The organism is Streptomyces sp. NPDC022910, assembly GCF_055561075.1.
On the sequence record NZ_JBVHHL010000016.1, the window covers coordinates 57672 to 112187 of the forward strand.

At 68.5% G+C, this 54516-nt stretch carries 57 protein-coding genes, 2 tRNA genes and 1 pseudogene (2 of these 60 running past the window's edge); 26 read left to right on the forward strand and 34 right to left on the reverse strand.

The features are described from left to right. Positions 1 to 572: the 3' end of a PP2C family protein-serine/threonine phosphatase gene (locus tag ACZ3TS_RS17675; RefSeq protein WP_467618742.1), read on the forward strand. It extends 652 nt beyond the left edge of the window; the window shows 572 of its 1224 coding nt (coding positions 653-1224); its start codon lies beyond the left edge, outside the window; it ends in the stop codon at positions 570 to 572. Positions 573 to 750: 178 nt separating this feature from the next. Here ACZ3TS_RS17675 and ACZ3TS_RS17680 read toward each other — a convergent pair whose 3' ends face one another. Continuing rightward, the gene (locus ACZ3TS_RS17680; protein WP_467618744.1) at positions 751 to 1200 is read right to left on the reverse strand and encodes a hypothetical protein; all 450 of its coding nucleotides are present in this window, start codon (positions 1198 to 1200) and stop codon (positions 751 to 753) included. A gap of 526 nt (positions 1201 to 1726) precedes the next feature. Further along, positions 1727 to 2092, reverse strand: coding sequence for a DUF6344 domain-containing protein (locus ACZ3TS_RS17685; protein WP_467618745.1), 366 nt, complete (start codon positions 2090 to 2092; stop codon positions 1727 to 1729). Positions 2093 to 2428: 336 nt separating this feature from the next. Here ACZ3TS_RS17685 and ACZ3TS_RS17690 point away from each other — a divergent pair, with 336 nt between their 5' ends. Both ACZ3TS_RS17690 and ACZ3TS_RS17695 read left to right on the forward strand, forming a co-directional pair. Then, positions 2429 to 2557, forward strand: a complete 129-nt coding sequence (locus ACZ3TS_RS17690; protein WP_003999697.1) for a DLW-39 family protein — start codon at positions 2429 to 2431, stop codon at positions 2555 to 2557. 281 nt (positions 2558 to 2838) lie between these two features. After that, on the forward strand, positions 2839 to 4272 hold the full coding sequence (locus ACZ3TS_RS17695) for a hypothetical protein (RefSeq protein ID WP_467618747.1): 1434 nt from the start codon (positions 2839 to 2841) through the stop codon (positions 4270 to 4272). A 7-nt stretch (positions 4273 to 4279) separates the two neighbouring features. On the opposite strand, the gene ACZ3TS_RS17700 is transcribed toward ACZ3TS_RS17695, so the two are convergent. Next, positions 4280 to 6001 (reverse strand): serine/threonine-protein kinase, encoded by a 1722-nt coding sequence (locus ACZ3TS_RS17700; RefSeq protein ID WP_467618750.1) that lies wholly within the window; start codon positions 5999 to 6001, stop codon positions 4280 to 4282. A gap of 87 nt (positions 6002 to 6088) precedes the next feature. Further along, entirely contained in the window at positions 6089 to 6637 is a 549-nt protein-coding gene (locus tag ACZ3TS_RS17705) for a helix-turn-helix domain-containing protein (RefSeq protein WP_467618751.1), read from the reverse strand. Between the two features lie 180 nt (positions 6638 to 6817). Between ACZ3TS_RS17705 and ACZ3TS_RS17710 the strand changes: the two genes are divergently transcribed. After that, positions 6818 to 6890 (forward strand) — tRNA-Ala (locus ACZ3TS_RS17710). Between the two features lie 468 nt (positions 6891 to 7358). Here ACZ3TS_RS17710 and ACZ3TS_RS17715 read toward each other — a convergent pair. Further along, positions 7359 to 8069, reverse strand: a complete 711-nt coding sequence (locus ACZ3TS_RS17715; RefSeq protein ID WP_467618753.1) for a DUF5324 family protein — start codon at positions 8067 to 8069, stop codon at positions 7359 to 7361. 453 nt (positions 8070 to 8522) lie between these two features. Here ACZ3TS_RS17715 and ACZ3TS_RS17720 point away from each other — a divergent pair, with 453 nt between their 5' ends. Both ACZ3TS_RS17720 and ACZ3TS_RS17725 read left to right on the forward strand, forming a co-directional pair. Then, positions 8523 to 9056 carry a peptidylprolyl isomerase gene (locus ACZ3TS_RS17720; RefSeq protein ID WP_467618754.1) on the forward strand — a complete coding sequence of 178 codons (534 nt, stop codon included), beginning with the start codon at positions 8523 to 8525 and terminating at the stop codon, positions 9054 to 9056. Between the two features lie 97 nt (positions 9057 to 9153). Next, on the forward strand, positions 9154 to 10068 hold the full coding sequence (locus tag ACZ3TS_RS17725; protein WP_467618755.1) for a rhomboid family intramembrane serine protease: 915 nt from the start codon (positions 9154 to 9156) through the stop codon (positions 10066 to 10068). Positions 10069 to 10370: 302 nt separating this feature from the next. Here the strand turns inward: ACZ3TS_RS17725 and crgA are convergent, their stop codons facing one another. Continuing rightward, a complete protein-coding gene (crgA, locus tag ACZ3TS_RS17730) occupies positions 10371 to 10625 on the reverse strand; it encodes a cell division protein CrgA (protein ID WP_467618757.1) in 255 nt (84 codons plus the stop codon). 142 nt (positions 10626 to 10767) lie between these two features. On the opposite strand from crgA, the gene ACZ3TS_RS17735 reads away from it, so the two are divergent. The 6 genes from ACZ3TS_RS17735 to ACZ3TS_RS17760 all read left to right on the forward strand — a co-directional run bounded on the left by ACZ3TS_RS17735 (position 10768) and on the right by ACZ3TS_RS17760 (position 15143). Beyond that, positions 10768 to 11571, forward strand: coding sequence for a DUF881 domain-containing protein (locus ACZ3TS_RS17735; protein WP_467618758.1), 804 nt, complete (start codon positions 10768 to 10770; stop codon positions 11569 to 11571). Positions 11572 to 11607: 36 nt separating this feature from the next. Beyond that, positions 11608 to 12294, forward strand: coding sequence for a class E sortase (locus ACZ3TS_RS17740; protein WP_467618760.1), 687 nt, complete (start codon positions 11608 to 11610; stop codon positions 12292 to 12294). Positions 12295 to 12346: 52 nt separating this feature from the next. Further along, positions 12347 to 12508: a hypothetical protein gene (locus ACZ3TS_RS17745; RefSeq protein ID WP_467618761.1), complete on the forward strand. Its 162-nt coding sequence runs from the start codon at positions 12347 to 12349 to the stop codon at positions 12506 to 12508. Next, entirely contained in the window at positions 12505 to 13143 is a 639-nt protein-coding gene (locus tag ACZ3TS_RS17750) for an aminodeoxychorismate/anthranilate synthase component II (RefSeq protein WP_467618764.1), read from the forward strand. The genes ACZ3TS_RS17745 and ACZ3TS_RS17750 overlap by 4 nt, the downstream gene beginning before the upstream one ends. Beyond that, positions 13140 to 14318, forward strand: coding sequence for a class E sortase (locus ACZ3TS_RS17755; RefSeq protein ID WP_467618766.1), 1179 nt, complete (start codon positions 13140 to 13142; stop codon positions 14316 to 14318). Before ACZ3TS_RS17750 ends, ACZ3TS_RS17755 begins: the two co-directional genes overlap by 4 nt. Before the next feature lie 63 nt (positions 14319 to 14381). Beyond that, positions 14382 to 15143 (forward strand): class E sortase, encoded by a 762-nt coding sequence (locus ACZ3TS_RS17760; protein WP_467618767.1) that lies wholly within the window; start codon positions 14382 to 14384, stop codon positions 15141 to 15143. A gap of 96 nt (positions 15144 to 15239) precedes the next feature. Here the strand turns inward: ACZ3TS_RS17760 and pknB are convergent, their stop codons facing one another. From pknB to ACZ3TS_RS17790, 6 genes are all read right to left on the reverse strand, one after another. Next, positions 15240 to 17225, reverse strand: a complete 1986-nt coding sequence (gene pknB, locus ACZ3TS_RS17765) for a Stk1 family PASTA domain-containing Ser/Thr kinase (protein WP_467618769.1) — start codon at positions 17223 to 17225, stop codon at positions 15240 to 15242. Between the two features lie 170 nt (positions 17226 to 17395). Continuing rightward, entirely contained in the window at positions 17396 to 18883 is a 1488-nt protein-coding gene (locus tag ACZ3TS_RS17770) for a peptidoglycan D,D-transpeptidase FtsI family protein (protein ID WP_467618771.1), read from the reverse strand. Beyond that, positions 18880 to 20316 carry an FtsW/RodA/SpoVE family cell cycle protein gene (locus ACZ3TS_RS17775; protein ID WP_467618773.1) on the reverse strand — a complete coding sequence of 479 codons (1437 nt, stop codon included), beginning with the start codon at positions 20314 to 20316 and terminating at the stop codon, positions 18880 to 18882. Before ACZ3TS_RS17775 ends, ACZ3TS_RS17770 begins: the two co-directional genes overlap by 4 nt. Positions 20317 to 20343: 27 nt before the next feature. Beyond that, positions 20344 to 21900, reverse strand: coding sequence for a Stp1/IreP family PP2C-type Ser/Thr phosphatase (locus ACZ3TS_RS17780; RefSeq protein ID WP_467618910.1), 1557 nt, complete (start codon positions 21898 to 21900; stop codon positions 20344 to 20346). Positions 21901 to 21990: 90 nt separating this feature from the next. Continuing rightward, positions 21991 to 22503: an FHA domain-containing protein FhaB/FipA gene (locus ACZ3TS_RS17785; RefSeq protein WP_467618775.1), complete on the reverse strand. Its 513-nt coding sequence runs from the start codon at positions 22501 to 22503 to the stop codon at positions 21991 to 21993. A gap of 10 nt (positions 22504 to 22513) precedes the next feature. After that, entirely contained in the window at positions 22514 to 23350 is an 837-nt protein-coding gene (locus ACZ3TS_RS17790; RefSeq protein ID WP_467618777.1) for an FhaA domain-containing protein, read from the reverse strand. A gap of 643 nt (positions 23351 to 23993) precedes the next feature. Here ACZ3TS_RS17790 and ACZ3TS_RS17795 point away from each other — a divergent pair. Next, a tRNA-Leu gene (locus ACZ3TS_RS17795) sits at positions 23994 to 24077 on the forward strand. Between the two features lie 499 nt (positions 24078 to 24576). On the opposite strand, the gene ACZ3TS_RS17800 is transcribed toward ACZ3TS_RS17795, so the two are convergent. The 3 genes from ACZ3TS_RS17800 to ACZ3TS_RS17810 are packed head-to-tail and all read right to left on the reverse strand — an operon-like array spanning position 24577 to position 26416. Beyond that, on the reverse strand, positions 24577 to 24918 hold the full coding sequence (locus ACZ3TS_RS17800; protein WP_467618779.1) for a hypothetical protein: 342 nt from the start codon (positions 24916 to 24918) through the stop codon (positions 24577 to 24579). Further along, entirely contained in the window at positions 24903 to 25565 is a 663-nt protein-coding gene (locus ACZ3TS_RS17805) for a hypothetical protein (RefSeq protein WP_467618780.1), read from the reverse strand. Before ACZ3TS_RS17805 ends, ACZ3TS_RS17800 begins: the two co-directional genes overlap by 16 nt. 14 nt (positions 25566 to 25579) lie before the next feature. Then, the gene (locus ACZ3TS_RS17810; RefSeq protein WP_467618782.1) at positions 25580 to 26416 is read right to left on the reverse strand and encodes a hypothetical protein; all 837 of its coding nucleotides are present in this window, start codon (positions 26414 to 26416) and stop codon (positions 25580 to 25582) included. Between the two features lie 788 nt (positions 26417 to 27204). On the opposite strand from ACZ3TS_RS17810, the gene ACZ3TS_RS17815 reads away from it, so the two are divergent. After that, positions 27205 to 27966, forward strand: a complete 762-nt coding sequence (locus ACZ3TS_RS17815; RefSeq protein ID WP_467618784.1) for a zinc metalloprotease — start codon at positions 27205 to 27207, stop codon at positions 27964 to 27966. Between the two features lie 56 nt (positions 27967 to 28022). Here ACZ3TS_RS17815 and ACZ3TS_RS17820 read toward each other — a convergent pair whose 3' ends face one another. Continuing rightward, positions 28023 to 28475: a MerR family transcriptional regulator gene (locus tag ACZ3TS_RS17820; protein ID WP_467618912.1), complete on the reverse strand. Its 453-nt coding sequence runs from the start codon at positions 28473 to 28475 to the stop codon at positions 28023 to 28025. A 28-nt stretch (positions 28476 to 28503) separates the two neighbouring features. Between ACZ3TS_RS17820 and ACZ3TS_RS17825 the strand changes: the two genes are divergently transcribed. Continuing rightward, positions 28504 to 29274 carry a methyltransferase domain-containing protein gene (locus tag ACZ3TS_RS17825; protein ID WP_467618786.1) on the forward strand — a complete coding sequence of 257 codons (771 nt, stop codon included), beginning with the start codon at positions 28504 to 28506 and terminating at the stop codon, positions 29272 to 29274. Positions 29275 to 29308: 34 nt separating this feature from the next. On the opposite strand, the gene ACZ3TS_RS17830 is transcribed toward ACZ3TS_RS17825, so the two are convergent. Continuing rightward, complete coding sequence (locus tag ACZ3TS_RS17830) at positions 29309 to 29881, reverse strand: hypothetical protein (protein ID WP_467618789.1); 573 nt, start codon at positions 29879 to 29881, stop codon at positions 29309 to 29311. A gap of 294 nt (positions 29882 to 30175) precedes the next feature. Between ACZ3TS_RS17830 and ACZ3TS_RS17835 the strand changes: the two genes are divergently transcribed. Next, positions 30176 to 30751, forward strand: coding sequence for a TetR/AcrR family transcriptional regulator (locus tag ACZ3TS_RS17835; RefSeq protein WP_467618791.1), 576 nt, complete (start codon positions 30176 to 30178; stop codon positions 30749 to 30751). 527 nt (positions 30752 to 31278) lie between these two features. Here the strand turns inward: ACZ3TS_RS17835 and ACZ3TS_RS17840 are convergent. The 3 genes from ACZ3TS_RS17840 to ACZ3TS_RS17850 all read right to left on the reverse strand — a co-directional run bounded on the left by ACZ3TS_RS17840 (position 31279) and on the right by ACZ3TS_RS17850 (position 33459). Continuing rightward, positions 31279 to 32154 carry a F510_1955 family glycosylhydrolase gene (locus ACZ3TS_RS17840; protein WP_467618792.1) on the reverse strand — a complete coding sequence of 292 codons (876 nt, stop codon included), beginning with the start codon at positions 32152 to 32154 and terminating at the stop codon, positions 31279 to 31281. A 118-nt stretch (positions 32155 to 32272) separates the two neighbouring features. Then, positions 32273 to 32911 carry a DUF305 domain-containing protein gene (locus ACZ3TS_RS17845; protein ID WP_467618793.1) on the reverse strand — a complete coding sequence of 213 codons (639 nt, stop codon included), beginning with the start codon at positions 32909 to 32911 and terminating at the stop codon, positions 32273 to 32275. A 95-nt stretch (positions 32912 to 33006) separates the two neighbouring features. Further along, positions 33007 to 33459 carry a DUF6153 family protein gene (locus ACZ3TS_RS17850; RefSeq protein ID WP_467618796.1) on the reverse strand — a complete coding sequence of 151 codons (453 nt, stop codon included), beginning with the start codon at positions 33457 to 33459 and terminating at the stop codon, positions 33007 to 33009. 290 nt (positions 33460 to 33749) lie between these two features. Here ACZ3TS_RS17850 and ACZ3TS_RS17855 point away from each other — a divergent pair, with 290 nt between their 5' ends. Both ACZ3TS_RS17855 and ACZ3TS_RS17860 read left to right on the forward strand, forming a co-directional pair. After that, complete coding sequence (locus ACZ3TS_RS17855) at positions 33750 to 34118, forward strand: BlaI/MecI/CopY family transcriptional regulator (RefSeq protein ID WP_220295317.1); 369 nt, start codon at positions 33750 to 33752, stop codon at positions 34116 to 34118. Next, positions 34115 to 35026, forward strand: coding sequence for a M56 family metallopeptidase (locus ACZ3TS_RS17860; RefSeq protein ID WP_467618798.1), 912 nt, complete (start codon positions 34115 to 34117; stop codon positions 35024 to 35026). The genes ACZ3TS_RS17855 and ACZ3TS_RS17860 overlap by 4 nt, the downstream gene beginning before the upstream one ends. A gap of 251 nt (positions 35027 to 35277) precedes the next feature. Here ACZ3TS_RS17860 and ACZ3TS_RS17865 read toward each other — a convergent pair whose 3' ends face one another. The 6 genes from ACZ3TS_RS17865 to ACZ3TS_RS17890 form a co-directional block, all read right to left on the reverse strand. Beyond that, a complete protein-coding gene (locus tag ACZ3TS_RS17865; protein ID WP_467618800.1) occupies positions 35278 to 37560 on the reverse strand; it encodes a heavy metal translocating P-type ATPase in 2283 nt (760 codons plus the stop codon). 141 nt (positions 37561 to 37701) lie between these two features. Next, the gene (locus ACZ3TS_RS17870) at positions 37702 to 37992 is read right to left on the reverse strand and encodes a heavy-metal-associated domain-containing protein (RefSeq protein ID WP_467618802.1); all 291 of its coding nucleotides are present in this window, start codon (positions 37990 to 37992) and stop codon (positions 37702 to 37704) included. A gap of 229 nt (positions 37993 to 38221) precedes the next feature. Beyond that, on the reverse strand, positions 38222 to 38476 hold the full coding sequence (locus tag ACZ3TS_RS17875) for a hypothetical protein (RefSeq protein ID WP_467618804.1): 255 nt from the start codon (positions 38474 to 38476) through the stop codon (positions 38222 to 38224). A gap of 307 nt (positions 38477 to 38783) precedes the next feature. Then, positions 38784 to 39107 (reverse strand): hypothetical protein, encoded by a 324-nt coding sequence (locus ACZ3TS_RS17880; protein WP_467618805.1) that lies wholly within the window; start codon positions 39105 to 39107, stop codon positions 38784 to 38786. Beyond that, entirely contained in the window at positions 39107 to 39469 is a 363-nt protein-coding gene (locus ACZ3TS_RS17885) for a hypothetical protein (RefSeq protein ID WP_467618807.1), read from the reverse strand. The genes ACZ3TS_RS17880 and ACZ3TS_RS17885 overlap by 1 nt, the downstream gene beginning before the upstream one ends. A gap of 97 nt (positions 39470 to 39566) precedes the next feature. Beyond that, complete coding sequence (locus ACZ3TS_RS17890; protein WP_467618808.1) at positions 39567 to 39911, reverse strand: cation transporter; 345 nt, start codon at positions 39909 to 39911, stop codon at positions 39567 to 39569. Between the two features lie 1050 nt (positions 39912 to 40961). Between ACZ3TS_RS17890 and ACZ3TS_RS17895 the strand changes: the two genes are divergently transcribed. The 4 genes from ACZ3TS_RS17895 to ACZ3TS_RS17910 all read left to right on the forward strand — a co-directional run bounded on the left by ACZ3TS_RS17895 (position 40962) and on the right by ACZ3TS_RS17910 (position 43981). Next, positions 40962 to 41420: a hypothetical protein gene (locus ACZ3TS_RS17895; RefSeq protein ID WP_467618810.1), complete on the forward strand. Its 459-nt coding sequence runs from the start codon at positions 40962 to 40964 to the stop codon at positions 41418 to 41420. A 91-nt stretch (positions 41421 to 41511) separates the two neighbouring features. Further along, positions 41512 to 43137, forward strand: coding sequence for a multicopper oxidase family protein (locus ACZ3TS_RS17900; RefSeq protein ID WP_467618811.1), 1626 nt, complete (start codon positions 41512 to 41514; stop codon positions 43135 to 43137). A 135-nt stretch (positions 43138 to 43272) separates the two neighbouring features. Beyond that, complete coding sequence (locus tag ACZ3TS_RS17905; protein WP_467618813.1) at positions 43273 to 43404, forward strand: hypothetical protein; 132 nt, start codon at positions 43273 to 43275, stop codon at positions 43402 to 43404. 325 nt (positions 43405 to 43729) lie between these two features. Next, complete coding sequence (locus ACZ3TS_RS17910; RefSeq protein ID WP_467618815.1) at positions 43730 to 43981, forward strand: hypothetical protein; 252 nt, start codon at positions 43730 to 43732, stop codon at positions 43979 to 43981. A gap of 45 nt (positions 43982 to 44026) precedes the next feature. Here the strand turns inward: ACZ3TS_RS17910 and ACZ3TS_RS17915 are convergent, their stop codons facing one another. Further along, on the reverse strand, positions 44027 to 44386 hold the full coding sequence (locus ACZ3TS_RS17915; RefSeq protein WP_467618816.1) for an ArsR/SmtB family transcription factor: 360 nt from the start codon (positions 44384 to 44386) through the stop codon (positions 44027 to 44029). Positions 44387 to 44526: 140 nt separating this feature from the next. Here ACZ3TS_RS17915 and ACZ3TS_RS17920 point away from each other — a divergent pair, with 140 nt between their 5' ends. Further along, positions 44527 to 45864, forward strand: coding sequence for an MFS transporter (locus ACZ3TS_RS17920; RefSeq protein WP_467618818.1), 1338 nt, complete (start codon positions 44527 to 44529; stop codon positions 45862 to 45864). A 23-nt stretch (positions 45865 to 45887) separates the two neighbouring features. Here the strand turns inward: ACZ3TS_RS17920 and ACZ3TS_RS17925 are convergent, their stop codons facing one another. Next, positions 45888 to 46286: a (2Fe-2S) ferredoxin domain-containing protein gene (locus ACZ3TS_RS17925; protein WP_467618821.1), complete on the reverse strand. Its 399-nt coding sequence runs from the start codon at positions 46284 to 46286 to the stop codon at positions 45888 to 45890. Continuing rightward, positions 46283 to 48262, reverse strand: coding sequence for a heavy metal translocating P-type ATPase (locus ACZ3TS_RS17930; RefSeq protein ID WP_467618823.1), 1980 nt, complete (start codon positions 48260 to 48262; stop codon positions 46283 to 46285). Before ACZ3TS_RS17930 ends, ACZ3TS_RS17925 begins: the two co-directional genes overlap by 4 nt. Before the next feature lie 127 nt (positions 48263 to 48389). On the opposite strand from ACZ3TS_RS17930, the gene ACZ3TS_RS17935 reads away from it, so the two are divergent. Further along, a complete protein-coding gene (locus tag ACZ3TS_RS17935) occupies positions 48390 to 48761 on the forward strand; it encodes an ArsR/SmtB family transcription factor (RefSeq protein WP_467618825.1) in 372 nt (123 codons plus the stop codon). A gap of 291 nt (positions 48762 to 49052) precedes the next feature. Here ACZ3TS_RS17935 and ACZ3TS_RS17940 read toward each other — a convergent pair whose 3' ends face one another. Genes ACZ3TS_RS17940 through ACZ3TS_RS17950 form a run of 3 tightly spaced genes read right to left on the reverse strand, consistent with a single transcriptional unit; the run spans position 49053 to position 51682 of the window. Beyond that, positions 49053 to 50186 carry an MFS transporter gene (locus ACZ3TS_RS17940; protein WP_467618914.1) on the reverse strand — a complete coding sequence of 378 codons (1134 nt, stop codon included), beginning with the start codon at positions 50184 to 50186 and terminating at the stop codon, positions 49053 to 49055. A gap of 38 nt (positions 50187 to 50224) precedes the next feature. Next, entirely contained in the window at positions 50225 to 50797 is a 573-nt protein-coding gene (locus ACZ3TS_RS17945; protein WP_467618828.1) for a Chromate resistance protein ChrB, read from the reverse strand. A gap of 48 nt (positions 50798 to 50845) precedes the next feature. Next, positions 50846 to 51682, reverse strand: a complete 837-nt coding sequence (locus ACZ3TS_RS17950) for an undecaprenyl-diphosphate phosphatase (RefSeq protein WP_467618830.1) — start codon at positions 51680 to 51682, stop codon at positions 50846 to 50848. An 87-nt stretch (positions 51683 to 51769) separates the two neighbouring features. On the opposite strand from ACZ3TS_RS17950, the gene ACZ3TS_RS17955 reads away from it, so the two are divergent. Both ACZ3TS_RS17955 and ACZ3TS_RS17960 read left to right on the forward strand, forming a co-directional pair. After that, a complete protein-coding gene (locus ACZ3TS_RS17955) occupies positions 51770 to 52180 on the forward strand; it encodes a BlaI/MecI/CopY family transcriptional regulator (protein WP_467618832.1) in 411 nt (136 codons plus the stop codon). A gap of 14 nt (positions 52181 to 52194) precedes the next feature. Further along, entirely contained in the window at positions 52195 to 53154 is a 960-nt protein-coding gene (locus ACZ3TS_RS17960; RefSeq protein ID WP_467618833.1) for a M56 family metallopeptidase, read from the forward strand. A 289-nt stretch (positions 53155 to 53443) separates the two neighbouring features. Here ACZ3TS_RS17960 and ACZ3TS_RS17965 read toward each other — a convergent pair. Together ACZ3TS_RS17965 and ACZ3TS_RS17970 are read right to left on the reverse strand one after the other, a co-directional pair. After that, positions 53444 to 53563: pseudogene (locus ACZ3TS_RS17965) on the reverse strand (site-specific integrase); the annotation flags it as partial. Positions 53564 to 53980: 417 nt separating this feature from the next. Further along, a protein-coding gene (locus ACZ3TS_RS17970) for a Dyp-type peroxidase (RefSeq protein ID WP_467618836.1) crosses the window boundary here: on the reverse strand, positions 53981 to 54516 show its 3' portion. Its footprint extends 481 nt past the window's final position; only the last 536 of its 1017 coding nucleotides appear in the window; the start codon falls outside the window, past its right edge; its stop codon occupies positions 53981 to 53983.

Consider the following 54516-nt stretch of genomic DNA (forward strand, 5'->3'; position numbering starts at 1 on the left):
ACCTGCCACCCGACCGCTACTCGGCGGCCGTCGGAGACGTCGTCGGCCACGGCCTACACGCCGCGGCCGTCATGGGCATGCTCCGCAGCGCCCTGAGCGCAGCCATCCGGGCCCTCCCCAGCCCCGCTCAGGCCCTGGAAATCCTCGGCCTGTACGCCCGCTCCATGGAAGGCGCGACGGCCGCAACTGCGGTAAAGGTACTCATCGACCCCCGTACCAGACTGATCATCTACAGCAACGCCGGGCACCCACCGCCCGTCCTGCTCCACCGCGACGGGACTTGCGAGCTGCTGGACCAAGCCACCGATCCGCCGCTCGGCGCCCGCCTGCATCATGTCCCCCGCCCCCAGGCCGGCGTGTCCTACGCCCAGGGGGACACGCTCGTGCTCTACACCGACGGGCTCATCGAGCGCCGCGACGAGGACATCTACACCGGCCTGGCCCACCTGACCAAAGCCCTGGCTCAGGACACCACCCTTGCCCCTGACCAGCTGGCCGACACACTGCTGGCCCGCCTCGGGGTCACCAACGGCGCCAGCGACGACATAGCTTTGGTCGTCATCCGCCTATGACTTTGAGCGGCGCAGCCCTCGCGGTAAGTCACCAGGCCGTGCACTCTGCGTGCCCGATCGGACGGCGAGTGGCGGGGAGCAAGGGGAACGTCGGCGAAGCGTTCCAGGAACGCGCAGGTCAGCGTCTCATCAGCTCAGCCCCGATCCGCATACGCGATCTTCCGAACTGGGGCCGCAGCTACTTCTGCAGTTCGCCGGTTGGTACCACGAAGGCGATAACTTGAATCGCCATTTCCTTGTCCATCTGGCAGATGGCCAGGCCGAGCGCTCGTTCGCCACGATCCCAGAAGTTGCCGCTGATCGCTCCCTGCTCCAGCAGCAGCTCGGTGAAAGGCGACGTCTCACCCCCTGCGAGCCGCTGCGTGATGTCGACCAGGCGAGGGTCACCCCAGGCGACTGTGGCGGCGATCTCGTAGTTTCGGTACGCCGATGCCAGGTGCTCTCCGGCCGCCGCGGCGGCTGAACCATCATCGTCATCCCAGAACTCATCGGACTCAGCGAGCACGATCGCATGGCCGCCCCCGTTGCTGTAAACGGTCAGATCACCGTGTACCCATTCGATCCAAGTCCCCGTAAACGCCCGGGACTCGAACTCGGTATAGAGAGCTTGAAGATCCACATCCGGCATGTCCAGAGGCTACACAGCCAGACCAACGGACGACACGCCTACTCTTCTACGTCCTGGCCGTACGGCAAGATGGGCAGATCTGGCAAGAGGGAGTCGAACGGCTGACACCACCGGCTGACACCAACAGGTGCGGACAGCGCCGACCAACGCCGAATCGCAGCAGACGATCAGCCAAGGACTCCGGGCGGTTGACCGCCGTTGCCGACACCACGTCCATATGCGTCACGCGACGAACTGCAGAGCGCACGGTGTCCGGCCCGGTCGGCGTTATATGCCGGGGCTCGAAACGTCTGGGGAATGTCATGAATCAGGTGTGAGCCTCCACGAAGGAGTCACCTGATGGGAACGACGAAACGTCTGCGAAGCGACGGGACCATCTTGTAAAGGCCGCATCCGGCGGACGGCAACGGCCCGGCACCTGGGAGCGGGTGCCGGGTCGTTTGCTGTGGGGCGTTGCACGCAAGTTCGCCTTTGGTGTTGTCGGCGGTCCCCGTGAGGGGCAGTACGGCCGGAAGAGAGAGTCGGATCAGCGCTGGAGCTGCGAGGCGGGCTCGACGGACGGGGTGACGGGATCGGCGCGGGACCGGAGGGCGGAGCGGGCGAGCGGGACGGCCGGGACGGTGGTGGCGGGCAGGCGGTGGCGGCAGGCCGGGGAGGAGCCGTGGGCCTCGGCTCTGATGCGTTGCTTCATCGTGGGGGGCAGGAACCGGGTGCGGACCCCGTCGGCGCGGGACTGCTTCGGCAGTGTCACTGGTGCGCTGCTGTTGCGCTCCTGCTGGGGCTGGGGTACCGCCGCGGCGGCCTTCGTGGTGATGAGCCCCAGCGCGGTGAACAGCGCCAGGAAGGCGGTGACGACGGCGGTCCACAGCTTCACGACCTTGTTCCGGGCCATGTCCCCTCACTTTCGGGTCGGGCGATTTGCGTACTTTCCTCATGATGTGTAAGGAGGTCGCGAAGTGGTGGACCGACGCCCGTGGCGCGTCGATCTTCGGATGAACACCACCTGGATGGACGCAAGAGGTCCGGAAAATTGGGGAAAGGCGCGGAAGGGTAGTGAACATCACATTCTGTGACGTCTGCTCACCCGAGGCAGGGATGGCACCGGGCGGTCGTACTGCGGTGCGCCGAGCCTGAGTTGAGGGCCGACTCAGGTCACCGATCGATATCGATCGGTGTGTATAGTCGGGCGCCAGAGGTCCCCTACGTCAAGGAAAGACGAGGTCGCGCGGTGAAGAAGCTTCTCCTGGTCGCACTGGCCGCCATCGGCGGGCTCCTCGTGTACCGCCAGATCCAGGCGGATCGCGCCGAGCAGGATCTGTGGACGGAGGCGACTGACTCCGTGCCCACGGGTTCGTGAGGTCCGACGGACAACAGATTCGGAGCAGGCCCCGACCGCCGGTGCGGTCGGGGTTTTGTGTTGTGTCGGGGCCTTTGGCGTGTGAGATCGCAGACAAGGGGCGGTCGCCTTGTCGGGCGCCCTCCAGTGTGGTTCGCCTTGGCAAAGGAAATGCTTGCGATGGCGAATTCGGGCGCTCTTGAGGGCAGCGTTTCGGTCGCTCGTACGCAATGACCGGATGGTGCCGTGGCGTGCGGGGCAGGATGGGCGACGGTCCGGCAGGTACGGCGAGGGGGCGCGTGATGGGGTGGCGCACGGGGGCGGAACGTGGGGCGCTCGGACACGGGCGGACACCGGCGCACGTCGCGCTGATCCTGTGCGCGACGGCGCTGACGCTGACCATGACCCTTGCGGCGCAGGCCGCCCCGGTCTTCGCGGAGGGTACGCGGACCCCGTACGCCTTCGCCCGCGACGCCAGGACGGTCGCGGGCGCCACCGGCACCACGGGCGCCGTACGTCTGGATCCCGGGCGCATGTACAGGAGCACCCTGCCCGCCGTCGGCAAGCGCTACTACCGCCTGGAACTCGACTCCGCGGTCAACGCCTACGTCTCCGCGACGGCCGTCCCCGGAGCGGGCACCCAGGTCTCCTCCTCCGACGGTCTCAAGGTGTCCGTCCAGGACGCCGACGGCACCACCTGTTCCACCGGGTCCGCGCACTTCGGCCCCACCCAGAGCCCGCATCCGATCGCCGCCTGGGCCTCGCGCGAGACCGGGCCCGGGACGTACGGGTGCAAGGGGGCCGGGGCGTACTACTTCGTCGTCGAGCGCCGCGCCCCGACCCCCTCGCTCGGCGACTGGGACCTGGAGCTCGACTTCGTGTCCGAACCCGCCCTGCGGCAGGCCGGTGCGACGAGCCCGCCCGGAGCCTGGAACTCCGCGACCCCCGAGGCCGTCCTGGGCGACGCCACGCGGCGTGCGGGCGGGGCGGGCTTCGCCACCGCGAGCGCCGTGGCACAGGGTGTCTGGCAGGACGCGATCAGGCCGGGGCAGACGCTCTTCTACAGGGTGCCTGTCGCCTGGGGCCAGCAGCTCTCCGCCGCCGTCGAGATGGGCAGCTCCAGCGGCGGTGACGGCTTCGTCGGCACCGCGCTGGCCGTGTCCCTGTACAACCCCGTGCGTGCCCACGTCGATGACGTCGGCGCCGGTTACAGCGGCGCCCAGACCTCGGCGGCGCTCGATCCGCTGGCGCCCGTCGAATATGCCAACCGCCATGCCGTCAGCGACCGCGCGAGCGCGATGCGGTTCGCGGGTTGGTACTACCTCGCCGTTCACCTCGGCATGCCCGTGGCGGACAGGTTCGGGGAGGGGCCGTTCGGGCTGACGCTGCGCGTGCGGGTCAGCGGAACGCCGACATCCGGTCCGGCGTACGCGGGGAGATCGGTACCGCGTGACGTGTTCGAGGTCACGGCCGCGGACCGCGAGGAGGCAGGGGCGGGGACGTCGCGGGGCGACGGCGCGGAGGACGGGTCCACCGGAGCTGGGGTGGGCACACCGGGAGGAGGCGGCAGCGGATCGGAAGGCCACGCGGCCGAAGACAGCGGAGGGGTGAAGGATGCCCGCACGATGAAGCTGGTCGCCGTGGGCGGGATCGGCACGGGCAGCGTCCTGGTCCTGTGGCTCGGGCTGTGGACGACGGTCGCCCGGCGGCGGACGCGGCGCCGGTGGGCCGGGTGACCGCCGCTCAGACCCGCGTCAGGGCCCAGAACCCCACCGCGAAACAGACGAGCGCGAGCAGCAGGACCGGGACAGCGACCTTCGTCGGCGGTCCCGGATGCCGGACGGCCGGTTTCCTGCCGTGCCGCGCGATCTCCTGCGGCCGGGTGGGAGCGTACGGAGACCGGGTGGCGTAGACGGAGGCGGGCTGCCGTACCTCGAGCGCCGGGGGCGCGGGCGAGCCGGCGGAGGGCACATACGTGGGCTCGTGGTGCGCGGCGTGGGCGGGAGCCGTGGAGGCAGGGGCCGGTACCACGGACGCGGCGGGCGGCGTGGGCGGCTGCTCGGGCGGGCGCGACACCGCGTGGATCGCTGCTCGTGGCAGCGGGGGCGGCAGATGGAAGCTCCCGGTGTCCGACATCGTGGGCGGCCGCTGGGGCGGTGTCGGATCGGTCGCGGGTTTGGGCGGTACGCCGTGGGGTGCGTTTTCGGGCCGCACGGCAGGAGGAGGGGGCCCGGGCGTGATCGCGGACGCATTGGTGCCGGGGGCTGCGGGGGCGGGTGGTGTGCCGGTGCCCGTGGCAGCAGGGGCAGGCGTTCCGGCACCGGAAGTTGAGGGGGCGGATGTGTCGCCGGAAGATGCGGTCGTGGGCGTGCCGATACCGGCGGCAGGGGGCTCGGTGGGAGGCCGCGGCGGTATCGAGCCGGACGTGAGCCGCGCCGGTCCGCTGCCCGTCCCGGGAGCGCCGGCATACGGCGGCTTCGCGGTGTCACCCGCTCCGGCGGACGTGGTCTCCTCCGCCCTGCCCGCCACGGAATCCGTCTCCCCTGGCAGGGACGGCGCGGAGCGCGTCACCCCGGGCGGCGTACGCTGCGGTCCATCCGATCCGAACCCCCTTGGAAGCGGCCCGAGTTGATCGAAGATCTCCACCTGCTCGTCGTCGGGGCCCGGTTCGGGCAGCAGCTCCCTGGCCGCGGCCAGGGCCTTGCGCGCCCCCGTAGCGGTCCGGAAACGCGCGGTCGGGTCCGGTTGCAGCAGCGTCGCCACGACCTCCCACAGGGGTGCGGGAATACCCCGTGGCGACCCTGGTGTGCCGTTGGCCACGAAATACTCGACCAGTGCTCTGGTGTCCGGCTTGGCGCCTTCGAGCAGGTACAGCGCGACCAGACCGACGGCGAACAGGTCGGCCGTGAAGTCCGGCTCCGCGCCCAGCAGTTGCTCGGGGGCGAGATAACCGGGCGTGCCCACCACGTAGTCGGTCTCCGTCAGCCGCGGCTCGCCCAGGCGCATGGCGATACCGAAGTCGGACAGTCGCAGCCGGGGCCTGGCGGTTCCGGTGGCCTCCAGGAGCACGTTGGCGGGCTTGATGTCCCGGTGCACCACTCCTTCCGCGTGGACGGCGGCGAGCCCGGACAGCAGCTGGTCCAGCAGGGTACACACGAAGGCCGGGGGCAGCGGGCCGTAGTCCCCGACGAGGTGGACCAGCGAGCCCCCGGCGACCAGGTCCATGGTGAACAGGACCTTGTCGTCGTCCGCGGCCCAGCTGGCGGGCGCGAGCACATGAGGGTGGTCGATGCGCAGCGCCTGTTCGCGCACGAAGCGCAGCAGCGCATGGGCGTCGCTCTGCTGCAGGACCTTGGCGGCCACATAGCGGCGCCGCCGGTGGTCCCAGGCGCGCCAGACCGCACCGGCTCCCCCGCGCCCAATGGGGTCGACCAACTCGTACCGTCCGGCGAAGACCTCACCCATGGTCGTGCGTCGCTCCCCCTTCCGGTCGGTGGTCAGAACTCCCGCACACCCCCCGGCGCGAGAGTCCCCGGCGGCCCAGGCGTCGGCTCAGTTCTGGTGGGACTGATAGTGGGCGACCGCGTCGGAAGTGCGGCCGGCGCCGTACACCCGGAGGAACTCTGCCAGTTCCGGGTGGGTCGGGGCGAGGGTGTCCGCCGCCTCGATGATGTCCCCCGCCGCCGCCACCGAGCGCAGCAGCGACTGGATCTCGCGGACCACCCGCTTGACCGTGGGTGCACCCGAACTGCTGGTCGTCTGTGTGGTGTTGCTGAGCACAGAGCCCCCCTGCGACCTCTTGATCTCGTCCATCCGCTCGGTCGCCTCGGCGGCGCTCACGCTGCCGTCCGCGACCTGCCCCGCCAGATCTTGAAGCAGCTGCACCCGCTGGACCACCGCGGGATTGCCGATCTTGGCGCGCTGACCGCTCATCAGCTGTGACAGCATCGGAGCGGACAGTCCCAGCACGCCGGCGAGACGAGCCTGGTTGAGCCCGAGATCGTCGATGAGCTTACGGAAGAGCGCCCCCAAAGGCTCCCCGTACCAGTTCCGCTGCAGCTCCCGCGCTCTTGCGGTGGCTTCCTGCTGTGCGGCGTCCATTGCGTCTCCCCATCGCTTCCCCAAATACCGTGGTTCGCTGTAGCGAACCACGACGAGCATCTTACGGAGAGTGGTCGCCCACGGGGACCCCCATCTTTTTTGGGAGATACGGGGGGTGACCCGGTACGCTGGTCCGCAGCGCCCGCCGATCGTTGTTTCATCGGCCGGACGCGTCTCTTCGGGGCCTTAGCTCAGTTGGTAGAGCGCTGTCTTTGCATGGCAGATGTCAGGGGTTCGACTCCCCTAGGCTCCACACTTCGGACCGGTCAGACGCCCTCTCGGCGGCTGGCCGGTTTTCTGTATGCGGTGAGCCGTGTCACACAGAGGGATTTGCAGCCATTGCGTTTCTTTGCGCAAACGACTGCAAGGAGACGGGGGTGCGCAGGGTCCCGTTGGGATGGCCGGTCCCGCCGAAGGGTGACGTGGGGGGATATGAGAGCCCTTGTGTAAGTCTGGGTCGCTAAGGTGCGTAAGCAGAAAGATGCGCTCCGTAAGGGAAGTCTCCACGGAACTTGCACACATGGTGCGTTGCAAACGTCATCGCGAGGGGAAGGCGTAAACGCTCCACCGGCGTTCCGCGGCGTTGGGTGCCTTCCCTGGCGTTGGGTGCCTTCCACGGCGTTCCACGTGAAACATCGCCGTGGGGCAGGAAACCTCAAGTCTCCTGCCCCACGGCATCGTTGCACCCAGCTCGGGACCGGGCGGTCTCCGGGTCTCAGTCTCAGCGGCGGTCGTCGTTCTCCGAGGAGTCGTCCTCGGACTGCTTCGCCTGCACCTCGGGGTCCAGCACGCTCGGACCGCTGCCGTCCACCGACGTCAGGCGGTCGTCCTGCGGTACCTCGGTCGCGGCGGGCGGCTCCACCAGCCAGTCGGGGTTCGCCTGCTTGTCCCACCACTTCCAGGCGGCGAAGGCCCCGCCGGCCAGAGCGCCCAGCACCGCCAGCCCCTTGGCGATACGGCCGGCCTTGGCCCGCCGCTGCTGCCGGCGCACCAGCTTCTCGATCTGCCGCGGCGAGACCTGGCCGCGCAGCGCGGCCATCGCCGCCGCTCCACGGGCCGCTGCCTCCTCCCGTACGGGACCTGCCACGGCAACCGCATGCTCGATCCTGGGACGGGAGTAGTCGGCCGCCTGCCGGGCAGCCTTGGCAGCCTTGCGGGTGTAGGTGGCGGCCTCGTGGGCGGCCTGGTCAACCCTGGGCGGCACATGGGTGCGGGCCTGTTCCAGGCGCGGAGCGAGATGGACGTCGTACTGGACGCGGGCCTGTTCGGCGGCCTGCGACATCTTGGGCGCGAGACGGACGCGCGCCTCGTGTGCGTAGTGCGCTGCCTTGTCCTTGGCCGTGTCGGCGTAGGGCGCCACCACTTCCGCGGCATGCAGCACGCTGTCCTTCGCCGTACCGGTCGCGGCGCGCACGCTGTCAATGCGGGTCACGGCTTCCTCCTCCTCGGTGGCGTACGGTAATTCGACTTTCCAGCCTTTTACGGATCATGCCTCTCGAAGGACTCCCGGGCATGTGAGGAGGGGCATCCGGGTCATGCGGTCCATAGTGGACGGCCCCGGTCCGCGTCCGGGTGGGCGACGATCGGAATGATCATTGGGTATGTGCTGATCACGTGCAATAGCGGATGAATACGGGGCAACAGGAGCTTGTCCACGACAATGCCACGGATCGTCGCGCCACGCTCCCGCGACGACACGACTCGACCGGTTTTTCTGCGAGCCGGGGCCGTGCGACGGGGTCCCGACACGCCCGGGACCCTGCCCGTTTCCCCGGTTCACCAGAGGAACGACCCGACGATGTTCGCCCAGGGGTGGTGGCCGGGCGACGCCGGGCGCGTACCGTGCGAGGATCGGGGTGTCACAGAGGACAACGGAAGGCAGATCGTGGCTGAGCAGCTTTACGCCACCCTGAAGACCAACCACGGCGACATCGAGATCCGGCTTCTGCCGAATCACGCGCCCAAGACGGTCCGTAACTTCGTCGAGCTCGCCAAGGGCGAGCGTGAGTGGACCCACCCCGCGACGGGTGAGAAGTCCACGAAGAAGCTCTACGACGGCACGGTCTTCCACCGGGTGATCAGCGGGTTCATGATCCAGGGCGGTGACCCGCTGGGCAACGGCACCGGCGGCCCTGGGTACCAGTTCGAGGACGAGTTCCACCCGGACCTCGCCTTCGACAAGCCGTACCTGCTGGCCATGGCCAACGCCGGTCCGGGTACCAACGGCTCGCAGTTCTTCATCACGGTCTCGCCGACGGCCTGGCTGAACCGCAAGCACACCATCTTCGGCGAGGTCACCGACGCGGCCAGCCAGAAGGTCGTGGACTCCATCGCCACCACCCAGACCAACCCGCGCACGGACCGTCCGGTCAACGACGTCGTCATCGAGTCGGTCGTCGTCGAGACCCGCCAGGGCTGAGCCCCACAGGGCATACCGCACGAGGGAACAAAAGCGCCCCGCCCGTCCGTAGAAGGAAGGGCGGGGCAGCCCGTCGTACGGAGAGTGAGGGGACCCCATGGACCAGGCGCCAGGCAGCCCGCCGCAGGGGCCGCCGAACCAGGAACCGCACGGCGCCCGCGAGCTGCCGGTCTGCTACCGGCACCCGGACCGCGAGACGGGTATCCGCTGTACGCGTTGTGAGCGCCCCATCTGCCCGGAGTGCATGGTCAACGCCTCGGTCGGCTTCCAGTGCCCGGACTGCGTCCGCAGCGGGTCCGGCACGGGCCACGCCCCGGACGCCTCCCGGCCGCGGACGCTCGCGGGCGGCACCGTGACCGCCGATCCCCGGCTGCTGACCAAGCTGCTGATCGGGATCAATCTGGCCGTCTTCCTGGTGCAGCTGTCGGTCGGTGACCGCTTCACCGACCGGTTCGAGCTCCTCGGCCAGGCCTACGTACCGCTCTTCGGCTCGGTCGAGGGCATCGCGGAGGGCCAGTGGTACCGGCTGCTGACCGCGATGTTCCTGCACGGCGGCTATGTCCACATCCTGTTCAACATGCTCAGTCTGTGGTGGATCGGCGCCCCGCTGGAGGCGGCTCTGGGCCGCGCCCGTTATCTTGCGCTCTACTTCGCCTCGGGGCTTGCCGGCAGTGCGCTCACCTATCTGATCGCCGCCCCGAATCAGCCCTCGCTCGGTGCCTCCGGCGCGATCTTCGGGCTCTTCGGCGCCACAGCCGTGCTCATGCGTCGGCTCCACTACGACATGCGGCCCGTCATCGCGCTGCTGGTGATCAACCTGATCTTCACCTTCGGGTGGAGCAACATCGCCTGGCAGGCCCACATCGGCGGCCTCGTCGGCGGTGTCGTCGTCGGCTACGCGATGGTCCACGCCCCCCGTGAGCGGCGGCCCCTCGTGCAGTACGGGGTGTGCGCGCTGGTGCTGGCCGCGGTGGTTCTCATGACGGTGATCAGGACCGCCCAGCTCACCTGAACAGCCGATGTGCACAGGCCGTAGCCCGAGGTTGTACCCAACGTTGTCCACAGTCGGTGGCGGATCTTGTGCACGGAGCCGGGAACGTGCGTGCCCCCTGTCACTGACTGGAGTTTTCCCAGGTGGGACAGGGGGCGAACAGGTTTGCGGAGGCCGGTGATTCCGTCATACCGGTGTCAAGCAGGGACGGGTTATCCACAGATCGTCGTTCTTTTTCCACTGGTCGGCGACTCTGTGGACAAGGTTGTGGATAACTCAGCGCACGGTCTTGGGCAGAGCCGACCGCGAGCGGGTGGGAGCCGCTACTTCCACTGTGTGGAGACGCCGAATCCCGCCGCGATGAATCCGAAGCCCACGACGATGTTCCAGTTGCGCAGGGCGTGGATCGGCAGCGAGCCGTCGGTCACGTAGAAGACGACGATCCAGGCGAGACCGACGAGGAACATGGCGAGCATGACCGGTGCGACCCAGCCACGGTTGGTCAGCTTGATGGCCGTGGCCTGCTTGGACGGCGGCGGCGTGTAGTCGGCCTTCTTGCGGATACGTGACTTCGGCACGAGGGTCTCTCCTGTCGATGCGCTGCGTGGCCGCGCAGGGAACTGGGGCGGGCTCCGGGGCAGCGTACAAGGGGACACTGAGCGCTCCCCCGGGCGTCCGTTAGCGTAGTGCTTCCGCGGCGCCGAAGGAGATAAGGGTACGTTGAGCAATACTGCCGACTCCCCCCGGGAGGGTTCCGGTTCCCCGGAAACAGGGTCCGCCTCCGCGCGCACGCGCCGGCTGAGGCCGGTGCGCGTGCTCACCGTGGGCGTCTTCGCGCTCGCCGGTCTCCTTTTCATGACGAGCTTCAACACCGCCAAGGGCACCAACATCCGCACCGACTCCTCGCTGCTGAAGCTCTCCGACCTCATTCACGACCGCAGCCACAAGAACGCCCGGCTCGACGAGTCCAACGCCGCGTTGCGCGACGACGTGGAGGCCCTGGCCAAGCGCACCGGCGGCGGCACCAGCAAGGCCGAGGAAGGGCGGCTCACGGCGCTGGAGAAGAACGCCGGCACCCAGAAGCTCACCGGCAAGGCCGTCACGGTCACGCTCAACGACGCCCCGCCGGGCGCCACCGCAAAGCTCCCCGGCTACCCCGAGCCCCAGCCGGACTACCTGGTCATCCACCAGCAGGACCTGCAGGCCGTGGTGAACGCCCTGTGGGAAGGCGGCGCTCAGGGCATCAAGGTCATGGATCAGCGGCTGATCTCCACCAGCGCCGTGCGCTGCGTCGGCAACACCCTGATCCTCCAGGGCCGCGTCTACTCGCCCCCGTACAAGATCACCGCCATCGGGAACCCGGACAAACTCCAGAAGGCGCTCGCGGCCTCGCCCGCGATCCAGAACTACATGGTGTACGTCAACGTCTACGGCCTCGGCTGGAAAGTCACCGGGGACGGGACGGTGACTCTTCCCGGCTACTCGGGCACAGTGGATCTGCAGTACGCGAAGCCTGTGGGGTAGAGCCCCGCAACCGCTGCCGCTGGGGGACCTGTGTCGGTGCGCTTGGTCGTCAGGACCGTCAGCGAACTGTGCATCACTGTCGGCACGCTCATCGTGCTCTTCGTGGTCTACGTCCTGTTCTGGACCGGGATGAAGGCCGACGGCGCGATGAACGACCAGATCGACCAGCTGCAGCGGCAGTGGTCGAAGGGGACGGTCGAGCCGACGGCCGCCCCCGGCAGCTCGGCGAGCCCCGGGAAACCGGCGCCCTACCTCCCCGGCAAGCCGTTCGCCGTCATGTACCTCCCGCGGCTCGGTTTCACGTGGAACAAGCCCGTGCTCGAGAACACGGCCGTGGGCACCCTGAAGAAGGGGCTCGGCCACTACGCGGGCACCGCCCAGCTCGGGCAGGAGGGCAACTTCGCCGTCGCCGGCCACCGGCGCACGTACGGTGATCCCCTCAAGGACTTCCCGAAGCTGCGGCCCGGTGACGCGGTCGTCCTCACCGACGGAACCACGTGGTTCACGTATCGGATCGACAAAGGCCCTTACAAAACCGTGCCTACGGACGTTGAGGTGATCGACCCCGTGCCACGTAAGTCCGGGTATACGCGTCCCGGACGCTATCTGACGCTGACCACGTGCGATCCGGAGTGGGGGCACAGTCACCGGCTGATCGTCTGGGCGCATCTTGATTCCACTCAGCCTGTGGAGGCAGGGAAACCGGCGGCTCTGCGCCGTTAGTCTGGTGGCGTACGGCGTGAGTCTGGTGCCGTGGTGAGACGGAAGGGACGGCATGTACGGCTGGATCTGGCGGCATCTGCCGGGGAACGCATGGCTGAAGGCGCTGATTTCCGTCGTGCTGATCCTGGCCGTGGTCTACATCCTCTTCCAATACGTCTTCCCGTGGGCCGAACCGCTGCTGCCCTTCAACGATGTGACGGTGGACAACCAGTGAGTGCGCGCATTCTCGTCGTCGACAACTACGACAGCTTCGTCTTCAACCTGGTGCAGTACCTGTACCAGCTGGGCGCCGAGTGCGAGGTGCTGCGCAACGACGAGGTGTCGACCACGCACGCTCAGGACGGCTTCGACGGCGTGCTGCTGTCGCCCGGGCCCGGCACTCCCGAGGAGGCGGGTGTCTGCGTGGAGATGGTGCGGCACTGCGCCACGACCGGCGTCCCCGTCTTCGGTGTCTGTCTGGGCATGCAGTCGATGCAGGTGGCCTACGGCGGTGTCGTCGACCGCGCGCCGGAGCTGCTGCACGGCAAGACCTCGCTGGTCGAGCACGAGGGCAAGGGTGTCTTCGCAGGCCTGCCGTCCCCCTTCACCGCGACCCGCTACCACTCCCTGGCCGCCGAGCCGGAGACCGTGCCGTCCGAGCTGGAGGTCACGGCGCGTACGCACGACGGGATCATCATGGGTCTCAGGCACCGGGAACTCCCGGTGGAGGGAGTGCAGTTCCACCCCGAGTCGGTGCTCACCGAGCACGGCCACCGGATGCTGGCCAACTGGCTGGCGGTGTGCGGTGACCAGGGGGCCGTGGCGAGGTCGGCGGGGCTCGCCCCGGTGGTGGGCAGGGCCACGGCGTGACCGCACTGCGCCCCGAGCGCGAGACCGGCGCCGCCTACGGGGGCGCCGCGGAAGCCGGACCCTCGTACGGGCAGCAGCCGTACGAGGGCGTCGGCGCGTGGCAGGGGCAGGAGTGGCACGGCGCCGCGGGGTACGGGGAGCAGGCCTACGGGGATCCGTCGTACGGACAGCAGGTGCCACAGCAGCAGGCGTACGACGCGACGGCAGCGCCTCCTTCGTCCTACGGCGAACCCCCGGCAGCCCCCTCCTACGGACGGCCGGTGCCGGTGGACAACGAGACCGTCGCGCTGCGTGCCCCGGACGTCGAGGAGGCGCGACGGGCCGCCGAGCGCGCCGGTGGGTCCGTGCCCGCGTCCGGTGGCCGTGCCGCGCGCCGCAAGGCGGCCAGGAGGCACGGGCGGCACGTCAGCGGCGGGCCGCAGACGGTCCTGAAGCCCGCTGAGACGGCCGCTGAGGCGCCCAGGTCCCGTCTGGAGGCCCGAAGGGCCGCACGGGCCCAGAAGCCCGGTCCGGGGGTCCTGGTGAGCCGTGTGGTGGGCGAGCTGTTCATCACCACCGGTGTGGTGATGCTGCTGTTCGTCACGTACCAGCTGTGGTGGTCCAACGTGCGGGCGCACCAGGAGGCGGGCAGCGCCGCACAGCACCTGCAGCAGGACTGGGCGAGCGGCAAGCGGGCACCAGGGGAGTTCGCGCCCGGGGAGGGCTTTGCCATCCTGCACATCCCGAAGCTGGACGTGGTCGCGCCGATCGCGGAGGGCACCAGCAAGTCGAAGGTGCTCGACAAGGGCATGGTCGGCCACTACGGGGAGGGCAGCCTGAAGACGGCGATGCCGGACGCCAGGACGGGCAACTTCGGGCTCGCGGGCCACCGGAACACGCACGGCGAGCCGTTCCGGTACATCAACCGTCTCAAGCCGGGCGACGAGATCGTGGTGGAGACGCAGAACGACTACTACGTCTACAAGATGACGTCGATCCTGCCGGTGACTTCGCCGTCGAACACCGGTGTGCTCGACGCCATTCCGAAGGGGTCCGGTTTCACCAAGCCGGGCCGCTACATCACACTGACCACCTGTACGCCGGAATTCACCAGCAAGTACCGGTTGATCGTCTGGGGCAAGATGGTCGAGGAACGGCCGCGCAGCAAGGGCAAACCGGACGCGCTCATTTCGTAGGGCACACGGACTGTCGTAGGGCACGCGGACTCACAGGTACGTGGAACAGACGGGGCGGATGCAGTGGGAGTGACGACCGACCAGGACGAGCAGACCGACGCGCCGTCGCCGGGCTCCGACTCCCGGTCCCATCCGCGGCGGCGTGGGCGCGGCCGGATCGCGCTGGCCGTCAGCGTCTTCGGGGAACTGCTCATCACGGCGGGCCTGGTGCTCGGTCTGTTCGTCGTCTACTCCCTGTGGTGGACGAACGTGATAGCGGACCGCAAGGCCAACCGGGAGGGCGACAAGGTGCGCGACCACTGGGCGGCCGAGAAGGACAGCGGGCCGGGCCCGCTGGACACCAAGGACGGCATCGGCTTCCTGCACGTGCCGTCGATGAAGAACGGCGATGTGCTGGTCGAGAAGGGCACGTCGACGGACGTCCTCAACGACGGCGTGGCCGGCTACTACACGGACCCCGTCAAGGCGACGCTGCCGATGACGGGCAAGACCGGCAACTTCGCGCTCGCCGCCCACCGCGACGGACACGGCGCGAAGTTCCACAACATCGACAAGGTACAGAAAGGCGACCCGATCGTCTTCGAGACCAAGGACGACTGGTACGTCTACAAGGTCTTCGCGATCCTGCCGGAGACCTCGAAGTACAACGTGAAGGTCCTCTCCGCGGTCCCCAAGCAGGCGGGCGTGAAGAAGCCGGGCCACTACATCACGCTGACGACGTGCACCCCGGTGTACACGTCGGAGTACCGCTACATCGTGTGGGGCGAACTGGAACGGGTGCAGAAGGTGGACAGCAAGCGGACTCCGCCGGCGGAGCTGCGCTGAGCGCCGCTCCTCTCCGGTCGTTACGACTGAGCCCTCGTACGACTGAGCCCCGGACCCCTTATCAGGGGCCGGGGCTCAGTCGTCGTACCGGGCGGGTCAGTTCCTCGTGCCGGTCACTCCGCCGAAGAAGTTCGTGCCGCCGTTGTTGCCGTTGCTCTGGTCCGCGGTGAACAGGTTCACCGCGGTGCCCTGGGCGACCTGCTGGCCCTGGGTCGGGTTGGAGCCGAGGACGACGGCGTTGTCGTCGTTGGAGCCGTTGATGTTGCCGACCTGGAGGCCGGCCTGCTGAAGCATGTTCCTGGCGTCCTTCAGCTTCTGGCCCTGGACGTTCGGGACAGTGACCTGGCTGTTCTGGGCCTGCTTGCCGATCTGGATCGTGACCGTGGAGCCCTTCTTGACCGTGCTGCCCGCCGCCGGCGAGGTCTGGATGACCTTGCCGACCTTGTTCTGGTCGGTGGTGTCCACCTCGGTGCAGTTGCCCGTCAGGCCGCTCGCCTGCATCTGCTGCTTGGCGGCGTCACAGTTCTGGTCGGTCACGTCCGGCACGGTCGTCGTCTCCGCGGCCTTGGCGACCTCGAGAGTCACGGTCGAGCCCTTCTCCAGCTCTGTACCGGGGTCCGGGTTCTGGCTGAGGACCGTGCCCGCGGTCTGCGTGGACTCCGTCTGCTTGGTCTTGACCTGGAAGCCCTTGTTTTCGAGCTGCTGCGTGGCCGCGTCGATGTCCTTGTTGATCACGTTGGGGACCGCCACCTTGGGCGCGCCCGTGGACACCACCAGATTGACCGTGCTGTTCTTCTTGACCTCGGTGTTCGCGGTCGGGTCCTGGCTGCAGACGTTGCCCTTCTTCTGGTCTTCGCAGGGCTTCTGCGTGAAGGACAGCTTCAGCTCGGCATTGTCCGCCTGCTGCTTCGCATCGGACTGGGACAGGCCGACGAAGTTGGGCACGGGCACGTTACCGTTGCCCACGCCCCCGCCGCCGCTGAACATCCACTTGCCGATGAGGATCGCGCCGACCAGCACCAGCACTCCGGCGACGACCAGCAGGACCGTCGACGTGTTCGACTTCTTCTGGCGGCGGCGGTCCGGGCGGTCGTCGTAGCCGAAGCCGCCGTCGTCCGGGTTCATCGGCGGCAGCATGGTCGTGGCGCCGGCGCCCGGGTCGGAGCGCAGTGCCGTCGTGGGCTGGTCGTCGGGGTAGCCGCCGTAGCCGACGGAACCCATCGCCGCCGTCGCCGCGACCGGCTGGCCGTCGAGGCACGCCTCGATGTCCTGACGCATCTCGTCGGCGCTCTGGTAGCGGTAGTCCGGGTCCTTGACCAGCGCCCTCAGCACGATCGCGTCCATCTCGGGCGTGATCTCCGGGTCGAAGACGCTCGGCGGCTGGGGCTCCTCGCGGACGTGCTGGTACGCGACCGCGACCGGGGAGTCGCCCACGAACGGAGGGCGGACGGTCAGCAGCTCGTACAGCAGACAACCCGTCGAATACAGGTCCGACCGGGAGTCGACCTGCTCGCCCTTGGCCTGCTCCGGCGAGAGGTACTGGGCCGTGCCGATCACCGCCGCCGTCTGCGTCATCGTCATACCGGCGTCGCCCATGGCGCGGGCGATGCCGAAGTCCATCACCTTGACCTGGCCGTTGCGCGTCAGCATGACGTTCGCGGGCTTGATGTCGCGGTGGACGATGCCGTTGCGGTGGGCGTACTCCAGGCCCTGGAGGATGCCGATGGTCATCTCCATCGCTCGCTCCGGCAGCAGCTTGCGGCCGCTGTGAAGAAGCTCACGCAGCGTGGACCCGTCGACGTACTCCATCACGATGTACGGGATCGAGACCCCGTCGATGTAGTCCTCGCCCGTGTCGTACACCGCGACGATCGCGGGATGGTTGAGCGAGGCGGCCGACTGGGCCTCCCGGCGGAACCGGGCCTGGAACGACGGATCGCGTGCGAGGTCCGCCCGCAGCGTCTTCACCGCCACGGTGCGGCCGAGCCGGGTGTCGTGCGCGAGGTAGACCTCGGCCATGCCACCACGGCCGAGCACCTGGCCCAGCTCGTACCGGCCGCCGAGGCGACGCGGCTCTTCCATAGCTTCCTACCAGCCCTCTCCGTCGGTCCCGACCACACCCGCGTGTGGTCCGGCGGTGTGCTGTCCGGGCATACGGTACCCGGCTCGCTGTGCGTGACCTGGCCACATCCGCCACCCGATACAGGACCGGTATCGCAACGTGCACCGATGTGAAGGGAACGTGACAGGGGTCACTTCTTGCTGTTGATGACCGCCTCCATGACGTTCTTCGCGATGGGGGCGGCGAGACCGCCACCGGAGATGTCGTCACGGTTGGCCTTGTCGTCCTCGACCACCACGGCGACAGCCACCGGCGAGCTGCCGTCGCTGAGCTTGGCATACGAGATGAACCAGGCGTACGGCTTCTCGCTGTTGTTCAGACCGTGCTGGGCGGTACCGGTCTTACCGCCCACCGTGGCGCCCTGGATCTGCGCGTTGGTACCCGTGCCCTTCTGGACGACCGTCTCCATCATCGACTGCAGGATCTGGGCGTTCTGCTCCGACAGCGGCCGGCTCAGCTCCTGCGGCTGGGTCTGCTCCAGGGTGTCGAGGTTCGACGACTGCAGCTTGGCCACCATGTACGGCTTCATCAGCTTGCCGTCGTTCGCGACCGCCGAGGCGACCATCGCCATCTGCAGCGGGGTCGCGGCGGTCTCGTACTGGCCGATCGAGCTGAGCGCGGTCTGCGGCTTGTCCATCTTCTCGGGGAAGTTGGAGGCGTTGGAGCGCACCGGCGTGTACTGCTCGGAGTCGAAGCCGAACTTCTTCGCCTCCGCCAGCATCTTGTCCTTGCCGAGGTCGGCGCCGATCTTGCCGAACACGGTGTTGCAGGAGTACTGCAGCGCGACGCGCATGGTCGCGTTCTTGCAGGGGATGCTGCCCTCGTTCTTCAGCTCGGTCGTGGTGTTCGGGAGAATGTACGGCAGCGGCGAGTCGGTGTGCTGGTCGGCGCTGTTGTACAACCCGTTCTGCAGCGCGGCCGCCGCGGTGACCACCTTGAAGGTGGAGCCCGGCGGGTAGGTCTCGCGCAACGCCCGGTTCAGCATCGGGTCGTTCGGATCGCTCTTCTTCTGCAGCGCGCTCCAGGCCTTGGAGTCGGTCGAGGTGGAGTTGCCCGCGAACGACGACGGGTCGTACGACGGATAGGAGGCCAGCGCCAGGATCGCGCCGGTCTGCGGGTCGAGCGCCACAGCCGCGCCCTTGCCGCCGACGTTCTTCAGACCGTCGTACGCGGCCTTCTGCGCGGCGGCGTTGAGCGTGGTGACGACGTTGCCGCCCTGCTTCGGCTTGCCGGTCAGCATGTCGAGGGTGTTGCGGAAGAACAGCCGGTCGTCGGAACCGGTGAGGATGCCGTCCTCGATGGACTCCAGCTGCGTGGCGCCGAAGGCCTGCGAGGCGTAGCCGGTGACCGGCGCCCACATCGCGCCGTCCTTGTACGTGCGCTTGTACGCGAAGTCGTTGACGCTGCTGGTGGACGTCTTCTTGGACCCGGTGATCGGGTTGCCGTCGACGATGATGTCGCCGCGTGGCGTCGAGTAACGGGCGATCAGGACACGGCGGTTCTGCGGGTCGGTGCGCAGGGTGTCGGCCTGGACGTACTGGAGCCAGTTGTCGCGGATGAGCAGCGCGAGGACGAGCAGTCCGCAGAAGAGCGCGATCCGGCGCAGGGGCTTGTTCACGGGCGGACCACCTGGGTCATTTCGGCGTCGGGGCTCGGGGCAGGGGAGGGGGCGGGACGGCGCGCGGTGTCGCTGATGCGGATCAGGATGCCGATCAGGGCCCAGTTGGCGATGACGGACGAACCGCCGTACGCCAGGAAGGGCATGGTCATACCGGTCAGCGGGATGAGGCCCATGACACCGCCGGCGACCACGAATACCTGGAGCGCGAAGGCGCCGGACAGGCCGACGGCGAGCAGCTTGCCGAACGGGTCGCGGGCGGCGAGGGCGGTGCGCACGCCGCGCTCCACGATCAGGCCGTAGATCAGCAGGAGCGCCATGATGCCCGCCAGGCCCAGCTCCTCGCCGAACGTGGCCAGGATGAAGTCCGAGTTGGCGGCGAACCGGATCAGATCGGAGTGGCCCTGGCCCAGTCCGCTGCCCAGGGTGCCGCCGGAACCGAAGGCCCACAGGGCCTGCATGGCCTGCTCGGAGTGACCGGCGACGCCCTGGCGGCTGAGCGTGTACTCCTTCATCGGGTCGAGCCACGCCTGGACACGCTGCTGCACGTGCGGTTCGAAGGAGGCGACGCCGACGGCGCCGGCCGCGGACATCAGCAGACCGAAGACGATCCAGCTGGTCCGCTCGGTGGCGACGTACAGCATGATGACGAACATTCCGAAGAACAGCAGCGACGTACCGAGGTCGGTCTCGAAGACCAGGATCAGGATCGAGATCGCCCACACCACGAGGATCGGACCGAGGTCGCGGCCGCGCGGCAGGTACAGGCCCATGAAGCGGCGGCTGGCCAGGGCGAGCGCGTCACGCTTCACCATCAGATAGCCGGCGAAGAACACCGCCAGCACGATCTTGGCGAACTCGCCGGGCTGGATGCTGAAGCTGCCGACGTGGATCCAGATCTTCGCGCCGTAGATGTTGGCCCCGAGGCCCGGGATGAGCGGCAGGAGCAGCAGGACCAGCGCGCCGACCATGGAGATGTACGTGTAGCGCTGCAGGACCCGGTGGTCCTTGAGGAAGATCAGTACGACGACGAACAGCGCGATGCCCATCGCGGTGTACATCAGCTGGCGGGGCGCCGCGTTGCCGGCCTGGCTGATCGACTGCAGCAGCTTGGACTGGTCGAGCCGCCAGATGACGACCAGGCCGAGCCCGTTGAGCAGCGTGGCCAGCGGCAGCAGCAGCGGGTCCGCGTACGGGGCGAACTTCCGGACGACGAGATGTCCCACGCCGGCCAGCAGACCTAGGCCGATGCCGTAACTCAGCAGGCCGGGCGGCACCTTGTTGTTGATGGCGAGGCCCACGTTGGCGTAGGCGAACACCGGGATGGCGACGGCGAAGACCAGTAGCGCCAGTTCGGTGTTGCGCCGGCTCGGCGTGCCGATCGAGCCGATCGTGGACGTGTGGTGCGTCGTCGTGTTCGTACTGCTGCTCATGGTGTGACAGGGCCCCTCACGGCTTGCTTACTGCTTACCGCACAGTGAGACGACCTTCTGCTCTTCCTCCGAGAGGGTGGGGCCGGGTGTGGGAGTGGGTGCGGTTGGGGTCTTGGTCGCCGAGCCCGAGGGGTTCGGGGTCGGCGAGGCCTTGGACGTCAACGAGGTCTTTGTGGTTCCCGTGGTGCCCCCGGCCTGGCCCTCGCCGGTCTTGGCGTTGTTCGCGCTCTCGGCCTGCTGGCGCTCGTTCTCCTTCTTGCACGCGGACGCCTGCACGGCCAGTTCGGAGACCTTCGTCTGGGCCGCCTTGAGACCGCCCTCGGCGATGGTCGCCTTGACCTGCTTCTGCTGGTACGCAGGCAGGTACTTGAGTTCGATCTCGGGGTGGTCCTTCTCGACCTTCGACAGCGACACCCAGGCCAGGTCCTGGCTGATGCCGCGGTAGAGGGCGACGTGCCGGCCGTTGGCGCCGACGTAGTACTGCGTCTGCGTCCACTGGTAGGCGCCGTAGCACCCGCCGCCGATGATGCCGAGCGTGAGAACGGTGTACAGGGATCTCTTGAGCCACTTGCGGCCCCCGCGCGGCTTGACGAAGTCGTCGTCGGTGTAGTGACCGAAGCTGCCCGCGGGGATGTATCCCGTGGTGTCGCCGCTGCCGGGCGGGCCGAACTCGCCCCCGCCGCCCTGTCCGGGCACCTGGCGGCCGAGGCCGGACGCACGGCCGGCGGGCGTCTGCATGATGCCGTTGTCGTGCAGGTGGAGCTGGTTCTCGGCGACCGCGCCGACCACGACCGGAGTGTCGGACAGCTGCCCGGCGAGGGTGTCCCCGGTGTCCAGGTCGAGGACGTCGGCCACGATGACCGTGATGTTGTCGGGGCCTCCGCCGCGCAAGGCGAGCTGGATCAGCTCCTGCACGGTCTCCTGAGGACCCTGGTAGCTGGCGAGGGTCTCCTCCATCGTCTGGTGGGAGACGACCCCGGACAGTCCGTCGGAGCAGATCAGGTACCGGTCGCCGGCGCGCACCTCGCGGATGGACAGGTCGGGTTCGACGTGGTCGCCGCTGCCCAGCGCACGCATCAGGAGGGACCGCTGCGGGTGGGTGGTGGCCTCCTCCTCCGTGATGCGGCCCTCGTCGACGAGCCGCTGCACCCAGGTGTGGTCCTGGGTGATCTGCGTCAGGACTCCGTCCCTCAGCAGGTACGCCCGGGAGTCGCCGACATGGACGAGGCCGAGCCGCTGACCGGTCCACAGCAGCGCGGTGAGCGTCGTCCCCATGCCCTCGAGCTGGGGGTCCTCCTCCACCATCGCCCGCAGCTGGTCGTTGGCGCGCTGCACCGCCGTGCCGAGCGAGGTGAGGATGTCGGAACCGGGGATGTCGTCGTCGAGCGCGACGATCGTGGAGATCACCTCGGAGGAGGCGACCTCGCCGGCGGCCTGGCCGCCCATCCCGTCGGCGATCGCGAGCAGCCGCGGACCGGCGTAACCGGAGTCCTCGTTGCCCTCGCGGATCATGCCTTTGTGCGATCCGGCGGCGAAGCGCAGTGACAGACTCATGCGCACCTCGCCCGTCGGCTCCGGGTACATCCGCACGGTGCCCACCCTCCGGTCGGGAGCGCGCCGGGGCCCGGGGTGTGGGCCGCCGCTGCGTGCTCGCTCCGCTCGCTCATTGTCGTTCTACTTCCGCAGCTCGATGACGGTCTTGCCGATGCGGATCGGCGCACCCAGCGGAATCGGTGTGGGAGTCGTCAGCCGGGTCCGGTCGAGATACGTGCCGTTGGTGGACCCGAGGTCCTCGACGATCCACTGGCCGTCCCGGTCGGGGTAGATCCTGGCGTGCCGGCTGGAGGCGTAGTCGTCGTCCAGCACGATGGTGCTGTCGTGGGCGCGGCCCAGCGTGATGGTCTGCCCCTGCAGCGCGACCGTCGTGCCGGTCAGGGAGCCCTCGGAGACGACCAGCTTGGTGGGGGCGCCGCGGCGCTGACGGCCGGCGCTCGGCTGCTGGCGCTGCGGCGGGGGCGCCGTCTGACGGGCGGCCTGCTGAGGCCGCCCGCTCTCCCGGCGCGAGCCGCGCTGTGTGACGCGCGTACCGAACAGGTCGCTGCGGATGACCTGCACGGCCACGATCACGAACAGCCACAGTACGGCCAGGAAACCCAGCCGCATGACCGTGAGGGTCAGCTCTGACATTGCCCCCGCTTCACCCTTCGGCTTGCCGGTAAATGATGGTGGTGCTGCCCACGACGATCCGCGAGCCGTCGCGGAGCGTAGCGCGGGTGGTGTGCTGCCCGTCCACCACGATGCCGTTGGTGGACCCGAGATCCTGGATCGTCGAGGGCGTTCCGGTCCGGATCTCACAGTGCCGGCGCGAGACGCCGGGGTCGTCGATCCGCACGTCGGCGTCGGTGCTGCGGCCCAGCACCAGCGTCGGGCGGGAGATCTGATGGCGGGTGCCGTTGATCTCGATCCAGTAGCGGGTGCGCCCGCCCGCCGTGGGCGCGGCCGCGGGCCGCTGGCCGTAGGGCGCGGCACCGGGCCGCGCGCCGGGCGGCGGCGCGGACGGCATGGGAGGGGCGCCCGCGGGGCCGGCGGCCGGCGGGTAGCCGTAGCCGCCGGGGCTCTGCCGCCCGGCCGGGGCGGAGGCGGGAGCCTGCTGGTTCGTGGAGGAGGCGAGCGTACGGCTGCGCACCCGGTACAGGCCGGTGTCGAGGTCGTCGGCCTTCTCCAGGTGGACCTTGATGGGGCCCATGAAGGTGTAGCGCTGCTGCTTGGCGTAGTCACGCACCATGCCGGCCAGCTCGTCGCCGAGCTGCCCGGAGTAGGGGCTGAGGCGCTCGTAGTCCGGTGCGCTCAGCTCCACGATGAAGTCATTGGGGACCACGGTCCGGTCGCGGTTCCAGATGGTCGCGTTGTTGTCGCACTCCCGCTGGAGCGCACCTGCGATCTCCACGGGCTGGACCTCGGACTTGAACACCTTGGCGAAGGTGCCGTTGACCAGACCTTCGAGACGCTGCTCGAACTTCTTCAGGACTCCCATGGGGCACCTCCTCCGTCGTTGCCGTCCTGCGTACTGCTTCTTACCTGGTACTGCTTACTGATCGTATCCACGCGCCGGAAAATCGGCTGGTTCCCCCTGTCGGCCCTGTCGAAGGGTGTCGACGCCTCGGGAGTTCCCTCCGGACGACCCCTTCGAACTCATCGCGGACGTACTCCTTTGACGTATTCCTTGCATGGATCGTAGAGGCGGCCGCAAACCAGTGTCCCGCACCTGACTATGGACCCGGTCCGCCTCCTGGGGAGATGAGCGGGACCGGTACGAGGTTGATACGTGAACAGAGACACGTTGAGACGTTGTGAGGCGGGCCGGGTGGTCCGGGCCCGCCGGGCGCTGACCCCGGGCCGGGGAGCCGCCGCCGAGTGGGTTGCCGTCCGCCCCGCTCGTCAGCGCGGGGGCTGGGCGCCGGGGCGGGAGGCCGTCACCGGTCGGTGCGCTCCGTGGCTGGTCGGCCCGGGTCCTGGCTGGTCGGCCCGGGTCCTGGCTGGGTGCGGCGGGATTCACGGCGGCCGGCCCCGAGGCCCGCGGGAAAGGGATGTGAACGCACCCTCTCCAGCGTGCTAATCTTCTGGATGTCGGAAGGCGCCAGCACCGCAAGGGCCCGGAGCCGGAAGACACACCCAATGCGCGGGTGGCGGAATAGGCAGACGCGCTGGATTCAGGTTCCAGTGCCCGCAAGGGCGTGGGGGTTCAACTCCCCCCTCGCGCACGACGACCATGAGAAACCGACGAAACGGGTCTCTGCCAGTGACGAAAGTCCTGGAGGGGCCCGTTTCTCGTTGCTCGTGACGGATGTGAGGCATCGCACGGCTCGGGGCGAGACGCGTCAGGGCCCCGATACGTGAGGTATCTCACGTCGGGGCCCTGCTTCTTTGTCGTGATGTTTGTACTTCGGCGGCGGGTTTGGGCTGCTCGATCTACGCCGCCGGTACCAGGTAGCCGGTCGGGGTCCAGGACCTCGGTTCTTTAGTCTTCCGGCGGTGATGGGTACGGCGGCGTGGTCGTTCGCTGTTCAGTGCCAGGGTGTCCAGCCACTTCTTGATCTTGCGGCGGTTGGCGTGGGCCAACTGGAAGGCGAGCAGGATCGTCTGGGCCGCGATGCCGCGGATGCGGCGGGAGCCCGCGGACTCGATCCCTTCGGCCAGAGGGTTCTTGGCGTAGCCGTTGTAGCCCTCGACGCTGTTGCGGAGCCGGAAGTAGACCTTCTGTCATTCCGCGCCGCCGTATTCGAGGGCCTGCCAGTGCTTGGCGCCGGCTTCCGGGCTGATGGTGATCGTCCGCTGGCGGCACACCCTGAGGGGGCCGGTTGGGGTTCGGTTCCGGGTCGACGGGGGGAGATGGATGCCGCGGCCCACGGTGCGCGGCTCGATGGGGCATTGGGCCTTGCCTGCTTCGGCGGGGCACATCATCCGCTGGTAGCCGTCGCTGTATGGGTTCTCCTTGGGCATGATGCGGTAGCTGCGGCGTGTCGCGATCCGTTTGATCCAGGTCTCCCGGTCGATGCGTTCCTGGTCGAGGTCGATGGTCGCGTTGATCAGCGGTTCGGGCATGGACGGGCGTCGGGATCGGTGGCGAGCTCGGGGCCGTTGGTGCGGCGGCCACGCGAGAAGGCACGGATGGGAGTGGCGTCGACGCCGAGGGAGACCTCTGCGAGCTCGCTCAGCAGGCTGTGGAGAGGGCGTACGGAGGCGTCCAGCAGGAACTCGGTGAACAGGGCCAGCCGCCGCTCCCGTTCGGCCAGGAGGTCGACACCCGCTGCCGCAGTGAGGGCCTGTGCCTCCTCGCGTGAGAGATGGCCGTTCGGGGGCAGAGGTGAGGGGTTCATCGCGTCTTTCATCGCGTGGAAGAGTCGGCGGACGACGGCGTAGGCCGCTTCGAAGCCATGGTCGTCATCTTCGTACTCGGGGATGTCGAGCAGGGCGCGCATCGGTGGTGTGAGGCGGAAGTACAGGATGTCGGTGACCTGTACCAGCACGATCTTTCCGCCGGTGACCTGGGTGCACAGGTGAAGGCCGACCAGAAGGCTTCTGAGATGCAGGGTGCGGTGTCGGTCGCGCGGAAGGTGGACGAACTCCTCGAGCAGCGGGACGAGCCCGCTGTGGTCCACCTCATCGACCGCCGATTCGACGTCGGCGTCGTTGATGAATCTGCGCTCCGCGCGCATCGCCATGAGGCGCTCATGGCGGTCGCTGGACAAGCTGCGCAGCGTGCTCATTGGCCGCCTCGCAGCAGGCGGGCGGCTTCTTCGGCAGGGACGGCGCGCAGGAACGGCAGGATGCGGGACAGGCCATGGAGGGTGTCGACGCCGGCGGCCGCCACGATGACGGTGATGGGGAGCCGCTCCTCGAAGAGCTCGACCAGCCAGTTCGACCGGAGGCGTCCCATGACCAAGCGGGGGACGTGCGGGCTGGGCTGGGTGCGATCCAGGAAATTCGTGACGGTGTTGCTGCCGCGGCTGTAGCAGTTCGGGCGGAACAGGTACCGGGCATTGCCTGTGGTGTCGAGGCGGTCGGCAGCGCAGGCCAGGGCTCCCTCCCAGGGGCGGCGGCACAGGATCTCCCGCTTCCGGGGCTTGCGGGTGACCACGACGACGGAGCCGCCGTCGCCGGAGGTTCTGCGGACGTCGTGGACGCGCATGTGCATGGCTTCTGGGGAATCGAGGCCGACCCCGAGCCCGAGCGCCATGAGGGTCTTGCAGCCCCAGCGAAGCTCCTCGGTGGGCTGCCCGCTGGCCCAGCCCCACAGATCCGCGAGCTCGGTCCGGCTGTAGGGGCTTTTGGGAGTGGAGGCCGACAGCTTGGCGGGCTTTCCGGTCCGACACTCCCCACCCAGGATGACCTCGCTGAGGCGCAGGAGCCTGCTCCGGTAGTTGCCTCGGATGCTGTCGCTCACGGTGGGGCAGCCGATCGCAATGAACCGCTCGATCACCTCGTGGGACAGCCACACCTCCGCGTTCCCGGGCAGGCCCTCACCGTTGCAGAAGAGCGCCAACCGGGTGAGAACCGAGAGCAGTTCACGTGCCTGATGGGGCAGAAGGGGATCAGCCATGCGGACGACACGGCGCACTTCATCGCCCACGCGGCTCCACCCCGCGGGGGAGCCGGTATCAGTAGCCGGCAGTGAATCCGAACATTCCCGTCGACCACGTCACGACTTCCCCCGGAAAAGAGCACCGCCCGCCAACCACCCGGAGCAGCCCCGGATCAGGTGCCTTCCGTTCTCGTGAACATCGACCCCGGCCCCGAGCCAACTGCCCCCCGAGACGAAGAACAACCGCGCCTGCTCACCGAGCACTTCGAGACACGCAGGGGACCGCAGGGCGATCTGCCCTATCCATCAGACGACCGGTCAGATCCGCGCGCCCACACGTCTGCACATCGGCAAGTGGCCCGGGCACCTCAGACGACGGCGAACGATCCGCGTTCTGGCAGACGCGCTCAGGGTGCGCCGCCACCGCTAAGTGCCTACGTGGCCGATCGGGGAATCTTCCCCCGGTTCCTGGCCCGGCTGTACGGAATGGCCCCTACGTGAGTGTGGTCTTCAGGCGGGATGTTCCAACCCATGCAGCGAAGCTGCTTAGCAGAGTCTTTGCCCTCGATGTACATGACAACGGCTGGGGAGATCCTTTAACCTACCTGCGATTCGACCACTCGAATCGCCTGGAGCCCCACCGGCATGCCTGTGCCACAGGACCGTTTCGCATGCCGTCCAGTCAGCACGGTCAGTCATCACCGCACCACCCGCACGGTAGTTCGCGACCTTGGCTGCGCCGTCGACGAAAGGGCTCATCCGAGGTCGCGTGTGGCTTTCATCCCCAACCACGGAGGAGACTCCTCGTGCGTATGAAGCTGCTCGCCGCCGTCACCGCAGCGGCCGCCGCCACCCTGACCTTCAGCACCACCGCCCAGGCCAACCATTCGTGGGGCGGCTACCACTGGGCCCGCACCGCCAACCCGTTCACGGTCAAGCTCGGCGACAACCTCAGCTCCACCTGGAAGAGCTACCTGAGCACCGCATCCAGCGACTGGTCCAAGTCCACCGTGCTCGACACCACCGTCGTGGCCGGCCAGTCCTCGGCCCGCCGCTGCCCCGCAACGAGCGGCCGTGTCGAGGTGTGCAACAACACCTACGGCAACAACGGCTGGCTCGGCATCGCGTCCATATCCGTCACCGGTGGTACCCACATCGCCTCCGGCACGGTGAAGCTGAACGACACGTACTTCAACACCGCGACGTACAACACCCCCTCGTGGAGATCCCTGGTGACCTGCCAGGAGGTCGGGCACACCTTCGGCCTCGACCACCAGGACACGAACTTCGACAACGCCAACCTGGGCACCTGCATGGACTACACGAGCAACCCCGACGGGCCGCCCAGCAACCTTCACCCCAACCAGCACGACTACGACGAGCTGGCAACCATCTACGCGCACCTGGACTCCACGAGCACCGTGGACCAGTCCGCGGCCGTGCCGCAGGTGAGCAACGACAAGTCCAGCTGGGGCACGCGCGTGGCGCACGCCAAGCACGGCGACACCTACGTGCGGAACTTCGGCAACGGCAAGTCGGTGATCACCTTCGTGGTCTGGGCGCGCTGAGCACCCACCGCTGGTGAGGGCGGTGGCCGGAGCGACCTGGCCGCCGCCCATCCGCATCAGACCGGCACGTGCTCCGGCGTGCCGGGACCGATGCGCTCGGCCACCATTTGCCGGAAGTGCGCGCACTGGGTGAAGTCCTCGTGATCGCAGCCGAGGGCGCACTCGATCAGGTCGAGGGAGTACTGCGCGGCGGCGATGCGGGATCGCAAGGCCGCGGCTTCCTCCTGCAAGATGTCGCGCCGCTCCGCCGGGTCGGCCGTGGCAGCCAGGGAGCGGATGGTGTCGAGGGACAGCCCCGCCTCCTTGGCGCGGAGAATCACTGCGACGCGAGTGAGATGGTCAACGCCGTAGCGACGTCGCCCGGCACGGTCGCGATCGGGGGCGAGGAGGCCCATTCCTTCCCAGTGCCGCAAGACGTGCGTGGCCAGACCGAAGCGTTCCGCGACGGTCCCGATGCTCATAGCCGCGACATCGCCGCCGGTCGGTGCCCTCTGCTCGCTTGACTTCATGCCGACATTAACTCGCAGCCTGGTACTCATGACCAAGGAGACAGAGCAGACACAGGATCCGACAGACGACCTCATCGCACTTCTCGACGCGGCCGACCGGCTGCCAGGAGCCGCAGAACTGCGATCACGCTCCTTCGAGTTGCTCCACCTCCGCCCCAGGGCGTCCGTGGTGGACGTGGGCTGCGGGGCGGGACGCGCTGTTGCGGAGCTCGCCGAACGGGGAGTGAAGGCCATCGGTGTGGATCCCGACGAGCGGATGATTGCCGTCGCTCGCAGCCGATGGCCCGCTTCGGACTACCGGATCGCGGGAGCCTATGAGCTGCCGCTGGCCGATGCTTCGATGGACGGTTTCCGGGCCGACAAAGTGTTCCACGAACTCGCTGAGCCTGAACGGGCCCTGACAGAGGCGCACAGGGTTCTGGCTCCCGGCGGGCGTATCGTGCTGATCGGCCAGGACTGGGACACCTTCATCATCGATTCCGATGACCCGGCTCTTACGCGAACCATCGTGCATGCGCGCGCCGATCTGACCGTCAGTCCTCACGCTGCACGCCGCTATCGCAACCTGCTGCTGGAGGCCGCCTTCAGCCAGGTGTCGGTGGAGGCTCACACGGGCGTCCTGACCGGATCAGCGATGCTGCCGCTGCTCACGGGACTGGCCGAGGGGGCCTGCTCCGCCGGCACCGTCACGCGCGAGCAAACGGATACATGGGTGGCGGAACAGCGAAAGCGCGCCGGCACGGACCGCCTCTTGCTGGCCCTGCCGATGTTCGTGGCGGCGGCCACCCGGCCCCGCTGATCCGGACCGCCGGGCCTCCTGAGAACTGGCGCCGTCAGGCCCGAGTCGGGGCAATCGAAGCGCTCTTCTCCGCGGCCGTGCCACCGGACCGGTCCGCACGCTGCTCGTTCTGCACCCGCCACCCGTATCTGGTGATGCCGCGTGGTTTGTAGATCGACAAGGCCGTGGCCGCAACCAGGACGACTACCGCTGCGGCGGCGTCAGCGACAAGTTGGATCCTCATGCCGCTGAGGTCGGAGGCGGACAAGTTCGTCCGCGTCGCCGCATCGGATACCTGGTTGACCACTTGCATGTGCAGCAGCAGGAGGAAGGTGGCCAGGACGGTCAGGACGAGCTTGGCGAGCACCCAGTAATGGCGAAACAGACCCCACGTGCTGCCCAGGGACTGGACGAGCCCGGTCACAAGGGAGGCGAAAGCAAAGGGAACGATCACGTACCAACCGGTCAGCTCCATGGCGAGATACGCGCCACGCAGATGCCCGGGATTCCGGCTGCTCAGGCCCACCACGGCGAGGGCAAGGAAGGCGGCGACCGCCCCGAGCCATCCAACCGAAGCCGTCACGTGAGCCGTGAGCGCGAGCTTGCGTGCACCGGGCGACATCACCATCAGTGACCGCCGTGCATACCAGGTCCCATGGCACCCGAAAGGTGCAGGACCAGCAACAAGATGACCATGGCGAGCGCCCCGATCCCGGAGATCTTCACCCAGCGGGGGGCGGCGGGAGCTGATCCACGGTCTGACGATGCGCCGGTGGTGGGCGGTGTTGAGTCGCTCATGCGAGTCCTCTCTCAAGGGCGAGCGTGCCGGTCGGTCTCGCCTGTACGACCGGAATGTTTATCGATACAGGATGTCTACGTCAAGTCATAGTGTATCCAGGTCGTCGGTGCGTACACTGAGCTGGTGCCGAAGCTGTGGAACGAGACGATCGAGGAGCACCGCCGCGCCGTTCGGGACGCCGTGCTGGAGACGACCGCGGAGCTCGTGGCCGCACAGGGCCTCCGCGGGGTGACGATGTCGCGGATCGCGGAAGAGAGCGGTATCGGCCGGGCCACGCTGTACAAATACTTCCCGGATGTCGAATCGATCCTGGAAGCCTGGCATCAACGCCAAATCGCCGATCACCTGAGCGAGCTCGCCGCGCTACGCGACCGCGCCGGCACTACCGGCGAGCGCTTGGAGGCGGTATTGGAGGCTTACTCCTTCATCCAGCAGCAGCGGCACGGCCATGGGGGAGAGCTTTCGGCACTCCTGCATGGAGGCGGCCACGTGGCGCACGCTGAACAGCATCTTCGTGATTTCCTCCGTGACTTGCTGAAGGAGGGCGTCGAAGCAGGCGAAGTCCGGGGTGATGTCTCACCGGACGAGCTGGCGGGCTACTGCCTGCACGCTCTCGCCGGCGCCGGCGGTCTGGCGTCCAAGGCTGCAGCCAAGCGGCTCGTCACCGTCACCCTCGCGGGGCTGCGGCCTCAGGACTGACCCCAGGGCGCACGTGGCACGCGCCGCAGCCCCGCCCCACCGTGCCTCACGTATGTCGGCGCCGCTGGTGATGCGCCTGGTGCGGTCATCGTTCATGTCGCGGGCCGGTGGCGAAGCACGCCTCACCCGGTCAGAGATGGCGAGCCGCATGCCCATTGCCCACTCTCCGGTGAAATGACCCCGGCGTTTCCGTCGTCCGCGAGCAGCATGGAGCCAGAGCCAGGCAGGACTCTGCACGCATGCAACTGACGGCGGCGGTCCCCAGGGCGGCATGAAAACTACGAACGCCGGGGGTAGACCAGCATGGTGGGCTACCCCCGAGCGTTACGGCCTGTCAGATCGACGTGGCGACTGGAGCTACTCGACGCTGCCGCCGGGCCGGCAGCCAGATATCGCTGGGCGTCGAGTGCGGCCCCGCAGCTGCCAGCGGTGAAGGGGGCATCGCCTGTAGTCGACGACGTGGCTGACGGCCAGGACTCCGTACCTGCTCGGTGCCCCCCGCGGGTAGCGGAGCCGCGCCTGCCGGGTCAGTGCCCGCTGGCCGACTCGACAGCCAGGCGCTCGGTGAAGGTCCTGCCGCCGTCTTTCGATTCGTAGACCCCGCCCTGGGTGGCTGCGAGCACGTGCCCAGCATCGACGGCCGACAGGGCCTGCGGCTGTCCGCCGGGGACCGTCGCCACCTTGTTCCAGGTGACCCCACCGTCACCGCTGCGGCGCAGTCCGCCCGACGTATCGATGCCGTACAGGGAGTCCTTCGCGCTCCACGACAGGTACGCCAGCACCGGCTCCTTGCCCTGGGCGAAGGACTTGCCACCGTCGGAGCTGCGGGCGACTCCCTCGGCCGTGGTGGCGAGTACCAGATTCGGGTCTCCCGGGCTGACCGCGATGTCGAGGGCCTGGAGCGTCGCTCCGTTCTTCCACATGGCGCCGTCCTTGCTGGTGCGCAGTAGGCCACTGGTCGAGTCGTAGGCGTAGAGGGTGGCGTGTGCGTAGTCCAAGGCATGGAAGTCGGACTGCCCGGCCAGGGACAGTGTCGTCCAGGTCTTGCCGACGTCTGTGCTCTTGATCAGCCCCTTGTTGCCCGGGCCGTCAGCTTCCTGTGCGGGATGGCCGCTGGCGTAGAACGTTCCGTCGTTGGTCACCGTGAAGCCCATGAAGTCGTCCGTGCTGTCGCCGACCAGCTTGGGCTTGCCCTGGGCGTCGGGGGTGTAGATGCCTTCGTGGGTGGCGACGTACAGACGCCCGTCGGATGGACTCAGACCGAGCCCGTGGATGTGACTGATTGCTGTGGCGGACGAGCTGTCAAAGGCAGTGCTACCGCCGGCGTTGCTGCTGGAGCAGGCGGCCAGGGCGAGGAGGAGGGACACAGCGGTGACCGCGGATGCTGCGTGGTGCTTCTTCATGGTCCTCAGGGAGAGTCGTACAGCGCCAGGACGCATGGTCCTGGAGGGGGCGGGAAGGGCAGGGATCGCCCCGGCTCTTCGGGGGCGCCGAGGAGCCGGGGCGATCGGCGGGCACGGTTCAGAGCCGGTTGAGGATGCTCTGGAGCTGCTTGACCTCGGCGGACTGGCCGGTGACGATGTCGCCGGCCATCTTCACGGCGTCGGCGTTCTTGCCGTCCTTCTGCTCGGTCTTGGCCATGCTGATCGCGCCGTTGTGGTGGTCGATCATCATCTGCGCGAACATCTTGTCGAACTCCGTGCCCTTCATGGCTTTGAGTTCTTGCATGTCCTTGTCGGACATCATGCCGTCGCCCATGTCCATGCCGGGCATGTCTCCCATGGCGGTCGGCTTGCCCCAGGACTGCAGCCAGCCCGTCATTGTCTTGATCTCGGGGTCCTGAGCCTTCTCGATCTTCGTGGCGATGCTCTTGATCTCCGAGTCGGCGGCGCGGCCGTCGGCCAGCTTGGCCATCTCTACGGCTTGCTCGTGGTGCGGGATCATCATCTGCGCGAAGTGGACGTCGGCGTCGTTGTAGGCCCCGGCTGTGGCGGTTGCCGTCACGGCCGGGGAGCTGTGGCCGCTTCCGTGGTTCATGCTGCCCATGTCGTTGCTGTCGTTGCTACATGCAGAGAGCAGCAGGGCGCCGGCGGCTACGACGCCACAGGCCGCGATGCGGCGGGCGGACCTGCGGCGCAAGGCGCGCGTAAAGACGGTCATGGTCGAGTTCACCTCATGTGTGGTTTTTTCGGCTGTTCGGGCGTACGCGAGATCGCGGAATCGCACTGGGTGCGCGTCCGCGAAGGCGAGACGGCCTACAGCCGTAGGACCGACAACTGGGTGAGATCGGGACCGCGTGGCGGAGGATTGGGGCGCTGCGCGACGGGTGCCTGCGCGAGAACGGTGGCCAGCCAGTCGGGATGGCGAGCGAATGCCGAGCGCAGGAGCGCGGCAAGCGCCCAAGCACCCAGCAGCACGCCCACGCAGAGAGACAGCATGTCCATGGTCATGGGCAGCTTGTGCGTGGAAGCCGTGTGCCCCGGGTTCTTCGCTTTGCTGGAATCGTTGGCTGGCGCGGCTGGCGTGGATTGATGCGGTAGGCGGCCCTCGCTCGTGGTGTTCATCGAACTGTGGGACGCAGTGCTCATCCCGGCGGAGCCCGAATCTTGGGGATGCCCCACCGTGTGCATGAGGAACACGCCGAGCGCGAGTACCACGACGAGCAGCAGGTGCCCGAAGGCGCCTCCTGTCCGTACATGTTTGCTCACGTGCACTGCGGAGCCTCTTCCTATCCAACTGCTGCGGGTCCCTGCCTTCCGACAGTACCGAAAGGATTGAGAGCCCGCCGTGAGAAGTTACTCCTTCTCGGTTCTACTAAGTTGCTTGACGATAAACGATACGGCGCAGCGGCATGCGTACGCGTCTGCGTGGTGGCAACTGTCTTGTGCCGAGTGCGATCCCACCTCCTCGCGACCTCGGAGAACGTGAGGACCTTGGCGTCTACGATGAACACTCACTGGTATTGGGAGTCGCGCCTTCCGGGTCGAGGGGAGCGGTCGTGCGTCGGTTGGGTGAGCTCGAGGCGGAGATCATGTACCGCCTGTGGGCCTGGGGGCGTTCAGCCACCGCGCGCGACGTGATGACGGACCTCAACAAGAAGCGGCCCATCGCCTACAGCACGGTCAAGACCGTGGCCGACATCCTGTACCAAAAAGGCATGCTCACCAGGCAGAAGGAAGGCCGGGCCTGGGTGTACACGCCTACCTGTACCCGCCAGGAGTACACCGCGTCGCTGATGCGCGACGCGCTGGGTGAGAACCCGGATCCCGCGGGGGCTCTGGCCAGTTTCGTGCAACAGATCTCCGGCGCGGAAGCGGACGCGCTGCGCTCGGCGCTCCGCGCGGTGAAGAGGCGGGGCGAGGCATGATCACAGCCGTGGCGCTGGCCGGATACGCGGCCTTGATGGGCGCCGCGGTCCCTCCCTTGTTGGCCCGGGCGCGGTGGGCCCACCGCGCGCCGACCGCTGCGGTTTTCGCCTGGCAGGGGTTGATGGTGACGTTCGTCGTCACGGCAGCCTTGTCCGTGCATCACCTCGTCCTCGGCGAGCACCACGTGCACGAAAGGCTCTTCGGGCTGCTCACCTTCTGCGGACTGGCCACATCCGCCCCGGAGGGCCGTGCACCGCTCACCATCGGGGACGCCTTGGTGATTGCGGCGCCCGTGCTGGTCGTACTGCTGCCGGCCGGTTGGCTGGTCCCGTGCATTTGGCGGGCTCGACGCGCTCGAGTCCGCCAACTGGACATGCTTGCCCTCGTGGGGGAGCCGGCACCACACGGCTACGACGCCACCGTCGTCGATTACGACGTCCCGGCCGTCTACTGCCTGTCAGGACTCCCCTCCCGCGTGGTCGTGACCCGGGGTGCGCTGGACGTCCTTTCCGAGGACCAACTGAGGGCCGTGCTGGAGCACGAACACGCCCACATCGTCGGTCGGCATCACCTGCTGCATGTACTCGTCGAAGCGTTCTGCCGAGCGTTCCCTGGCCTTCCACTCGCCCGGCACGCCAAGGAACAGACGTATCTGATGCTGGAGATGATCGCGGACGACCGCGCCCTGCGTTTCCACTCCAGAGAGGCGCTGGCTACGGCGATGTGCGAGGTCGCGGCCGGACGGGCGCCGGAAGCGGCACTGGGAGCGGGCGGGGCGGGTGTCCTCATCCGCCTGCGGCGTGTCCTCACTCCGCAGCCCCGCCCGCACTGCGCGATCTGGCCGGCGGTCGTGGTCGCCACGGGCACGGCTCCGTTGTTGCCGCTGCTGCTGGCGTGTGTGCCCTGACGCTGTCAGGGCACACACGGATCCCCAGTTGCGCATTTACCAGGGGCACCTCACCGGAAGTCCCGGCCGCCTTCCTATTGCAAGTGCCGGGGGGTGCCAGCACTACGGCGCGGGCTCCCGGCTGCGAGATGCCCAGCCACCCTAATGCTAAGTTCCTTAGCTGACCAGTGGGGGTTGCCGGTGGCGCCTCCGACAGGGTGAGGCGCCCGAGCCGAAGGCTCGGGCGCCTGTCGTCGACGCCTGGGATGTGCCTACTTGAACGAGCGAAGCCGCAGACTGTTGGTGACGACGAAGACCGAGGAGAAGGCCATCGCGGCTCCCGCGATCATCGGGTTGAGCATGCCGAAGGCGGCCAGGGGCAGGGCGGCGACGTTGTAGCCGAAGGCCCAGAAAAGGTTCCCCTTGATGGTGGTGAGCGTTTTCCGGGAGAGGCGGATCGCGTCAGCGGCCACCCGCAGGTCGCCGCTGACGAGCGTCAGGTCGCCCGCCTCGATCGCCGCGTCGGTGCCGGTGCCCATCGACAGTCCCAGATCGGCGGTGGCGAGCGCGGCCGCGTCGTTGACGCCGTCGCCGACCATTGCAACCGTGCGGCCCTCGGTCTGGAGCCGTTTGACGACGTCCACCTTGTCCTGGGGCAGGACCTCGGCGATCACCTCGTCGATGCCGACAGAGCGGGCGACGGAGTCGGCCACGAGCTGATTGTCGCCCGTGAGCAGGACAGGACTCAGACCCAGGCGGCGCAGTGCCGTGACTGCTTCGGCGCTCGTGTCCTTGATCGCGTCGGCCACGGTGAGCACACCGCGCGCCTCGCCGTCCCAGGCGACGGCGACCGCCGTGCGGCCCTCTGCCTCCGCCGCGGCCTTGGCCTCGGCCAGCTCACGGGGCAGCTCGATGACCCATTGCGCCAGCAGCTTCTCGCGCCCGACGAGCACCGCGTGGCCGTCGACGACTCCTTGGACGCCCAGACCCGCGACATTCTCGAAGTTCTCCGGCACCGGCAGGCCCCCGGCCCGCTCGACAGCCCCAGCGGCGATTGCCTGGGCAATGGGATGCTCGGAGGCGAACTCCACCGCGCCTGCCAGTCGTAGCATTTCGGCCTCGTCCACGCCCGGAGCTGTGAAGACGTCTTGCAGCTGCATCCGCCCGGTGGTGACCGTTCCGGTCTTGTCCAGGACAACGGTGTCCACGCGCCGTGTGGATTCCAGGACCTCAGGACCCTTGATGAGAATGCCCAGCTGGGCACCGCGGCCGGTGCCGACCATCAGCGCAGTCGGTGTGGCCAGGCCCAGCGCGCACGGGCAAGCGATGATCAGCACGGCTACCGCGGCAGTGAACGCCGCAGTCGCGTCACCGCTGACGAACAGCCACGTCAGCAAGGTCGCCAGGGCGATGAGGATGACCACGGGGACGAAGACGGCGGAGATGCGGTCGGCGAGCCGCTGCACATCGGCCTTGCCGTTCTGCGCGTCCTCGACCAGCTTGGCCATCCGGGCAAGCTGGGTGTCCGCGCCGACACGGGTGGCTTCGACGACGACCCGGCCTCCGGCGTTCACCGTGGCACCCGTCACCGTGTCCCCGACGCTTACGTCCACCGGGACGGACTCGCCGGTCAGCATGGAGGCGTCGACCGCCGAGGCGCCCTCGACAACCGTGCCGTCGGTGGCGATCTTCTCGCCGGGGCGTACGACGAAGCGGTCTCCGACCGCCAATTGCGCCACCGGTATGCGCGCTTCGGCACCGTCACGCAGCACTGAAACGTCCTTGGCGCCCAGTTCGAGCAGCGCCCGCAGCGCCGTGCCCGCCTTACGCTTGGCTTTCGCCTCGAGGTAGCGCCCGGCCAGGATGAAAGCGGTCACGCCGGCCGCGGCTTCCAGGTAGATCGAGGAGGAAGCGTCGGCTCGGGAGACGGTGAACTCGAAGCCGTGCCGCATGCCCGGCATTCCGGCGTGCCCGAAGAACAGAGCCCACAGGGACCAGCCGAACGCGGCGAGCGTGCCTATGGATACCAGTGTGTCCATGGTCGCGGCGCCGTGCCGGGCGTTCGTCCAAGCCGCCTTGTGGAAGGGGAAAGCGCCCCAGACCACCACAGGTGCGGCGAGCGTCAGTGACAGCCACTGCCAGTTGCCGAATTGCAACGCCGGCACCATCGCCATCAGGACGACAGGGACGGAGAGCGTCACAGAGACCAGCAGACGCTGCCGAAGTGAGAGCAGCTCTCGGTCTGCCGCCGGAGTGGCCTCGTTCTGGAGCGTGTCTCCGGTCGGAGGAGCGGGCGGTGGAGGCTCCTCGGCGGTATACCCGGTCTTCACCACGGTGGTGATCAGGTCCGAGACCTCGACGCCGTCCGTGTAGGCGACCTTCGCCTTCTCCGTGGCGAAGTTGACCGTCGCCGTGACGCCGTCCAGGCGGTTGAGTTTCTTCTCGATACGGGCGGCGCACGAGGCGCAGGTCATGCCGCCGATGGAGAGTTCGACCTCGTGTGTGGGCGCGGGCGTCGTGCCGGACGGCGTCCGTTGGGTTGCCGTGCTGGTCATTGCGTGTCTCCTGGTGAAGGCCGGGACGTACGGCGTCCGTATCAGCGGAGCGGTACGTCCCGGCGCGGGAGTGAATTCGCAGAGTGCCGGGTCGGGAAGACCGGCAGTTCTATGCGGCAGCGCTCGGCGTCCGCCATCTCGTCAGACCTTGCCGACAAGCTCGTATCCGGCCTCGTCGACGGCGGCGCGTACGGTCCCCTCGTCCAGCGGGCTGGCGGACGTGACGGTGACCTCGCCGGTCTTGGCGACTGCTGTGACCCCGGTGACGCCCTGCAGAGCGGATATCTCCTGAGAGACGGCGCTCTCGCAGTGGCCGCAGGTCATGCCGGAGACCTTGTAGACGGAGGTGACACCGATGCCCTGAACATCGGTCGCGGTGCCGGAGCCACAGGAGCCGCCGCAGCAGGAGCCGGAGATCGTCTGATCGGTCATGGTTACTTCCTCAGGGTGTGGTGACGTGGTCGTCTGTGAGGCCAGTGGGGTACCTGGCCCCTTCTTGCCGACACGGAGACTATACCCCTGGGGGGTATATAGAAACTGTGATGCGGCCTACAGGTCTCTGCCTGCTGACGCCTCAGCGGGGAAGATGTTTGCCGGTCGTGGCTGAAAGCAGTGACCGCGCGGCGCTGGGTTGCCGGGGGGACGATTCCCCCTGCCCATGTCAGACCGCCATCGTCACCAGCATGGCGGCCATGGTTGCGCCCATGCCGATATGTGCTGCCAGTGCCGCATCGGGTGCTGCGCCGAGTTTGCGGCGCCGGCCGCGATCGGTGCGCTCGGCCGCCCGTGCTTTGTCCCATATCGACAGGGTCAAGGACGCCAGGAACACGTCCGGCATGGCTAGCGGCCAGCGCCCCCAGCCCGGCCAGAAGCGCGACTCCTGTTGCTGGTCCCCCTTACGCGCGCCCACACGCATGCGGCGAGGAGATCTCCACCGGCCGCGAACCGTATCTCGCCGGGGGTGGTGGCTAGGTGGACCGTACTGACGGCCGCTACCGGAGCGGCGACTGCTGCAATGGACCAACTGAGAGCGAGGTGTCCCATCGTCGCCTTCCCGAACGTCTGAACGCTGTGGGCCGTGGTGGCCGGATGCAGGTTCGCCGCTTGTGGCCGGCGTCACCGCGAATGTCCTAACTGCTATGGCACTTAGTACGTCCGGGGTTTCAAGCAGTGTTCAAAGCGACTGATGTGGTCGAAGGAGGAGTGGCCCGTCGGGCGTGGTCTCAGGCGGCCCGCTGGGCAGACTCGTCTACGCCGCGGACGGTGGTCTCCCCTGAAGTTTGCGTGGGCGCCGGGCGTGTGTCGGGCAGTCGAAGTCCCTTCGGAGCCAGGGCGTTGACGGCGACGATGAAGCTGGATCCGGACATGGACAGCGCGGCGATCTCCGGGCGCAGGACCAAGCCGAAGGCCGGTTCGAAGACGCCGGCGGCGATGGGCACGGCCAGGGCGTTGTAGCCGATGGCCCAGCCGAGGTTCTCGCGCATCTTGCGTAGGGTGCCGCGGCCGATACGGAGGGCGATGGGCACGTCCAGCGGGTCGGAGCGCATCAGGACCAGGTCGGCGGTCTCGATGGCGACGTCGGTGCCCGCGCCGATCGCGATACCGAGGTAGGTCTGGGCAAGAGCAGGCAGGTCCGGGCGCGGAGGGCTCGCCAGGCGCCCTCGAAGAAGATCGTGCACGAGTAGAGGATCACCGGCAGGCTCAGCAACAGAGCCCACACATCCTCGCGCAGCCCGAAGCGGACGGGCGCGTCCAGGTGGAGGACGTTCTTGCCGATCGGCGACCAGATCACGATGGGGATCGAGAAGAGCGCGGCGACGAGGAAGCGGTTGCGCATGTCGGCGACCATGGCCGCCATCGACATGCCCTCGTGTCCGCCGCGGCCCATCATCTCGTGCGGCGAGGGCATCGACTCGTCAGGCTCGGGGCGGGGATGCTCCTCGGAGGCGCCGGGTTCGCGGACGGAAGGTGCAGGCCCGCCCTCGGGAAGCACACTGGTACCGGCGTTACCTCGGTTTGCCTGGTGCCGGTGCCGTCGTGGGCGGATCGGGTTCTGCCATCGGGTCGCAGACGTGCGTCGGGACGGACTGACCCGCACAGTGGTAGCCGCACTCCTCGACCCAGTGCCGCGGCTCGGCCAGGGACGTACGACGCGGGTCGAAGACCACCGTCGCCGTCTCGGCCACCGGGTTGGCTTCCACATCGACAACGCCCGGCCGCCGGCCAAGGACCGCGGGGATGGTGCTCTGCCGGGAGGCCCACCGCAGACCCCGCACGTCGAGCACGGCAGTACTGCGATCCTTGGGCGCTGCCGCGGCGCCGCGCTCCATGTCGTGGTCGTGCACGGTCACTTCTCCTTTGAGGGTTCTGCACCAGAAGGGCGCCCCGTGGCCGTGCGCAGCGGGAACGGCCGCAACTCCGGCCGACGGGGCAGACGCGATGGTTCTGCGAGCGCAATCGAGTAGCAGGCCGCCTGGAGCCTGGCAAGGGTCGGCAACGGGGTGAAAACGAATCAGGCCGGGACACGGATGCACGAGCCAGGGCGCGGTCGCGGCCGGTCACGAAGCGCGCCTACCGCCGAGAGCCTCACGACGGCCGGTTCCCCGCAGCAGTGCTGTACGTGAAGGCATCGATGCGACGCATACGGTGGCCGGGGCCGGCAGTGTGCATCAGCGCCCCCTCAGATGATCGCCCCTACTTCGACGGTGACAGCTATGGGGATTAGTAGCAACACCGCGGCAGACGTCCACGATCTTGCGCTTGCCTGGGCTCAGGCGCGCTCCCTCTAGCCGGACGGGGTAGTAGTGCAGTACCCCTCGCTGCCCGGGGCGCGGCGGCGGCCACCGCTTGCGGCGTGTCCCCTCGTAGGAGAACCCGTCAGGCGCGGACAGCTGAGCGATGGAGGCTCCGTGGGTGGCGAGCTGTCAGCGACCGGGCGTGCCCGCCGTCACGACCGCAGAGTTCAGGCTGTGATCGTTCATCCGGTGTTGCATGCCGCTTGCTGTCACAGACAGTCCCGCAATTCGAGCCCGTCTCTCCGCGCCACTCTGCCTCGGCAACCGACTCGATGGCAGCGCAAATCCAATGGCAGCGCAAATCCAGCAGAGGCGCACAGGCACAAAGGCGTTCGACGGAGGAGTGCCCCTGTCTCCATGGCCGGCTGGATCGTTGTTCATAGCAGTCAATTTCCCCGGTCAGCGGGACGAGTGAGCACCTGAGTGCGGATCCCCCTGATCGCTGCAGGACCCTCGCCTGTCGTTGCTGGACGACGGAGGTGGCGGGCTCGGCCGTCGACACCTTGATCTTCATCACACCTCAAGGGGAGCAAGCCGAGTGGCAAATATACCCCACCCCCGTATATTGGTGCTGAGGTCTACCCGGACGAATCAGGTGCACAAGCGATGACGACAGCCCAAAACCGGCGGAGTGAATCCCCGGCCAGCGCCATGCGCTGGACTTGGGTTGTGATCATCGTGCTGCTCGCCGCGTTCGCCGTTCTCGTCCACCACGACGCACCCTCTACGACAACCGTGGGCTCGGCCTCGACCATGAGCGGCATGCCCGGGATGAGCCACACGTCCGCGTCCGCAGGGATGGCGTCGGCGGCCATGGCCATGGACGACAAGGTCCTTCGGGTCGCCGCACCGCCCATGGACGGCGAGCACGGCGCTTGCTCGGGCTTCCTCACGGGGCACTGCTCGACCGCGAGCGTCGACACGCTGCAGCTCGTGCCCCCTCCTGCCGCACCCTTCGCCGCCCATACGGACGCCCCGTACGGCCTGTTCGTCGGGCACGTGCCTCCGGGGACGGCGCTTCGCGCCCCGCCCGATCTCTCTGTCCTTTCTCGCCTGCTGATCTAGGCCGTTCCCGAGGCGCCCTCGCGCCCTGTTCGGGAGTGAGGTGTGCCCGCACACGGCCTGACCGACGGCACATCGAGCAGAGGACCACCACATGAACAGCATCAATCGCCGCTCCGTCCTGCTGGCCGGACTCGGCGCCGCGGGCGCGGGCGCGCTCGCCGCGTGCAGCAGCAGTTCCGGTAATTCCAGCGCCGAGCCCGCCCTGATCAGCCCTCGCGGCCCGCAGGTCGCTGCCGCAGACAAGAAGCGCACGAGCACCGGCAAGGTGCAGAAGGTAACCCTGACCGCCGCGCCCGCCGTGCTCGACCTGGGCGGCGGCGCCATGGTCAAGAGCTGGGCTTTCAGCGGCCGAACCCCGGGCAAGGAACTGCGGCTGTCTGCCGGCGACACGCTCGCCGCCGAACTCTCCAACCAGCTGCCGAACAAGACCACCACGTCCATCCACTGGCACGGCGTGGCCCTGCGCTCCGACATGGACGGCGTGCCTCCGGCCACCCAGGCCGCCGTACGGGCCGGCAGCAACTTCACCTACCGGTTCGTCGCAGACACCCCCGGAACCTACTTCTTCCACCCCCACGTCGGCGTCCAGCTCGACCGCGGCCTGTACGCACCCCTGATCATCGAAGACCCCAAAGAGCCGCTCACGTACGACAACGAGTGGGTCATCGTCCTCGACGACTGGGTTGACGGCGTCACGGGCACCCCCGACGAGGTCTTCGCCGAGCTCAAGCAGGGCATGGGCGACATGGGCGGAATGGGCATGGGGAACTCCAGCTCGTCCTCCCACGACATGGGCGACATGGGCGGCATGGACATGAGTGGCGGGAGCATGGACGCAATGAGCGCCTCGCCGTCCCCCTCTGGGGGCGGTATGTCGATGAAGTTCATGCTCATGCACTCCGACAGCGCTCTCCTGGGCGGGGACGCCGGGGACGTCAAGTACCCGTACCACCTGATCAACGGCCGTGTCCCTGCCGACCCGGACGTCTATACAGCCAAGCCCGGCACACGGGTCCGGCTACGCATCATCAACGCCGGCGGCGACACGGCTTACCGCGTCGCGCTCGGCGGCCACAAGATGACCATCACCCACACGGATGGATTCCGGGTCCAGCACCAGCACGTCGACGCCGTGCTGGTCGGCATGGGGGAACGCTACGACGTCCTGGTCACCCTCGCCGACGGCGTCTTCCCCTTGGTCGCGCTGGCCGAGGGCAAGAACACAAACGGCATGGCGCTGGTCCGTACCGGATCCGGCAGCACGCCGAAGCCCACCGTCCGACCCGCAGAGCTGAACGGCATGATCATGAGCGCCTCCCAGCTCAAGGCCGCTGACGACATCCGGCTCTCGACGAAGAAGGCCGACCGGGTGCACCGCATCGAGCTCACCGGCGACATGGCCGCGTACAACTGGGCCATCAACGGCAAGCGGTTCGACATGAACGACCCGACGGCAAACCCGATCCTCGTCGAGGAGGGCGAGCGCGTCCGACTGGACTTCGTCAACACCACCACCATGTGGCACCCGATGCACCTGCACGGCCACACCTACCAGATCGGCAACGACGGTCCGCGCAAGGACACCACGATCGTCCTCCCGAAGAAGACGGTGTCCGTCTACTTCGATGCCGACAACCCCGGCCAATGGTTGCTGCACTGCCACAACGCCTATCACGGGGAGGCAGGGATGATGGCGCTGATCGCATATCAGACCTGAAATAAGGCAGGCAGGTAAGCCCTGTTCGCCGATCATCATCCCCCCAGGGCCATGTCCGTCGTGGTCACGGCACACGCGCTGAGCTTCCCCGCCCGACAGGCTCGTGGTGACCCGGTTGAGATACGTGGTGGGCAAATGGACTCGGTCCAACAGGAGGGCCGCTTCATGCCGGTCAAGATCGGGTCGACCGATGCGCAGGTCGTCCAGCACGGTGTCGGTGAGCAGGACGGGCTGTGTTCGCGCTCGTCGGGACGGCTCTGGGGCTGAGCGCCCACCATCTGGTCGCCGAAGGGGCGGCACCATGGCTGCCAGGTCTCATAGCGGCCGCGGTGCTGTTCGGTGTAGGGCTCGCCGGTACGAGGCGGCCACACACACTGACCTCGACGGTCGCGGTGTGCGGTGCTGCTCAAGCGGGTCTGCACCTGTGGCTGGCCATTGCCCATCCTCACCAGACGGCCATGGTCATGCCCGCTGATTCCCACCACGTCATGGACGCCCACGAAGCGTGGCACGAGCGGCTGCACAGTTCTGTGGCGATGACCGTCGTGCACGCTGCAGCAGCTGTGCCGCGAACGGCGAGAACCCGGCGCCCGTGCTCAAGTTGAAGGCCGCTGCACCCGGCGCGAAGCCCGCCAGCCCCTCTGCCAGTGAGCCCGCGACGCCCTCACCCTCGCCCACCGTTGAAGAGAGCGAAACCTCGGCCTCTCCCGTCGCCGAGGCAAAGAGGGAGGAAGACGAGGGCGGGCTGCCGTCGGGCGCCTGGATCGGCATCGGTGCCGCGGTGATCGTCGCGGCGGGCGGCGTCGCATACCTCCTGCGCCGCAGGACCGGCTCCCAGCAGTAGCTCCATCCCCGGTCACCAGCAGAGGCCCTCAGCCGGCCGCCACCCTCAGTCGTGGGGAGCCTTGCCGCTCACCCGGTGGTCGGCATGGCTGAGGGCCTCCATCACAAGACGGCGCAGATGCCCGTCGCGGAGGCTGTAATACACGTGCCGTCCCTCACGGCGCGTCTCCACCAGGCCCGCCAGACGCAGCTTCGCCAGATGCTGGCTGACGCCCGTCCGCGACGCCGCGCACCGCTCGGCCAGCGAACCGACGTCGGCTTCACCCTGCGCGAGCAGCCACAGCAGATGCAGCCGGGTGGTGTCGGACAGCATCGCGAACACTTCGGTGGCTTCCGCGAGGCGGGCACTGTCCGGCGCACGCAGATGCGTATTGGATGCAGTTGGCAGTGGCTCGCGAGCAGACATGCACACAGGGTAGAACCCCGCACCGGACGGTTGCGGGCGAAGGCGGCCCGCAAGAGATGTAAACATGTGCGCAGATGCGCACCTATGGATACAGTGGAGGACAGTCGTGTTCGTCTCGCCCGCGTCCATGGGATCCCCGCATGCTGTCCGTCCTGCGCAACCCCACCTACCGCCACCTCTTCACCGCCCAGGTCATCGCCCTGGTCGGCACTGGCCTGGCCACGGTCGCGCTCGGTCTGCTGGCGTACGACATCGCGGGCGCCGACGCCGGATCGGTGCTCGGTACAGCGCTGGCGATCAAGATGGTGGCGTACGTGGCGATCGCTCCGGCCATCGGCGCGGTAGCCGACCGGCTGCCGCGGCGCGCGCTGATGGTGGGCGCGGATCTGACCCGGGCCGCCGTCGCGCTGATAATGCCGTTCGTGGACCAGGTCTGGCAGGTGTACGTCCTGATCTTCCTGCTCCAAGCCGCATCGGCCGCGTTCACGCCGACCTTCCAGGCGGTCATCCCCGACGTACTCCCCGAGGAGCGCGACTACACCCAGGCGCTGTCCCTGTCCCGCCTCGCTTACGACTTGGAGAGCCTGTTCAGCCCGGCGCTCGCCGCCGCTCTGCTCTCCGTGATCACGTACAACTGGCTGTTCCTGGGCACGGTGGCCGGCTTCCTCGCCTCGGCCGCCCTCGTCGTCTCGGCGGTATTGCCGAAGCCGCTGGCCGGCACCACGCCGCGTACCGGCAGCGTCTACGCGAAGGCCACCGCGGGAACCCGTCTGTTCTTCGCCATCCCGCAGTTGCGTGCGCTTCTTGCCCTCAACCTGGCGGTGGCGGCGGCGAGCGCGATGGTGACCGTCGACAGCGTGGTGTACGTCCGCGACCAGTTCGGACGGAGCGCCGCGGACGTGTCGCTGGCGTTGGGCGCGTACGGCGGCGGCTCGATGATCGTGGCGCTGATACTGCCTCGCGTCCTGGCAAGGGTCACCGACCGTGCGGTGATGCTGCGCGGTACCTTGCTGCTCACGCTGGTCTTCGCCGCGCTCGGCGCCGTCACGGCGGCCGGGACCGGAGGCTGGCAGTGGCCCGCGCTGCTGATCGTCTGGGCGGCGTTCGGCGCCGCCTGCTCGATGGTCCTCACGCCCACCGGTCGGCTGATCCGTCGCTCCGCGCCGCCCGAGGAACGCCCGTCGGCGTTCGCCGCCCAGTTCTCCCTGTCGCACAGCTGCTGGCTGCTGACGTACCCGCTGGCCGGATGGCTGGGCGCGGCGGCGGGCCTGCAGTCTGCGGTGATCGCGCTGGGGGCGATCGCCCTGACGGCCGGACTTCTGGCGGTGCGTCTGTGGCCGTCGAAGGAGCGGGTGATCGTCGAGCACGAGCACAACGATCTGCGCGATGGCCATCCGCACCTCGTGGAGGCGGTACGGGGGCCGAACGGCTGGCGGCACAGCCACGCCTATCGAGCCGACGCGCTGCACACCCCCTGAGGGAACGCGTCGGCGGAGCGCGCTCAGTCCTCGACGGCGGCCCGTCGTATCCGGCGTGAAGGCCCGAAGGCGTACAGGTCGAGGATCTCGGGCATCTCGGTGAGGCCTGGTCCTCCGGCGCGTATCCAGGCCGCGATGTCGGCAGTCGCGTCCGGGTCGTTGACCAGCCCGAGCCAGACCGGGCGCCCACTGGCGGCCCGTCCAGCCGTTGAGGGCTGTACGACGATGACGTTGGCCTGCTCGCAGGCGTCGAGGCAGTTCACCACCCGGATCCGGGCAGCCGACGACAGTTCGGTCTTGAGCGCCGCGAGTTGGGCGGCGTGGTCGACGCCGGGGATCTTGTCCGTGCCGCAGCAGCAGCCTCGGCACACGGTGACCGTGCACCGGGACTCCGCCTGTGGGGAAACCTTGCGGCGGCTCACTGGACTGCCCGTTTCCACGCCGCCTCGCGCAGCAGCCGCAGTCCGTTGAGGCCGACGATGACGGTGGACCCTTCGTGGCCGGCCACGCCGAGCGGCAGCGGCAGGGTGCCGATCAGGTCCCAGGCGACCAGGCCGGCGATGAAAATGCCCGCGATGATCAGGTTCTGCACGACCAGCTTGCGGGCCCGGCGGGACAGCGCGATCACGGCGGGGACCGTACGGAGCTCATCGCGGACGATCACCGCGTCGGCGGTCTCCAGCGCGAGGTCGGATCCTGCCCGGCCCATGGCGAGGCCGGTGTGGGCGGCCGCCAGGGCAGGGGCGTCGTTGACGCCGTCACCGACGACCATCACCCTGCGGCCCGCATGCTCCAGTTCGTTGACCGCGTCGACCTTGTGCTGCGGCAGCAACCCTGCCCGTACGTCGTCGATGCCGACCTCGCTGGCCAGACGGGCGGCGGCACGCGCATTGTCGCCGGTCAGCAGCACAGGTGCAGTCCCGGTGAGGGACGTCAGGGAGGCCACGGTTGCGGTGGCGTCGGTGCGGAGCCGGTCGGCGATGGCGAGCAGTCCGACGGGGGCGCCGTCCACGGAGACCAGGACGGCGGTCCGGCCGGTGTCCTCCAGTTCGCGTACGACGATGGCCGCTCGCGCGGAGTATGCGTCCGAAGAGCCCTCCAGCAGCCGTGCCGGTGCGCCGACCGCGACCGCTCGCCCGCCGACGGATGCGGTCACCCCGACTCCGGGCGTGGAGTTGAAGTCGTCCGCTACAGGGAGGTCGAGTCCCTGCTCGCGCGCTGCGTCCACGACGGCGCGGGCCAGCGGGTGCTCGCTCGGGTGTTCGGCCGCCGCGGCGAGGGTGAGCAGTTCGTCCTCGTTCAGCCCGGATCCGGCGAGCGGCCGGACGTCGGTGACGCGCGGTGTGCCTTCGGTCAGCGTTCCGGTCTTGTCGAGCGCGACTGCGTCGACCTGTCCGAGTCGTTCCATGACCACCGCCGACTTCACGAGCACGCCGTGGCGCCCGGCGTTGGCGATCGCGGACAGCAGCGGCGGCATGGTGGCCAGGACCACCGCGCACGGCGAGGCCACGATCATGAAGGTCATGGCGCGCAGCAACGAGTGGGCGAGCCCCGTGCCGACGGCGAGTGGGATGAGGAAGACGGCGATCGTTGCCGCGACCATGCCCAGCGAGTAGCGCTGTTCGACTTTTTCGATGAACAACTGCGTGGGCGCCTTGGTCTCGGATGCCTCCTCCACCATCCGGACGATCCGGGCGATCACGGTGTCGGAGGCATCCCGCTCGACACGTACGCGTAGGGCGCCGGTGCCGTTGAGGGTGCCCGCGAAGACCTCGTCGCCCGCCTCCTTGGCGACGGGCAGCGGCTCACCGGTAATGGTCGCCTGGTCTACGTCACTGGCCCCCTCCAGGACACGGCCGTCGGCGCCGACTCGCTCACCGGGCCGGACGAGGATGATGTCCCCGACCGCGAGTTCTTCGACAGGGACGATCACTTCGCTTCCATCGATGTCGAAACGGGTCGCCTTGGCGGGTGCCAAGTCCAGCAGCCCTCGCACGGAGTCGGCCGTCCGCGCCGTGGCCAGCGCCTCCAGCGCGCCCGACGTGGCGAAGATGACGATCAGCAACGCGCCGTCCATCACCTGACCGATCGCCGCCGCCCCGAGAGCCGCCACGATCATCAGCAGGTCGACGTCGAGGGTCTTCTCCTTGAGCGCCTGCAGGCCCGCCCATCCCGGCTCCCAGCCACCCGTCGCGTACGACAGCGCGTACAGGGGCCCCCACGCCCACGCAGGGGCACCGGTCAGCTGCAGCGGGAGCGCGAGCAGGAAAAGGATGGTAGCCGCGGCGGCCCAGCGTGCCTCGGGCAGGGCGAAGACCCGGGTGCGGCGCCAGGATGCACCGCCATCGCGCTGGGTCGCGGCCCGGTCTGTGGAGGGAGCGGTCAGGGTGGAGCGCATGGGAGACGAGGGTCCTTCACGACGGCATGACGAGATGACGGCAACCGGGGCAAGCCCGTGCCACCCGTCCACCGTACAGGAACAGATGAAGACCCATTCATGCGTTCATGTCCGTAGGATAGTGGGCATGGGCCACGGAGCTGACGCCGATACCACCGCCACCGCACGAGACCGCTTGGAGTCCGTTGGTGCCGCTGATGTGGCGACCACCCTTCAGGCCCTGGCCACGCCTTCGCGGCTGAGGATTCTGGCCCGACTGCAGGAGGATCCGTGCGCGGCTACGGAACTGGCCGACGCGGTCGGGATGGAACAGTCCGCCTGTTCGCACCAGCTGCGTCTGCTGCGCAACCTCGGCCTGGTCACCGGTGAGCGTCAGGGCCGGTCGGTCGTCTATGCGCTCTACGACAACTACGTGGCCGAACTCCTGGATCAGGCCCTTTACCACGTCGAGCACCTACGGCTTGGGCTGCGGGACATGCCCGCGACCGTGGTCGGTTGAGGGGCCGGGGCCGGGCACCGACGGCACAACTGCCGTTCATGGCGGCGAGTCGGGCGGGCTGAGCTCTTTGGCGCGACGGTCCGAGGCGGGCGCCTGAGCCTGTCGGTGACCGACGAGGGCCCTGGTTCCCGGCCGAGTTCCTCCCGCATGCCTTCGACCGCTTCACCCGCGCCGAGTCCAGCCGCACCACGCCCGGCACCGGCCTCGGCCTGGTCGCCGCGGTCGCCGCCTCCCACGACGGCACCGCAGGCGCCGAGAACACCTCGCCCGGCGCCGCCGTCACCCTCGACATCAGCTGCTGAGACGACGGCGTACGAGTCCAATGACCGGACCGACGGCGATCAGCAGGGCCAGGGTCGCGAACCCGTGGGTGAGGGTGGTCGCCGTGGCCACGACGGCGACGAGCAACGGGCCGCCCGCGTCGCCGAGTTCACGGCCGAGTTCGGCGGCGCCCATGGTCTGGCCGAGGCGCTCGGCGGGAGTGGACGCGGCGAGGGCGGCGAAGCCGAGCGGGGTGATCAGGCCGGTGCCGAAGCCGATCAGGGCGGCGCCGGTCAGGGTGCCGACCAGGCCGGGCCGCATGGCGCAGCCTAGTCCGGCAGCCGTCAGCAGCAGTCCGGCGGTGAGGCCGGAGCGGGTGGTGAGGCGGCCCATGTCCAGGGCGCGTCCGGCCCGTGGCTGAACGACGGCCGCGCAGGCGGCGAGCACCGACACGGCGGCGCCGGTGGCCACCGTGCCCATCCCGGCCACCCTGCCCGAGACGGGGAGGAAGCCCACGCCGACCGAGAGGGCGGCGGTCGCCGCGGCCAGTGCCGCGGTCGGGGCGAGGAAGGCGGGGTCGGCCAGCCGCCGGGCGAGGTCGAGCACCGTCTGCCGGGCCTTGGGCAGCGGCGGTACGACGGGCACGGCGAGCGCCGCCCATACGGCGACCGCCGCGCCGAGCACCGCCAGGACTGTGAACAGCAGCCGCAGGCCACCGGCCCACACCAGCACTCCGCCGAGCAGCGGGCCGAGGGTATAGCCGATCGATTTGTAGAAGCCGTAACTGCCAAACGCCCGGCCGTGTTTCGCGGTCGGATTGAGGCGGGCGACCAGCGCGGAGGCGGAGGGCGAGAACGCGGAGGCCGCGGCGCCCTGGCCGAGGCGGGCGGCCCAGAGCCAGCCCGGGCTGTCCGCCAGGGCATAGAGCGCGGAGGCGGCGGCGAAGGCGACGAGGCCGCCGAGCAGCACGGGCCGGGCGCCGATGCGGTCGGCGAGGGTGCCGAACAGCGGCTTCAGTAACACCTCGGCGCCGTCGTAGAGCGCGAGCAGGCCGCCGAGCACCATCAGCGAGGTGACGGCGTCCGTAGTGTGGCCGCCGAGGTTGGCGGCGATGCCGTGCGCGCCGAAGGCGGTGGTGAACCCGGCCGCGTACAGCGGCCACATCTGCCTGGCCGGAGCCGCCTGCGCAGTCGTAGACGTACTCACTGATCCTGCTCCGGGGTCTGGTGCAGGGCAGCGAAGACGCGTTCCGCGTAGTCCTCGCAGGCGGCGGTGCACTGTTTGAGACGTTCGGCGGCTTTCGCCGCTTCCGGTGCGCCGAACACGTCCCGCGCGGTCAGGTCGCGGTGCCAGCGCCGCAGCCGTTCCAGCGACTGCTCCTCTTCCTCCAGCTCGGCCAGGGTGAACTTGGCGATGCGGATCTCCTTGGCCAGCTCGGCCTCGAACTTGCCGCAGTCGGCGAGGAACTCGGCCCAGTCCGCGGACCGGGCGGCGGTGAACAGTGCCTGGAACCGGGTGGCGTCTTCGGTACTGCGCCCGGACGCGTTCAGGGTCACCGCCTGGCCGTCTGCCTGTCCGGTGAGTTCTAGCGCGCGGGCGACGCCGTCCGCGAAGACAGGCACGTCGGGTACGGCCCAGATGCCCTGGCCGAGCGAGAGCGCGCCGATCCTGCGCAGCTCGCGCCAGACCGCGACCCGGTGCCGCGAGGGCTCCGCGGGGAGCTTGATCACAAGGACGAGCCAGCGGCTCCCGGGTTCCGTGTTCGCATTCGTCACGCCATAGAACGTAGCACGCGTTACATTTCATGGCGTACAGAGTTGAGGTCAGGCGGTGAGCGCTCCAGTCGCCAGAAGGCCCAGCAGCCCCACTCCGACGATGATCCGGTAGATCACGAAGGCGTTGAAGGAGTGCTTGGCGACGAACTTCAGCAGCCAGGCGATGGAGGCGTAGGCCACCACGAACGAGACGGCGGTGCCGACGGCCAGAGGGGCAGCGCCGACCCCGGCGCCCACGGCGTCCTTCAGCTCGTAGAGGCCGGCTCCGGTGAGGGCGGGGATGCCGAGGAAGAAGGAGAGGCGGGTGGCGGCGACGCGGTCGAGGTCGAGGATGAGCGCGGTGGACATGGTGGCGCCGGAGCGCGAGAAGCCGGGGAAGAGCAGGGCGAGGATCTGCGAGCAGCCGACCAGCATCGCGTCCTTGAACGTGGTGTCGTCCTCGCCGCGCTTGTGGCGGCCCATCTGGTCCGCCGCCCACATCACGCCGGACCCGACGATCAGCGACCCGGCCACCACCCAGAGCGAACCGAGCGGGCCCTCGACGAGCTTCTTGGCGGCCAGGCCGACGACGACGATCGGGATGGTGGCGTATATGACCCACCAGGCGAACTTGTAGTCGTGGTGATATCGCTCCTCGCGGTTGGTCAGCCCGCGCCCCCAGGCGGTGACGATGCGCGTGATGTCCTTGAAGAAGTAGACGAGTACGGCGGCGATCGCGCCGACCTGGATGACGGCGGTGAAGCCGACCACCGAGGTGTCGTCGACCGGGATGCGCATGAGCCCCTCGGTGATCTTCAGGTGGCCCGTGGAGGAGACGGGCAGGAACTCGGTCACCCCCTCGACGACTCCGAGGACGACGGCCTGGCCGATGCTGATGGCGCTCATGTGGGACCCATCTGTGTGGCACACTCGGGGCACGGATGCTTTTACACGGGAGTAGAACTCCTACACGGGTGTAGAAGATAGAGGGCGATGCGGGAGAACGACAAACTCATGGGAGCCGATGCACAGGGGCGGGGTCCGAAACGGGCGAACGGCGCCCGGGAGACCGAGCTCCTCGACCTCCTCCAGCGGGCCGGGACCGCGCTGACCCCGGGCGAGGTGACCGAACTCCTCGGCGGCGAGCTGGCGTACAGCAGCGTGGTGACGATCCTGACCCGCATGCACACCAAGGGCCTGCTCACCCGCACCCCGCGCGGAAGGGCCTACGCCTACGCCCCGGTCACCGACGACGCCGGCTTCGCCGCCCGCCGCATGCGCACCGTCCTGGAGGAGCGGCCCGACCGCGAGGCCGTGCTCGCCCGCTTCGCCGACGGTCTGTCCGACACGGATGCCGACCTGCTGCGCCAACTGCTCGACCCCGAGCAGGAATTCAACCGGTAGGAGGCGACATACGGATGCGGATCGCCGTCTATCTGCCGCTGCTGCTCTCGTTGATCGCCCCGTTCGGGGCTCGGCCGCTGTCCGAGCGATGCGAACCCCGTCTGGCCACCTGGCTGCTGACCGCCTCGGCGCTCGTCCTGGGCGCGGCGAGCACGGTCTCCCTCGGTTTGCTGGCCGTCACCGGCCTGATCCGCGTCCCGCAGCTGGCCGGCCTCGGCCACTGGTCGGCGTACACCGCGCAGCACCACGACCCCGCCCAGCTCTCCGTCGCCCTGATCGCCGGCCTGCTCTTGGGCAGCGCTGTGCTCACCGCCGCCCGCATGGTCTGGCGCCGGGCCCGCACGCTGGCCGCGGCAACGCTGGACGCCGCGTGCATGCCCACCCGCGACGGCCTCGTGATCGTCGATGACGAGGCAGCCGACGCCTACGCGCTGCCCGGGCTGCCCGGCCGGGTCGTCGTCTCCACCGGCATGCTCCACACGCTCGACGATTCCGAGCACGGCATCCTGCTCGCCCACGAACGCGCCCACCTGACCGCCCACCATTACGCCTTCGTCGCTCTCGCCCAGCTCGGCGCCTCCGCCAACCCGCTTCTGCGCCCGCTCGCCACCGCCGTCACCTACACCATCGAGCGCTGGGCCGACGAGAACGCGGTCACCACCACCGGCGACCGCACCCAGGTCGCCCGCACCGTCGGCAAGGCGGCCCTCGCCGCCCACCGCGCACCGGCCTTGGCCCGCGCCGCCGGCGCCGCTTTCGGCATCCTCGGCATGCGTGGCCTCCGTAGCCGCCGCGGTCCACTCACCGGAGCGGGCCCAGTACCCCGCCGTGTCGCCGCGCTCCTCGCCCCGCCCCTGGGACGCCACCCCGCTCTCACTGCCGCGACCGCATCCGTCCTCGTGGCCGCGATGTTCGCCACCGCCGAAGCCACCCACGACCTCCATCTCCTGCTGGAGAAGGTCGGCGCCTGGTAGCGACCTTCGTTCTCCCACGGCGACGCCAAACGCGCTGATGCAGCAGGTCAGCTGCCCGCCATGCGTGAACGATGCGTGAGCGGACGGCTCAGCAACGGTGAGTGTGCTCCCCCACCGGGACTCCTAAAACGGGTGTCGCAGGTTCGAATCCTGCCGGGGCACACGACTAGGGTCCAGGTCAGGAGGGGTTTTCTCCCAGGCTGGCCCATTGCCGTGTTCGGCTCCGTGCCACTCGCGTGCCACTAAGTCCGCATGGAGTCCACATCCTCCCGGACTCGGGTGGGTCTTCCCCGTCCTTGCGGATCATCGCGCCGAGGCGGTCGGCAATGGCCCGATCACGGCCACTGGTCATGTGCTGATAGATCAGCGCGGCCCACGAGCTGCCGTGCCCCATCCGGGTTATCAGCTCCTCATGGTCACCGGCGTCGCCGACGTCTACGCCCACTACGCGGGCCTCAGCGCCGTGGTGCGCGAGGACAGGCCATCTGCCTGACCTGACCGGGACCCCGTGTGACGTGCACGGCGGGAAACGATCAGTGTCTTCGCGGGAAACCAGCTCGGCTCGGTCTGCTTAGCTGCTGACCAGCGCATTCCGTCGGTTCCCCACCATGAGAAACCGATGAAACGGGTCTCTGCCAGTGACGAAAGTCCTGGAGGGGCCCGTTTCTCGTTGTGCAACCTGCCGGATGTGAGACAGCGCACGGCTCGGGGAGATGACCGTCAGGACCCCGATACGTGAGGTATCTCACGGTGGGTCTCCGCTTGTTCGCCGTGGCGGAGTCCGCACTGCCCCTCGGATCACCGATCCCGAGGGTCCGCCCGGCGCTCACTCCTGTCCAAGGGCCACCGCGCCGGTCTCCGTGCGTGAGGTGCCGGACTCGGACTCGTTTACCGCCGGCGGGTCGGGAAGGTCGTCGAGGAAGTCGCTGGTGGGCACGTAGAACAGCGATCCGGTGACCGCGGTGGAGAAGTCCAGCATCCGGTCATGGGACGCCGGAGGTGCGCCGAGGAACATACGCTCCAGCATCCTCTCGGTGACCGCGGGAGTGCGCGCGTATCCGATGAAGTAGGTGCCGAACTCGCCCTTGCCGACGGTGCCGAAGGGCATGTTGTCGCGCAGGATCTCGTGCTTCGTGCCGTCCGGATCCTCGATCGTCGTCAGGGCGACATGCGAGTCGGCCGGTTTCACCTCGTCGTCCAGTTCCACGTCGGAGAGCTTCCGACGCCCGATCGCCCGCTCCTGCTCCTCCACCGGAAGGGCGTTCCAGGCCTGGAGATCGTGGAGGTACTTCTGCACGATCACATAACTTCCGCCCGCGAAGAGCGGGTCCTCGTCGCCGATCAGCACGGCCGCGTTCGCCG

What these genes read in the sequence shown, in the direction of transcription:
- ACZ3TS_RS17880 (WP_467618805.1), bottom strand. Translation starts at nt 39,107, where the DNA reads ATGCGCTCCGACCCGCTGGACGTGCCCATCGCCCTCCGTATCGGCCGC.
- ACZ3TS_RS17870 (WP_467618802.1), bottom strand. Translation starts at nt 37,992, where the DNA reads ATGACCGATCAGACGATCTCCGGCTCCTGCTGCGGCGGCTCCTGTGGC.
- ACZ3TS_RS17680 (WP_467618744.1), bottom strand. Translation starts at nt 1,200, where the DNA reads ATGCCGGATGTGGATCTTCAAGCTCTCTATACCGAGTTCGAGTCCCGG.
- ACZ3TS_RS17860 (WP_467618798.1), top strand. Translation starts at nt 34,115, where the DNA reads ATGATCACAGCCGTGGCGCTGGCCGGATACGCGGCCTTGATGGGCGCC.
- ACZ3TS_RS17820 (WP_467618912.1), bottom strand. Translation starts at nt 28,475, where the DNA reads ATGAAGTCAAGCGAGCAGAGGGCACCGACCGGCGGCGATGTCGCGGCT.
- pknB (WP_467618769.1), bottom strand. Translation starts at nt 17,225, where the DNA reads ATGGAAGAGCCGCGTCGCCTCGGCGGCCGGTACGAGCTGGGCCAGGTG.
- ACZ3TS_RS17895 (WP_467618810.1), top strand. Translation starts at nt 40,962, where the DNA reads ATGACGACAGCCCAAAACCGGCGGAGTGAATCCCCGGCCAGCGCCATG.
- ACZ3TS_RS17865 (WP_467618800.1), bottom strand. Translation starts at nt 37,560, where the DNA reads ATGACCAGCACGGCAACCCAACGGACGCCGTCCGGCACGACGCCCGCG.
- ACZ3TS_RS17825 (WP_467618786.1), top strand. Translation starts at nt 28,504, where the DNA reads ATGACCAAGGAGACAGAGCAGACACAGGATCCGACAGACGACCTCATC.
- ACZ3TS_RS17700 (WP_467618750.1), bottom strand. Translation starts at nt 6,001, where the DNA reads ATGGGTGAGGTCTTCGCCGGACGGTACGAGTTGGTCGACCCCATTGGG.
- ACZ3TS_RS17940 (WP_467618914.1), bottom strand. Translation starts at nt 50,186, where the DNA reads ATGTGGCCGCTGTACGCGGCCGGGTTCACCACCGCCTTCGGCGCGCAC.
- ACZ3TS_RS17935 (WP_467618825.1), top strand. Translation starts at nt 48,390, where the DNA reads ATGGGCCACGGAGCTGACGCCGATACCACCGCCACCGCACGAGACCGC.
- ACZ3TS_RS17960 (WP_467618833.1), top strand. Translation starts at nt 52,195, where the DNA reads ATGCGGATCGCCGTCTATCTGCCGCTGCTGCTCTCGTTGATCGCCCCG.
- ACZ3TS_RS17780 (WP_467618910.1), bottom strand. Translation starts at nt 21,900, where the DNA reads ATGTACCCGGAGCCGACGGGCGAGGTGCGCATGAGTCTGTCACTGCGC.
- ACZ3TS_RS17830 (WP_467618789.1), bottom strand. Translation starts at nt 29,881, where the DNA reads ATGGTGATGTCGCCCGGTGCACGCAAGCTCGCGCTCACGGCTCACGTG.
- ACZ3TS_RS17725 (WP_467618755.1), top strand. Translation starts at nt 9,154, where the DNA reads ATGGACCAGGCGCCAGGCAGCCCGCCGCAGGGGCCGCCGAACCAGGAA.
- ACZ3TS_RS17930 (WP_467618823.1), bottom strand. Translation starts at nt 48,262, where the DNA reads ATGCGCTCCACCCTGACCGCTCCCTCCACAGACCGGGCCGCGACCCAG.
- ACZ3TS_RS17955 (WP_467618832.1), top strand. Translation starts at nt 51,770, where the DNA reads ATGCGGGAGAACGACAAACTCATGGGAGCCGATGCACAGGGGCGGGGT.
- ACZ3TS_RS17885 (WP_467618807.1), bottom strand. Translation starts at nt 39,469, where the DNA reads ATGCCCTCGCCGCACGAGATGATGGGCCGCGGCGGACACGAGGGCATG.
- ACZ3TS_RS17845 (WP_467618793.1), bottom strand. Translation starts at nt 32,911, where the DNA reads ATGACCGTCTTTACGCGCGCCTTGCGCCGCAGGTCCGCCCGCCGCATC.
- ACZ3TS_RS17905 (WP_467618813.1), top strand. Translation starts at nt 43,273, where the DNA reads ATGGACTCGGTCCAACAGGAGGGCCGCTTCATGCCGGTCAAGATCGGG.
- ACZ3TS_RS17775 (WP_467618773.1), bottom strand. Translation starts at nt 20,316, where the DNA reads ATGAGCAGCAGTACGAACACGACGACGCACCACACGTCCACGATCGGC.
- ACZ3TS_RS17695 (WP_467618747.1), top strand. Translation starts at nt 2,839, where the DNA reads ATGGGGTGGCGCACGGGGGCGGAACGTGGGGCGCTCGGACACGGGCGG.
- ACZ3TS_RS17950 (WP_467618830.1), bottom strand. Translation starts at nt 51,682, where the DNA reads ATGAGCGCCATCAGCATCGGCCAGGCCGTCGTCCTCGGAGTCGTCGAG.
- ACZ3TS_RS17875 (WP_467618804.1), bottom strand. Translation starts at nt 38,476, where the DNA reads ATGCGTGTGGGCGCGCGTAAGGGGGACCAGCAACAGGAGTCGCGCTTC.
- ACZ3TS_RS17920 (WP_467618818.1), top strand. Translation starts at nt 44,527, where the DNA reads ATGCTGTCCGTCCTGCGCAACCCCACCTACCGCCACCTCTTCACCGCC.
- ACZ3TS_RS17800 (WP_467618779.1), bottom strand. Translation starts at nt 24,918, where the DNA reads ATGCCCGAACCGCTGATCAACGCGACCATCGACCTCGACCAGGAACGC.
- ACZ3TS_RS17705 (WP_467618751.1), bottom strand. Translation starts at nt 6,637, where the DNA reads ATGGACGCCGCACAGCAGGAAGCCACCGCAAGAGCGCGGGAGCTGCAG.
- ACZ3TS_RS17915 (WP_467618816.1), bottom strand. Translation starts at nt 44,386, where the DNA reads ATGTCTGCTCGCGAGCCACTGCCAACTGCATCCAATACGCATCTGCGT.
- ACZ3TS_RS17840 (WP_467618792.1), bottom strand. Translation starts at nt 32,154, where the DNA reads ATGAAGAAGCACCACGCAGCATCCGCGGTCACCGCTGTGTCCCTCCTC.
- ACZ3TS_RS17810 (WP_467618782.1), bottom strand. Translation starts at nt 26,416, where the DNA reads ATGGCTGATCCCCTTCTGCCCCATCAGGCACGTGAACTGCTCTCGGTT.
- ACZ3TS_RS17785 (WP_467618775.1), bottom strand. Translation starts at nt 22,503, where the DNA reads ATGTCAGAGCTGACCCTCACGGTCATGCGGCTGGGTTTCCTGGCCGTA.
- ACZ3TS_RS17685 (WP_467618745.1), bottom strand. Translation starts at nt 2,092, where the DNA reads ATGGCCCGGAACAAGGTCGTGAAGCTGTGGACCGCCGTCGTCACCGCC.
- ACZ3TS_RS17790 (WP_467618777.1), bottom strand. Translation starts at nt 23,350, where the DNA reads ATGGGAGTCCTGAAGAAGTTCGAGCAGCGTCTCGAAGGTCTGGTCAAC.
- ACZ3TS_RS17745 (WP_467618761.1), top strand. Translation starts at nt 12,347, where the DNA reads ATGTACGGCTGGATCTGGCGGCATCTGCCGGGGAACGCATGGCTGAAG.
- ACZ3TS_RS17900 (WP_467618811.1), top strand. Translation starts at nt 41,512, where the DNA reads ATGAACAGCATCAATCGCCGCTCCGTCCTGCTGGCCGGACTCGGCGCC.